The sequence below is a fragment of the Pontibacter harenae genome, assembly GCF_020907245.1.
GTDB lineage: Bacteria > Bacteroidota > Bacteroidia > Cytophagales > Hymenobacteraceae > Pontibacter > Pontibacter harenae.
Map to the genome: position 1 here is coordinate 1 of NZ_JAJJWH010000021.1, position 57,671 is coordinate 57,671.

At 43.2% G+C, this 57,671-nt stretch carries 51 protein-coding genes (1 of these 51 running past the window's edge); 20 read left to right on the top strand and 31 right to left on the bottom strand.

Annotated features, from left to right (window positions below; translation table 11 throughout):
• Window positions 1-204 precede the first annotated feature (204 nt).
• The gene (locus tag LN893_RS12045) at window positions 205-666 is read right to left on the bottom strand and encodes a transposase (protein ID WP_229970365.1); all 462 of its coding nucleotides are present in this window, start codon (window positions 664-666) and stop codon (window positions 205-207) included.
• Between the two features lie 1,094 nt (window positions 667-1,760).
• Between LN893_RS12045 and LN893_RS12050 the strand changes: the two genes are divergently transcribed.
• Together LN893_RS12050 and LN893_RS12055 are read left to right on the top strand one after the other, a co-directional pair.
• Window positions 1,761-4,037: an alpha-amylase family protein gene (locus LN893_RS12050; protein ID WP_229970367.1), complete on the top strand. Its 2,277-nt coding sequence runs from the start codon at window positions 1,761-1,763 to the stop codon at window positions 4,035-4,037.
• A 182-nt stretch (window positions 4,038-4,219) separates the two neighbouring features.
• A complete protein-coding gene (locus LN893_RS12055; RefSeq protein WP_229970369.1) occupies window positions 4,220-6,370 on the top strand; it encodes a hypothetical protein in 2,151 nt (716 codons plus the stop codon).
• 245 nt (window positions 6,371-6,615) lie between these two features.
• On the opposite strand, the gene LN893_RS12060 is transcribed toward LN893_RS12055, so the two are convergent.
• Window positions 6,616-7,200, bottom strand: a complete 585-nt coding sequence (locus LN893_RS12060; RefSeq protein ID WP_229970371.1) for an RNA polymerase sigma-70 factor — start codon at window positions 7,198-7,200, stop codon at window positions 6,616-6,618.
• 875 nt (window positions 7,201-8,075) lie between these two features.
• Here LN893_RS12060 and LN893_RS12065 point away from each other — a divergent pair.
• The 5 genes from LN893_RS12065 to LN893_RS12085 all read left to right on the top strand — a co-directional run bounded on the left by LN893_RS12065 (window position 8,076) and on the right by LN893_RS12085 (window position 17,383).
• A complete protein-coding gene (locus LN893_RS12065) occupies window positions 8,076-9,113 on the top strand; it encodes a FecR family protein (RefSeq protein ID WP_229970373.1) in 1,038 nt (345 codons plus the stop codon).
• Between the two features lie 169 nt (window positions 9,114-9,282).
• Window positions 9,283-12,732 (top strand): SusC/RagA family TonB-linked outer membrane protein, encoded by a 3,450-nt coding sequence (locus tag LN893_RS12070; protein ID WP_229970375.1) that lies wholly within the window; start codon window positions 9,283-9,285, stop codon window positions 12,730-12,732.
• 28 nt (window positions 12,733-12,760) lie between these two features.
• Window positions 12,761-14,197, top strand: coding sequence for a RagB/SusD family nutrient uptake outer membrane protein (locus LN893_RS12075; RefSeq protein WP_229970377.1), 1,437 nt, complete (start codon window positions 12,761-12,763; stop codon window positions 14,195-14,197).
• A 278-nt stretch (window positions 14,198-14,475) separates the two neighbouring features.
• The gene (locus LN893_RS12080; RefSeq protein ID WP_229970379.1) at window positions 14,476-16,650 is read left to right on the top strand and encodes a glycoside hydrolase family 20 zincin-like fold domain-containing protein; all 2,175 of its coding nucleotides are present in this window, start codon (window positions 14,476-14,478) and stop codon (window positions 16,648-16,650) included.
• Between the two features lie 553 nt (window positions 16,651-17,203).
• Window positions 17,204-17,383 carry a hypothetical protein gene (locus LN893_RS12085; RefSeq protein WP_229970381.1) on the top strand — a complete coding sequence of 60 codons (180 nt, stop codon included), beginning with the start codon at window positions 17,204-17,206 and terminating at the stop codon, window positions 17,381-17,383.
• Window positions 17,384-18,017: 634 nt separating this feature from the next.
• On the opposite strand, the gene LN893_RS12090 is transcribed toward LN893_RS12085, so the two are convergent.
• From LN893_RS12090 to LN893_RS12170, 17 genes are all read right to left on the bottom strand, one after another.
• The gene (locus tag LN893_RS12090; protein WP_229970382.1) at window positions 18,018-19,037 is read right to left on the bottom strand and encodes a class I SAM-dependent DNA methyltransferase; all 1,020 of its coding nucleotides are present in this window, start codon (window positions 19,035-19,037) and stop codon (window positions 18,018-18,020) included.
• Between the two features lie 160 nt (window positions 19,038-19,197).
• The gene (locus LN893_RS12095; RefSeq protein ID WP_229970384.1) at window positions 19,198-20,049 is read right to left on the bottom strand and encodes a DUF6371 domain-containing protein; all 852 of its coding nucleotides are present in this window, start codon (window positions 20,047-20,049) and stop codon (window positions 19,198-19,200) included.
• Between the two features lie 125 nt (window positions 20,050-20,174).
• On the bottom strand, window positions 20,175-21,743 hold the full coding sequence (locus tag LN893_RS12100) for a hypothetical protein (protein WP_229970386.1): 1,569 nt from the start codon (window positions 21,741-21,743) through the stop codon (window positions 20,175-20,177).
• Window positions 21,744-21,746: 3 nt separating this feature from the next.
• Window positions 21,747-21,911 (bottom strand): hypothetical protein, encoded by a 165-nt coding sequence (locus LN893_RS12105; protein WP_229970388.1) that lies wholly within the window; start codon window positions 21,909-21,911, stop codon window positions 21,747-21,749.
• A gap of 5 nt (window positions 21,912-21,916) precedes the next feature.
• The gene (locus LN893_RS12110; RefSeq protein ID WP_229970390.1) at window positions 21,917-22,261 is read right to left on the bottom strand and encodes a helix-turn-helix domain-containing protein; all 345 of its coding nucleotides are present in this window, start codon (window positions 22,259-22,261) and stop codon (window positions 21,917-21,919) included.
• A gap of 91 nt (window positions 22,262-22,352) precedes the next feature.
• On the bottom strand, window positions 22,353-23,204 hold the full coding sequence (locus LN893_RS12115) for a hypothetical protein (protein WP_229970392.1): 852 nt from the start codon (window positions 23,202-23,204) through the stop codon (window positions 22,353-22,355).
• A 9-nt stretch (window positions 23,205-23,213) separates the two neighbouring features.
• Window positions 23,214-24,335 carry a site-specific integrase gene (locus LN893_RS12120; protein WP_229970394.1) on the bottom strand — a complete coding sequence of 374 codons (1,122 nt, stop codon included), beginning with the start codon at window positions 24,333-24,335 and terminating at the stop codon, window positions 23,214-23,216.
• Window positions 24,322-24,909: a helix-turn-helix domain-containing protein gene (locus tag LN893_RS12125; RefSeq protein ID WP_229970396.1), complete on the bottom strand. Its 588-nt coding sequence runs from the start codon at window positions 24,907-24,909 to the stop codon at window positions 24,322-24,324. Before LN893_RS12125 ends, LN893_RS12120 begins: the two co-directional genes overlap by 14 nt.
• A 231-nt stretch (window positions 24,910-25,140) precedes the next feature.
• A complete protein-coding gene (gene mnmE / locus LN893_RS12130; RefSeq protein ID WP_229970398.1) occupies window positions 25,141-26,520 on the bottom strand; it encodes a tRNA uridine-5-carboxymethylaminomethyl(34) synthesis GTPase MnmE in 1,380 nt (459 codons plus the stop codon).
• Window positions 26,521-26,837: 317 nt separating this feature from the next.
• Window positions 26,838-27,401, bottom strand: a complete 564-nt coding sequence (locus LN893_RS12135) for a thioredoxin family protein (protein ID WP_229970400.1) — start codon at window positions 27,399-27,401, stop codon at window positions 26,838-26,840.
• A 278-nt stretch (window positions 27,402-27,679) separates the two neighbouring features.
• The gene (locus LN893_RS12140; RefSeq protein ID WP_229970402.1) at window positions 27,680-28,558 is read right to left on the bottom strand and encodes a metal ABC transporter permease; all 879 of its coding nucleotides are present in this window, start codon (window positions 28,556-28,558) and stop codon (window positions 27,680-27,682) included.
• Between the two features lie 47 nt (window positions 28,559-28,605).
• A complete protein-coding gene (locus tag LN893_RS12145; RefSeq protein WP_229970404.1) occupies window positions 28,606-29,889 on the bottom strand; it encodes a metal ABC transporter permease in 1,284 nt (427 codons plus the stop codon).
• Between the two features lie 140 nt (window positions 29,890-30,029).
• Window positions 30,030-30,821 (bottom strand): metal ABC transporter ATP-binding protein, encoded by a 792-nt coding sequence (locus LN893_RS12150; RefSeq protein ID WP_229970406.1) that lies wholly within the window; start codon window positions 30,819-30,821, stop codon window positions 30,030-30,032.
• 11 nt (window positions 30,822-30,832) lie between these two features.
• Window positions 30,833-31,777, bottom strand: coding sequence for a metal ABC transporter solute-binding protein, Zn/Mn family (locus LN893_RS12155; protein WP_229970408.1), 945 nt, complete (start codon window positions 31,775-31,777; stop codon window positions 30,833-30,835).
• Window positions 31,778-31,780: 3 nt separating this feature from the next.
• Window positions 31,781-32,437, bottom strand: coding sequence for a metal-dependent transcriptional regulator (locus LN893_RS12160; RefSeq protein WP_229970410.1), 657 nt, complete (start codon window positions 32,435-32,437; stop codon window positions 31,781-31,783).
• Window positions 32,438-32,557: 120 nt separating this feature from the next.
• Window positions 32,558-33,556: a 3-oxoacyl-ACP synthase III family protein gene (locus LN893_RS12165; RefSeq protein ID WP_229970412.1), complete on the bottom strand. Its 999-nt coding sequence runs from the start codon at window positions 33,554-33,556 to the stop codon at window positions 32,558-32,560.
• A gap of 78 nt (window positions 33,557-33,634) precedes the next feature.
• Window positions 33,635-34,759: a glycosyltransferase gene (locus LN893_RS12170; RefSeq protein WP_229970414.1), complete on the bottom strand. Its 1,125-nt coding sequence runs from the start codon at window positions 34,757-34,759 to the stop codon at window positions 33,635-33,637.
• A gap of 49 nt (window positions 34,760-34,808) precedes the next feature.
• Here LN893_RS12170 and LN893_RS12175 point away from each other — a divergent pair, with 49 nt between their 5' ends.
• Window positions 34,809-35,621 (top strand): 2,3,4,5-tetrahydropyridine-2,6-dicarboxylate N-succinyltransferase, encoded by an 813-nt coding sequence (locus LN893_RS12175; RefSeq protein ID WP_229970416.1) that lies wholly within the window; start codon window positions 34,809-34,811, stop codon window positions 35,619-35,621.
• A gap of 141 nt (window positions 35,622-35,762) precedes the next feature.
• On the opposite strand, the gene LN893_RS12180 is transcribed toward LN893_RS12175, so the two are convergent.
• Entirely contained in the window at window positions 35,763-36,653 is an 891-nt protein-coding gene (locus LN893_RS12180) for a 3-hydroxybutyryl-CoA dehydrogenase (RefSeq protein WP_229970417.1), read from the bottom strand.
• A 448-nt stretch (window positions 36,654-37,101) separates the two neighbouring features.
• On the opposite strand from LN893_RS12180, the gene LN893_RS12185 reads away from it, so the two are divergent.
• Window positions 37,102-37,251: a lmo0937 family membrane protein gene (locus LN893_RS12185; RefSeq protein ID WP_229970419.1), complete on the top strand. Its 150-nt coding sequence runs from the start codon at window positions 37,102-37,104 to the stop codon at window positions 37,249-37,251.
• A 73-nt stretch (window positions 37,252-37,324) separates the two neighbouring features.
• On the top strand, window positions 37,325-37,474 hold the full coding sequence (locus tag LN893_RS12190) for a lmo0937 family membrane protein (protein ID WP_007660460.1): 150 nt from the start codon (window positions 37,325-37,327) through the stop codon (window positions 37,472-37,474).
• Between the two features lie 74 nt (window positions 37,475-37,548).
• Here the strand turns inward: LN893_RS12190 and LN893_RS12195 are convergent, their stop codons facing one another.
• Both LN893_RS12195 and LN893_RS12200 read right to left on the bottom strand, forming a co-directional pair.
• On the bottom strand, window positions 37,549-38,232 hold the full coding sequence (locus tag LN893_RS12195) for a porin family protein (RefSeq protein ID WP_229970420.1): 684 nt from the start codon (window positions 38,230-38,232) through the stop codon (window positions 37,549-37,551).
• Between the two features lie 35 nt (window positions 38,233-38,267).
• Window positions 38,268-39,893: an ABC-F family ATP-binding cassette domain-containing protein gene (locus LN893_RS12200; protein ID WP_229970421.1), complete on the bottom strand. Its 1,626-nt coding sequence runs from the start codon at window positions 39,891-39,893 to the stop codon at window positions 38,268-38,270.
• Window positions 39,894-40,236: 343 nt separating this feature from the next.
• On the opposite strand from LN893_RS12200, the gene LN893_RS12205 reads away from it, so the two are divergent.
• Together LN893_RS12205 and LN893_RS12210 are read left to right on the top strand one after the other, a co-directional pair.
• Window positions 40,237-40,707 (top strand): DUF4199 domain-containing protein, encoded by a 471-nt coding sequence (locus LN893_RS12205; RefSeq protein ID WP_229970423.1) that lies wholly within the window; start codon window positions 40,237-40,239, stop codon window positions 40,705-40,707.
• A 30-nt stretch (window positions 40,708-40,737) separates the two neighbouring features.
• Window positions 40,738-41,193 (top strand): DUF4199 domain-containing protein, encoded by a 456-nt coding sequence (locus tag LN893_RS12210; RefSeq protein WP_229970425.1) that lies wholly within the window; start codon window positions 40,738-40,740, stop codon window positions 41,191-41,193.
• An 88-nt stretch (window positions 41,194-41,281) separates the two neighbouring features.
• Here the strand turns inward: LN893_RS12210 and LN893_RS12215 are convergent, their stop codons facing one another.
• Window positions 41,282-41,512: a hypothetical protein gene (locus tag LN893_RS12215; protein ID WP_229970427.1), complete on the bottom strand. Its 231-nt coding sequence runs from the start codon at window positions 41,510-41,512 to the stop codon at window positions 41,282-41,284.
• A gap of 338 nt (window positions 41,513-41,850) precedes the next feature.
• On the opposite strand from LN893_RS12215, the gene LN893_RS12220 reads away from it, so the two are divergent.
• The gene (locus LN893_RS12220) at window positions 41,851-42,246 is read left to right on the top strand and encodes a hypothetical protein (protein WP_229970429.1); all 396 of its coding nucleotides are present in this window, start codon (window positions 41,851-41,853) and stop codon (window positions 42,244-42,246) included.
• Between the two features lie 30 nt (window positions 42,247-42,276).
• Here LN893_RS12220 and LN893_RS12225 read toward each other — a convergent pair whose 3' ends face one another.
• The gene (locus LN893_RS12225; RefSeq protein WP_229970431.1) at window positions 42,277-42,675 is read right to left on the bottom strand and encodes a hypothetical protein; all 399 of its coding nucleotides are present in this window, start codon (window positions 42,673-42,675) and stop codon (window positions 42,277-42,279) included.
• Between the two features lie 257 nt (window positions 42,676-42,932).
• Here LN893_RS12225 and LN893_RS12230 point away from each other — a divergent pair, with 257 nt between their 5' ends.
• Window positions 42,933-43,754 carry a murein L,D-transpeptidase catalytic domain family protein gene (locus tag LN893_RS12230; RefSeq protein WP_229970433.1) on the top strand — a complete coding sequence of 274 codons (822 nt, stop codon included), beginning with the start codon at window positions 42,933-42,935 and terminating at the stop codon, window positions 43,752-43,754.
• A gap of 103 nt (window positions 43,755-43,857) precedes the next feature.
• Here LN893_RS12230 and LN893_RS12235 read toward each other — a convergent pair whose 3' ends face one another.
• A complete protein-coding gene (locus tag LN893_RS12235) occupies window positions 43,858-44,049 on the bottom strand; it encodes a hypothetical protein (protein ID WP_229970435.1) in 192 nt (63 codons plus the stop codon).
• Between the two features lie 411 nt (window positions 44,050-44,460).
• Between LN893_RS12235 and LN893_RS12240 the strand changes: the two genes are divergently transcribed.
• Complete coding sequence (locus tag LN893_RS12240) at window positions 44,461-45,270, top strand: M48 family metalloprotease (protein WP_229970437.1); 810 nt, start codon at window positions 44,461-44,463, stop codon at window positions 45,268-45,270.
• A gap of 163 nt (window positions 45,271-45,433) precedes the next feature.
• Window positions 45,434-46,342: a diacylglycerol/lipid kinase family protein gene (locus LN893_RS12245; RefSeq protein ID WP_229970439.1), complete on the top strand. Its 909-nt coding sequence runs from the start codon at window positions 45,434-45,436 to the stop codon at window positions 46,340-46,342.
• Between the two features lie 35 nt (window positions 46,343-46,377).
• Here LN893_RS12245 and LN893_RS12250 read toward each other — a convergent pair whose 3' ends face one another.
• Entirely contained in the window at window positions 46,378-47,589 is a 1,212-nt protein-coding gene (locus tag LN893_RS12250; protein ID WP_229970440.1) for a metallophosphoesterase family protein, read from the bottom strand.
• 63 nt (window positions 47,590-47,652) lie between these two features.
• Window positions 47,653-48,288, bottom strand: coding sequence for an LON peptidase substrate-binding domain-containing protein (locus LN893_RS12255; RefSeq protein WP_229970442.1), 636 nt, complete (start codon window positions 48,286-48,288; stop codon window positions 47,653-47,655).
• 164 nt (window positions 48,289-48,452) lie between these two features.
• On the opposite strand from LN893_RS12255, the gene mtgA reads away from it, so the two are divergent.
• A complete protein-coding gene (gene mtgA, locus LN893_RS12260) occupies window positions 48,453-49,190 on the top strand; it encodes a monofunctional biosynthetic peptidoglycan transglycosylase (RefSeq protein ID WP_229970444.1) in 738 nt (245 codons plus the stop codon).
• Window positions 49,174-49,653 (top strand): YybH family protein, encoded by a 480-nt coding sequence (locus LN893_RS12265; protein WP_229970446.1) that lies wholly within the window; start codon window positions 49,174-49,176, stop codon window positions 49,651-49,653. Before mtgA ends, LN893_RS12265 begins: the two co-directional genes overlap by 17 nt.
• A gap of 86 nt (window positions 49,654-49,739) precedes the next feature.
• On the opposite strand, the gene LN893_RS12270 is transcribed toward LN893_RS12265, so the two are convergent.
• From LN893_RS12270 to LN893_RS12285, 4 genes are all read right to left on the bottom strand, one after another.
• Window positions 49,740-50,879 carry an App1 family protein phosphatidate phosphatase gene (locus LN893_RS12270; protein WP_229970448.1) on the bottom strand — a complete coding sequence of 380 codons (1,140 nt, stop codon included), beginning with the start codon at window positions 50,877-50,879 and terminating at the stop codon, window positions 49,740-49,742.
• A gap of 38 nt (window positions 50,880-50,917) precedes the next feature.
• Window positions 50,918-51,760: a M48 family metalloprotease gene (locus LN893_RS12275; RefSeq protein ID WP_229970449.1), complete on the bottom strand. Its 843-nt coding sequence runs from the start codon at window positions 51,758-51,760 to the stop codon at window positions 50,918-50,920.
• Between the two features lie 196 nt (window positions 51,761-51,956).
• On the bottom strand, window positions 51,957-54,806 hold the full coding sequence (locus LN893_RS12280; protein WP_229970451.1) for a M16 family metallopeptidase: 2,850 nt from the start codon (window positions 54,804-54,806) through the stop codon (window positions 51,957-51,959).
• An 83-nt stretch (window positions 54,807-54,889) separates the two neighbouring features.
• Window positions 54,890-55,300 carry a hypothetical protein gene (locus tag LN893_RS12285; RefSeq protein WP_229970453.1) on the bottom strand — a complete coding sequence of 137 codons (411 nt, stop codon included), beginning with the start codon at window positions 55,298-55,300 and terminating at the stop codon, window positions 54,890-54,892.
• A 287-nt stretch (window positions 55,301-55,587) separates the two neighbouring features.
• On the opposite strand from LN893_RS12285, the gene LN893_RS12290 reads away from it, so the two are divergent.
• Together LN893_RS12290 and LN893_RS12295 are read left to right on the top strand one after the other, a co-directional pair.
• Window positions 55,588-57,066, top strand: coding sequence for a peptide MFS transporter (locus tag LN893_RS12290; RefSeq protein WP_229970455.1), 1,479 nt, complete (start codon window positions 55,588-55,590; stop codon window positions 57,064-57,066).
• A gap of 92 nt (window positions 57,067-57,158) precedes the next feature.
• A protein-coding gene (locus tag LN893_RS12295) for a DNA topoisomerase IB (protein WP_229970457.1) crosses the window boundary here: on the top strand, window positions 57,159-57,671 show its start. The gene runs 579 nt beyond the window's last position; the window shows 513 of its 1,092 coding nt (coding positions 1-513); it begins with the start codon at window positions 57,159-57,161; its stop codon lies beyond the right edge, outside the window.

Consider the following 57,671-nt stretch of genomic DNA (forward strand, 5'->3'; position numbering starts at 1 on the left):
AATATAAAATTTAGAGTAATGTAATTCTGTCCCTGTACTTATATAGTTTTGTGAAAATGTTTTCTGTGCCTATTGCAGGGGGAATAGTTATGAAGCGTATGGAGGCTTTTGCGATATAGGTAGGCTGTTGAAGAGAGAGGGCTATAGTTTTATAGATCAGCCTTTGAAGGGACAGGTCGCGACCTGTCCGTATGAGGGGGCTTGCTAACGGAGGGGGCTATAGAAAAAGGTGTCGGATTGCCAGCGGGCGGGGTTATCTTGGATGTATTGCAGGATGTTGTGATAAGCTTTTTCGTGGCGGATGATATGATCATGAAAAGAGCGGTGCCAGGCAAAATCTGTTAAGCCTGCCTGCCGTATCTGTTTAGAAGTAGTGGTTTTGTAGGCACTTATCAGCTCTGAAACAGATTTGATTTTAGCGCCTGATGCTTTCCCCTCATAGTCGATCTCCAGAATGCCATGCACATGATTCGGCATTACGACAAAAGCATGTATAGCAAGATAAGGATACTGCCGCTCCAGCCAGCGCCACTGATCTGCAGCAATTTGCCCGTATTGGTTCAACTGCATTTCAGCATCTGTTACCTCTCCAAAAATGCAGGCACAATCCTTTACACAGGAAGTTATAAAATACAGCCCCTCCCTGCTGTAATCATACCCGAGCATCCTGTTCCTCTTCCTCTCAGCCAACATCACAAAAAATTAAAATACACACGTCGTACGGACAGGTCGCGACCTGTCCGTACGACAACCTATCTACTCAGCAGAATTCCTGCTCTCTAAACAGCGGATCTATAAAAATGACTGATCCTGATCCGCTAAGGTCTGATCCAGAAAACGCTAATACCTATCAAAATGAAGGCAATCTACTTCCCAATGCAGAATTTGCTATTAATGCACAAATATTTGATATATAGTTAGTTAAAGATTAAATACCTTATTGAGGTACAAATAAGAAACAAAGGTGGTTGCTATTTTAGTTTTTAGTGCAGGGGGGTGTGTAAGTAGAGAAAAATTGGTATCAAGGTTTTATATTAGTACCCAGAGCCGAACTTGCTGGGTTTATATACGACTGTTTAAGCCTTTAAAAGTGTGTTTATAGTCAAAAAAGGTAGATGTTTATGTAAATAAATAAAAGGAACCATTTTTTAACTGATATTCTGCCACCACCAACTTATGATTATAATATGACTTATCCTAGAATTAAATAATGAATTTACCCTTCTAAGGTAATATTGAAACCTCTATTACACATAACTCATGTTACGGTAAAAGACAACCTGCATATCTGCCTGATGGCTCTTAATAGGCCCTCTCAGGAAAAATACTCAGGTCGGCAACAGAAACTTTTGCAGGATTGAACAAATGGCAGATGCTCTATAGAAGGCATTTAGGACTTTACTGGTACAAGTGCCTTGGAGCTGTTCACCAGCAAGTACGGGTCCAGTATAAGTTGGAGTACCTGGACTTTTTTGTTATGCCCTCTTTTACTGCAGCTGAGGAAAGGGGGGCATACTTCTCCTTCAGCCAGCCAAGGGGCTAACATACTGTTTTCTAAATTCTAAATCGACTGTTAATATTTATAGATGCATTTCACTTTTCATATAGGTTTAGAAGAGGGGCGTGAGCCCATTTTTACTTTTGTCTGCTATATATGTGCATTCAAATCTGCTATAGAAAATAAATTGAAGGAAGAAGTGGTGCATACGTTCGCTTGGTTGTATTAGATAAAAGCCCCGTATCATCTTAGCTTAGAAGTTATGCCCACACTACAGGAGAACAATCAAGCATTTCAGCGAAAGTTTAACCGTCGAAATTTCCTTCAAACCGGTGCCGTTCTTGCTGGAGGCATGACGTTGCTGCCGCTCCTCAGCCATGGGGAAACGATTGGGTTTTCTGGAGCTGAGGATACCAGTTTCTGGTACCAAAAGCCTTTGCTTATTCTCCAAACAGTACTGCGGGAGCCTGACGCGAAGAACTATGACGCGAAGGCCGTGGTCCAGTACATGAAAAAGACTGGATGCAATACGCTTGTTATCAATGCGGGAGGTATCGTAGACTTTTTCCAGAACCCGTTGCCAGCTGCTAATATCAATCCTTACATGGGCAACAGGGATATTTTAAAAGAAATAACTGAAGCCTGTCATACTGAGGGTATCAGGGTTATCGGGCGCATTGATTTCAGAGGGGCGGAAGAGCGCGTGTATAAGCAGTTCCCGGATTGGTTTAGTGTGGATGCGGATCAGAAGCCCATACAACTGGATTACACGCGGCCCCGGCTCTATGCATCCTGCTATACAGGGCAGCACCGGAATGAGTATGCCGAGGAATTTATCCATTACATCATGGGGAACTACGCCCTGGACGGTATCTGGCACAACAGTATTGCTGTAGGTGGTATTTGCCATTGCCAACGGTGCCAAGAGTCTTTCAATGCCGCTTCTGGCAAGGCGATTCCTATAATGGCATCTGCATCTGAATCAGACCTGGAGCAGTATATGGACTGGAAAACGCAGGTAGCAGACCAGTACATGGAGCGCATGAAAAGGGCCGTAAAGTCTTTCGGGGAGGATAAAATTTACAGTGCAGAAGTTTGGGGCATTTTTGATGTTGGCGGGCAGATTCATGCGGGTATTGATCTTTACAATGCACGCGACCACTTTGATTTTCTGGTAAGCGTTGCTTTTCTAACAGAAAATGCAACGCATATTCATTATGAAGACCTCAACTATGCAAACACCAGCATTAAGTTCCTTAAATCGATGGCGCCTGGAAAAGAAGCCGTTATCCTTTATGGTGGTAACGGTACGGCACACAGGCTGGTAATAGACCCATCCATCGACCTGAAGATATGGTTGTGGGAGATTCTTGCGGCCGGTGGCAGATTTTGGAACTGCTATTTTACCGGCCCATACCCGGCTGAAACTTATGACAGGCGAAACGCTTACAACCACCAAGACGCCTATAGCTTTGTGAAAACGCATGAAAAGCTCCTGGAGCAGCATGCACCTGTAGCCAATATCGGTATTTACTACTCGCGCCCCACCCGTTTGTTTTACCGGGAAAAGACGGAGGAGGGAGAATCCTTTGATGCAGCAATCAAAGGGATGGAAACAGTTCTGACGGAAAGCCATATACCCTATGATTTTATACCAGACAACCCTATAATTAGTAAAGAAAGGCTGCAAAAGTACAAGGTGGTAATTCTTCCCAATGTCAGGTGCATGGGCGAGAAAGAGATACAGGTTCTGAAGGAGTACGTAGCGGAAGGAGGAAGTTTGGTGGCTACCTATGCTACCAGCCTCTATAATATCCATGGCGTAGAGCAGCAGGATTACGGTATGGCGGAGCTGTTTGGAGTGCATTACACTGGCAAGAAAGTGAACACGGCCAAAGATAACTATCAGTTTATACTCGACAAAAAGCATCCAGTGGTGGTGGAAGATAGCCCGCACACAGAGCTGTTCCTGAATGCGGGGTACACGTTACTGAACAAGCCTGCAGGAGACGCAAACGTGATCTGTACCCTGGTGCCGACAGTACATAATCAGCCGCCTGAGAAAGCCTGGGTTGAGAAATGGTCTGTAGAGTTTCCTACCGTTGTTCAGAAAAACTATGGCAAGGGCAAGGTTATTTACTTCTCTAATCAGCCAGACGTGATCAGCCATGAGATGGGGCATCCTGATATTCGTAACCTGTTGTCACGCAGTATCAGGCATCTGGCTGGAAACACCCTGGCCATTGAAAGCAATGCTCCCGAGAGTGTGCATATAGGCCTCACAAAGTCTTTGGGAAAGCCAGGACAGTACATCCTGTCATTCGTCAACACAACTTCAGGGCCCACAAGGCCTATTCGCCGCCTCATTCCTGTTCATGACATTCAAGTTAAATTAAGGCTGGATGGTAAGTCAGTTGGCAACTATAAAGTGCTGCGTTCGCAAGGAAACTGCAAAGTGAAAACAAAAGGAAGGGAGCTTGATTTACAGCTGAGTAAGTTAGAAGACTTTTGTGCTGTCCATATTCAGATGAATACCTGATGTGTCTGCAATCTTCAACAACTTGCTCTGCCCTGGAAGCCCTATAATATATAGCCCTTGCATCATACAGATGAAATCATGAGTTGGCTGATATGCTGCTCATGCCCTTTACAAGTCAAACATAATTTTAAGATATGTATCTTCTTTCCTGTGTTCACGTGCGAATAGCGTTGTTGTGTGTTTTGGGTTTTCTGCCTGGAACTGTTCTTGCGCAAGTTTCTGTTGCCTTCGATGCGGCTGAAAAGCCTATAGCGTTCGGAGTGGGTAAAATAGAGGAGGCGCTTCAGAAGTCTGGACAGAAAATTAATAAAAGCAATCTCACGGCTAGCCGCAGCAAGGCTAATATTGTTATAGAAGTAATTCCGGATGGTGCTAAGGTTGCGCTTCAGAAAGAAGGTTTTAGCGTTGCCTATGAAGGCAAAACTTTAGTTGTTACGGCCTTAGACCCGGTTGGGGCGATGTATGGAGCGCTGCATGTGGCAGAGCAGCTGCAAATGGGGAAAACATGGCAAGCGGTATCCAGAGAAAAAGTAAACCCGCACTTAACGGTGCGAGCCCTGAAGTTTAATTTACCCTGGTCTTCCTACCGACAGGGACCAGCCATGGAAGTGCACCAGGAAGTAACCAGAGATCTTGCTTTCTGGCAAACCTTTCTGGACCAAATGGCTGAAAACAGGTTTAACGTGCTCTCGCTATGGAACATTCATCCGTTCTCTTTTATGGTGAAGCCTACGAACTTCCCTGAAGCGAACAACTTTTCTCTCAAGGAGATGGAAGAGTGGAAGCAGTTCTGGACCACCTTGTTCCGCATGGCCAAAGAACGCGGCGTGGAGCCATACATCGTGAATTGGAACATTGCAGTGTCTCCTGAGTTTGCGCAGGCTTATGGCGTGTTGGAACGGAATGACACCTCCGAGATAGTGAAGCGCTATACCCGTGAGGTGGTAACACAGGTTATAAATGAGTATCCAGATCTGGCTGGTATAGGTATCACGCTAGCAGACTGGATGAGCAATTTTAAATCAGAAGGCGCGGCACTGCCTGATATGACGCCGAAAGACCGTGAGGATTGGGTAGAAGAAACAGTAATAGCAGGCATCAAAGCCGCCAGCAGACCTGTTAAGCTGCTGCACCGCTCAGTGCTTTCAGCCGACCCGAAGGAAATGCGGCGTGTCATAAACAATGCCAATTTGCCTGATACAACGCTTGTAGAGATAAAGTTTAACTGGTCTCATGGTCACTCTACCCCGACGCTTGCTTTGACGCATGACTCGCACTCAGGCCAGCGCGACGATGGCTACTGGAATCCCATACCAGACAATTACCGCATTCAGTGGATGGTGCGCAATGAAGACTTTTTTATACTGAGATGGGGCCAGCCGGATTTTATCAGGAAGCACATTGCCCAAAACGTGGCGCCTTATGTAAACGGCTACTTTGTGGGGTCAGAAGGATATATTCCAGCCAAGGATTTCTCGCATGCAGAAAACAAGCACCGTACCTGGGACTACGCTTTTGAAAAGCAGTGGTTGTTTTACCAGCTTTGGGGCCGACTGCTATATGACCCTGCTACACCGGACGCGGTATTTGAGGCTGCTTTCAATAACAGGTATGCCAATGAAGTGGGCCAACCGCTGTTGCAGGCTTATGCTGCTGCCAGCCAGATGCCACTCCGATTAGCTTCTTTCTATAATGCAACCTGGGACTATACGTTGTATTCAGAAGGGTTTCTGGCGCCGTTCCCCGCTAACGGCGGCTATTACGATGATGTTTCTTCTTTTATTTCGATTGAGGAGCTGATAGATCATCCTACCTTAGATCCTGCTTATATTTCCATTGCAGACTATGTACAGGCAACTGTAGCAAAAGAAAGTATACCTTCCAATAGGCTTAGTCCTTTAGCGCTTGCAGACTCGCTCGAGGCTGATAGTAAGAATGTACAACAGCTAGTGCGTCAGCTGCGGTTTAATGCATCGCCCACACTGTCTTGCGAGTTGGATGATCTGGAGACATGGGCTTATTTAAGTAGTTATTTCGCTGATAAGCTCAGGGCAGGAGTGGCGTTGCAGACGTACCAGCTCTCACAGAACAAGGCGCAGCAGGCGAAGGCTGTTAAGTTACTTACGCGCTGCTTAGCACATTGGCGAAAGCTAAGTGCCATCACCGCAAAGCATTATCAGGAGGTGCCTTACATCCATGGGTACATATCAAGAGGTAATGCTTATAAGGATGCCGAGCGGTTTTCATGGGCTAAGTACCTGCCACAGGTGGAGCACGATATCATACTTGCAAAAGAAGCAAAGGCTGCTATGACGGTTGGGGAGGGGAGGTAAACCATGCATTTGCCTGCTTGTCTTGTATCAGTGCAGATACTACATTAAAGTAGCTATAAAAAAATGCAAATAAACAGCTTTGTACTTTTACCTGTCGCTACAGGGCTATGTAATACCTTCTAATATGTCACAATGGCTTTTTTTAGATAAGGGCCATGCCTTTGCAGGTGTAGCTACAGATTAAACCTAAGCCAATGATTGGAAAGCAGGAATAAACAGAAGTAACTCCTTATGGCTGTAAAGTTTCAACATAAAATCAGGATAGGTATTAGAATCAGGTAGATGATTTTGTAGGCTTCAAATTTCTTCCTGATGTCGCGAAGAGCTTTGCTGATGTGGTTTTCGATGTTGCTTGTGCTTGTCTGCATAATCTCGGCAATTTCACCGTTACTTAGCCCCTCAATTCTACTCATTTCAAATACTTGCTTTCTTACAGGAGGTAAAGCAGAACATACATCTTTGAGAAGTCCGTTTAACTCCTGATAGTCTATGTAATGATCCGTTAAGTTTTCTGTCATAGCATTCTTTTCAGCTAGATATTGCGCATAGGCATGTTCATGCACCTGATGCCTTGCTTTATTATATACTATATTTCTTGCTATTCTGAAGATATATCCGTCTAAGTTTTGCTGCGGGTCCAGGCAATGTCTTTTCTCCCAGAGCTTTACAAAAGCCTCCTGCACCACTTCGTCTACATCCTCTTTGTCTTTAACAAGCTTTTTTACAAATGCAGTTAGTTTAGAGTAGAATCTATAGTAGATACTTTCAAAAGCAGCTTTGTTTCCATCTTTGAGGGCTTCAATGGTTGCTATTAAATTTACATGTTCCATATTGATACCTCCTTTAAAGGGTAAGCATTGAATGCTTTGAATACAGTAATTGATATAATGAAATATAATTAAATATTTGAGTACTCACAAACATATTAAATATTTTATTACCTCAATTAAATTAACCCAAGGTGTACTAAAGGAAAAGCTCTATTCTGAAAGAGAAAAAACAGGTAGGAACTTTACTACTGATGCTATAAATGTCTGTGTCCTTTTACTTGTTAGCCTGTAGAAGGATAGCAGATGTAGCAACGCTTTGGTGAATGGTCAAATTATTCGAAAGATATGGCCGTAATGTTTGAAAGTTTTAAAAAACTCTGAGGGCTTTTCTGCTATATGAGTTCAGGATTTGCTTGAATTAGAGCAGAATACTGTTCAAGTTGTGTTATACTTATAGCAAGTACATAGATTCCCTTCAGGCAAGAACTTTACAGAAATACATTGGAGAAAACTAATATAAACTAATTTGGCGTTAGTACTTTTTAAACCAACTTGAGATATAATGTACTTCGCTGCTGAAAGTAAAAGGAAATTTGTTTCTAAAAGCATTTGTGAGTAATTACTTATAATGTAGTTGCTTGAAAAGGCTCCTACATCTTTCTTTTGTTGATGCTTCCTGTGTTTTACTTACTTAAAGTACTGGCTGTAAGAAGTTGAGTAGATGCAGAAATTACTGTTTCCTTTATTATTCTTTAAAGAAGCGAATAGTCTTCGCTTCAGAGACAGAGCAGGCTTATTAGCAAATTATAGAGAGGAACTCGTTCCAGGTTTTGTTTGAGTAATAACATCAGCGTATGAAAGATAAAAATAATATAATTAAGAGTGGTGCGCCGCTTAAGTTAAGTGTAATGATATAAAAGAACCTTTAAAAGGTTATGGATAGCAAGCTGATAAAAAAATATTACGCTGGAGAATGCTCACTAGAGGAGGTACAGGAGGTGCTCGATTGGTTTAAGAGCAAGGAACTGGAACCTGAGCAGGAACAGGACCTGTACTGGTTTTGGCAGGAGGCAGACCAAGAGAAGGAAGATAGAGCCTTATCAAAGGATGCACCCTTTCTATTTGCTAGCATCATGCGGACTATAGAAAATCAGGAGAGAGATCTTGATGAGGAAGAGAAGGAGGGCGGAAAAGTAAAGATGCTAAACCATTGTAACTGGATGCTAAAGGCCGCTGCTGCCTTAGTTTTGCCAGCAATTTTCGTGTGGCTGCTCACCAGCCACTTCGTTAATAAAGAGAGTGTTGCTCCTGAACTTGTTACCGTAGAGGCCGAGCCGGGAACACACAAAAAGATACTTCTGGAAGACGGGTCAACAATATTTCTACATGCAGGAAGCTCAGTTTCTTACTTGCAGCATTTTCCCAACCATAAAAGAGAAATTGTACTTCAAGGTGAAGCTTTCTTCGAAGTAGCAAAAGACAGCTTACGGCCTTTTATCGTGAAGTCGGGTGTGCTGTTAACGCAGGCTCTGGGCACCTCCTTTAACATAAGGTACAGGCAAGAGGATAAAAATATCTCTGTTGCATTAGCAACAGGAGTTGTTAAGGTGGAGAAGCAGGAGGGGCAAAATACCGCGCAGCTTGTAAAGCTGCTGCCTGGCCAACAATTAGGGTATAATATAGCAAATAAGAATTTTACTGTATGTGCTTATGAACCGCAGGAAGTACTGAGCTGGCGTAAAGGTATTTTATACTTTAAAAAAGCCAATATAGAACAGATAATATACAAATTGGAGAACTGGTATGGTGTTGATATAGAGGTGACGGGAAAAGTGCCGACGGACGAAGACGAATGGTTTTATACAGGTGCCTACGATAATCAGAATCTGGAAAGTGTATTGGATGGAATTGGCTTTGTGAAGTACTTCTCCTATAAGAAAGAAGGTGATAAAGTGTACATAATGTTTAATTAAAAATAAAGTTACTGTATGAAATAAAAGTACCCTTTACTTAATAAGCAGTTAAGCTTCGGGAGGGAAGCCTAACTGCACCTGTCACATCAACGACCAATGTTGGCGCATGCTGCCGTTGATGAGGCTTTGTTGTCAAATTTTGTCTCAAAATTTAAAAACCCCCAAATTTATGGAAATTAATTTAAAATACCTATTCTCATGGGTAGCCAGGAGAGCTTTGTTCGGCCTTCTGCTTCAACTATCCATACTTTCCGTAGCTTTAGCTGCAGATGACGGGAGTAGTGGTCAAAGTGTTAAAGATACGAAAATCACGCTCAATCTTACAAATGCCTCTCTTGGGGAATTCATAAAACGGGTAGAAGCCACAACCCCTTTCAAGTTCACTTTTGACGAGCAGGAAGTGCTCCAGCAAAAAGTTCTCATTACCATAAAAGCGGAGAACGAGGCAATAGAAAAGGTGCTCGTGCGGATTGCAGCTAACACACTCCTCGAATTTAAACAAACGAACAAAAATATACATGTCAGGGTTAGGAAAATTTCCAGCCCAGGGGCAGGCATTGTGCCCGCTGCAAAACCACAGGTTGCCGTAGCGGTTTCAGGCAGAGTGGTTGATGAAAAAGGAGAGGGACTGCCTGGAGTAACTGTAGTGGAAAAAGGAACAACAAACGGCACAACAGCAGATTATGAAGGCAATTTTACATTGAACGTATCTGATGGTAACGGTATATTGGTTATTTCTTACATTGGTTATCAGCCGCAGGAGGTGCCCATCAATAATCGCGCTTTCATCAATGCAACACTTACAACTGATGCAAAGGCGCTGAAAGAGGTAGTCGTTATTGGTTATGGCGCTGTGAATAGAGAAGACTTAACAGGTTCTATTTCATCTGTTGGCAGCGAAGAAATACAGGAAATGGCGGTAGCCCGCGTCGATCAGGCGCTTATTGGAAAGGCTGCTGGCGTGCAAGTTTCACCTGTGTCAGGAGCACCTGGCGCTTCTCCTCAGATCAGGATCAGGGGTATTGGGAGTATTTCAGCAGGATCAGGCCCTCTGTACATCGTGGATGGCTTTCCTACAGACAATATAGAAACCCTGAGTCCAAATGACATTGAGAGCCTCGACATACTTAAAGACGCCTCTGCTACCGCTATTTATGGTTCTCGTGGGGCTAACGGGGTTATCATTATCAAAACAAAAAGAGGAAGTGAGGGTAAAACTAACATTACCTTCGATACCTATACTGGTTGGCAGCAGGTGTCGAAGGTGCCTGAAATGATGAATTCTAGGCAGATGGCGCAGTACTTTTACGATGGGGTTCGCAACAAGATGATGGACCAGGGAAGAGATGTGTCTGGAGATCCGAGAACATGGTACCAGCCAGTGCCCGATATTGTGTTGGATGTTCTGGAAGGGCGCAACACGTACGATGTAGATGCGCTTGATGAGGTGCTGCGCGTAGCACCTCAACAGCAGTATCAAGTATCAGCCACTGGGGGTACTGAGAATATGAAATACGCCTTGAGTGGGGAATACTTTAATCAGGAAGGTATCGTGATAAACAGCGATTTTGAACGATACTCCTTCAGAGCCAATGTCGACGCGAAACTTTCAAAGAAATTGAATGTTAGAGTAAGTCTTAACCCATCTTTCACAGACCGAAACATGGTGAGCGCAAGTGGCCATGCCTCTGACCCTACAGACGAAAGTATTATCGGTACAGCGCTGACTGCGCCGAACTACTTCCCGCTGTTAAATGAAAACGGAGAGTACTTTGTTTTTAACGGCTATGCTGCGGTAGCAAACATCCAGAACCCTCTTGCAATTGCACGCGAAATAACCTCAAATGAGAAGAGAACCAGGTTCCTAGGAAACATAAACACAGAGTACGAGATACTGCCAGCGTTAAAGCTTAATATTTTACTCGGGGCGAGTATTATGAACACCAAGTCAATGCGGTTCAAGCCGCAGCTCCCTGTCTTTTTCAACGGGCTTGCTTCGGGGCGCGATGAAGCTTCTTTGAATACTAACTGGCTTGCAGAATATACATTAAATTATAATAAAAGCTTTGGCAACCACAACTTATCTGGAGTGGCTGGGTTTACTTCTCAAAGAGACCTGTACGAGTCTAACTTTTTGTTCAGCAACAGGTATCCTAACAACCTGGTGCCTACTTTAAGCGCCGCTAGCGGTCTTATTACCGACGGCTCTTCCGTAAGAGAAGAATGGTCGTTGCTTTCGTACTTAGGGCGGGTAAACTATAACTACAAAAGCAAATATTATGTAACAGCTGCAATTCGTACCGATGGCTCATCCCGTTTCGGTTCGGAGAATAAATGGGGTTTGTTTCCTTCTATGGCATTGGCTTGGCGCGTGTCTGATGAGGAATTCCTGAAAGATGTTGGCTTCCTGAGTGAACTGAAACTCAGAACGAGCTATGGCGAGACAGGTAACAACAACATCGGCAACTATGAACACTTTGCCACTATAAATTATATAAAGTATCCGCTTGGAGGAGTGGCGGTAGGTGGGTTTGGGCAGCAAAGGCTCGCTAACCCTGGATTGACATGGGAAAAGCAAAAACAGCTGAACGCTGGTGTTGACCTTTCATTCTTTAACAGTAGGCTTAGCTTAATAGTGGACCATTTCCAATCTAGGAATACTGACCTGTTATTAAATGTTAATGTTCCGAGCATTACAGGTTACAGTAATTCGCTACAAAACATCGGCGAAGTTAAAAATACAGGATGGGAATTTGTATTGAACACAGTAAATATCGACAAAGGTTTTGGGTGGACAACGGATTTCAACCTTTCTACTTACCGAAATGAAGTAGTGAAATTAGGACCTGAAGGCGATCCTATATATGCTGGACAGGGAGGTGGCGGAAGCCATATTACCATGATCGGCCAGCCCATTGGGATGTTTTATGGATGGCTGACAGATGGCGTTTTCCTCAATCAAGCTGATGTGGATAGAGGTCCAGTTTATAATCCAAATGGCTCCGACCGCTCCCGTCCAGGAGATATCAAATTTGTAGATATAAGTGGTCCTGATGGTGTGCCTGATGGAATCATCGACAGTTTTGATAAAACTATCATGGGGTCTCCTTATCCTGATTTTTACTACGGCATGACCAATCGCTTTACCTACAAAAACATCAGCCTGAGCATTGGCCTTCAGGGCACGCAAGGCAATGAAGTACTTAGTCTGTCAAGAAGAACTATCGCAAACGGAAGAGGTCGCTTCAGGCAGTTAGCTGACATGTTTGACTACTGGAAATCTGAAGAAGAACCTGGTGATGGTAAAACGCCAAGACCAAACGATGCCGCTACTGGAAATAACCGCGGCCAATGGAGCCAACACTTCCTTACGCCTGGTTCATACCTTCGCATCAACAACATCTCTTTAGGTTACTTGTTCCCTGAGCAGATTTCTCAAAAACTCATGCTGAGCAACCTTCGGGTGTACGTAAATGCCACTAATCCATTCCTATTCACAAAAAACACAGGCTTCAATCCAGATGTCAGCAACAGCTCTAGCTCTTTAACGCCAGGAGTTGATCTTAATGATTATCCTTTACCTAAGAGCCTGATTATAGGCCTTAATGTTTCTTTCTAAAGTATAGGGCGTTAATTAAAACAACAGCATGAAAAAGATACAAATAACTATAGCATTAGCATCTCTTTTAATGGTATCGTGCGAAAAGGAATTTATAGAAAAGAATCCTGTGTCTACAGTGAGTGTGGATGTTCTGTATAAGACTGACAAGGACTTTAATGATGCCACTATTGGCGTTTACAACTCTCTTCAGGCGCAGTACCAGAACTTCTGGCATTTCGGTGATTTGCGGGGTGATGACTCGTGGCAGGAAGTAGCACAGCAGCAGACGCAGGTGAGGGTAGACAACTTTACCTTAGATAACAACGAGGGGGTGCTGGTAAGCGCCTGGAGCAATTACTACCAAGCTATTAACCGTGCAAATTCTATTTTAGTACAGATAAATGAAGCAGATCCTGATGTTGTCGTAAACAAAGATTTATACACAGGAGAGGCAAAGTTTCTTAGGGCACTTGCTTATTTTGACTTGGTAAGAATATTTGGGGATGTTCCAATTGTTACAAGGCCTCTCTCAATTTCAGAAGCATATAAATTTGGAAGGGAAAGCGTTGATAAAGTATATGAAGAGGTTATCATACAAGATTTGATGGAGGCAGAAGCTAATTTGCCTAATAACTATGCAGGCACAAATTTGGGCAGGGCAACAAAAGGAGCTGCAAAGGCGCTTTTAGGTAAAGTATACCTAACACGAGGGGACTTTCCGAACGCTGAGGCTAAGCTACAGGAGGTTACTACCATGGGGTATTCCCTTCTGGAAAATTACAACGACCTGTTTGACTATACTAAAGATGAGCACCACAGCGAGTATATATTCGATATCGAATATGAAGAAGGATTAGGCGGAGAAGGAAGTGTGTTTACTAACCGTTTTTCTCCTCTTATTCCAGAAGTCACCAGATTTTATGGCATCACTGGCACTGTCAACGATATGAATTTTCCTACAGAAGAGCTCTTTTCTGTATTTGAGCCAGGAGACTTGCGGCAGGATGTAACGGCAGCAAGAGGCGTAACGGACCAGAATGGAAACTTTATACCCTTGCACAGCGGTAGATCTTCATTCACAAGAAAATACATGACATCAGTAAGTACTGGTGAAGACAGCCGTGCAAACTGGAAAGTAATCCGTTATGCTGATGTTCTGCTAATGTATGCTGAGGCTTTAAATGAAAATGGCAAAACCCAGGAGGCCCTAGAGTATTTAAATCGGGTGCGTGAAAGAGCTGGATTGGCAGGGTATGAGAGTTTATCACAGTCAGAGGCAAGGGACATGATATACCTAGAGCGAAGACTAGAGCTGTCTTTTGAGGGGCACAGGTGGTTTGACCTAGTGAGAACAGGCCAGGCTTATGACGTAATGGCTCAGTATGGTATGCAGCCTTACATGACACTTTTCCCAATTCCGCAAAGCCAAGTAAATTTAATTAATGACCGTTCTATTTTTCCACAAAACCCAGGATACGATTGATCTAACATCCTGTGTCCATGCTGCTGGCAATAAATTTATTGCCAGCAGCATGGACACAGGATTCATAAAGTTGGCTAAAGCAACCCGCAGCTTTCATGATAGAACACGTCATCCGTACAACCAGCCAGCGTATTTAATCCTTTCCTTCCTCTACTACATTTAAGTATAGGGAAAAACTTGTTTTCTTCTGAATATACTAAATAGCTTCAAAGTAGCTGTACAATAAGCAATTTTGGAAGTAACAGCTGCTGGTTAATAACTTCTCAAATCATATTCTTATGAAAAAAAAAATTTATTGCCTTGTCGTATTATTTGTTGGTTTGGGCCAGCTATGTCACTCCCAGAGTGTGGGTATACAGTACGATCGAAGTTTGCCTCAGGCAAAATATGCAGCTCAACAAATAGAAGAGTCTCTTTTAGAAAAAGGATATACCTTAAAGGAAGATAAGGCAGAATACAAGCTAAAGCTTGTCGTAGACTCCTTAAAATTTGCGAGTGAGGCTTATAATATCGCTCCAGTAGGCAAAAGCATAACGATTACAGGGGGGGATGAAACAGGTTTAATCTATGGAAGCCTCTCGCTTGTGGAGGAGGTGCGAAACGGTGTTCCTCTGGCCAAAATTAAGGCAAGCAACGAAATCCCTAATTACCCTTTTCGTGCCATAAAGTTCGACTTACCTTGGGATACCTACCGCCATAGCTATTCGCTTGATCAGCATATAGAAACTTGCCGCGACATTAACTATTGGAGAGAGTTCCTAGACATGATGGTAGCCAACCGCTTTAATGCACTTACGCTTTGGAACCTGCACCCCTACACGTATATGATTAAAGCGAAAAACTATCCAGAGGCAACACCCTTCAATGATGACGAGCTGAAAGAGTGGCAGGACCTGCACCATGCTATATTCAAAATGGCAAAGGAGCGCGGCATCGATACGTACCTAATTCCTTTCAACATCTTTGTTAGTCCTGAATTTGCGAAAGCACACAATGTGGCAATGGATAATCTTGAACATCATTTTTTTGTAGAAGGTGATACCTCTGAGATTATAAAGCAGTACACGCGTGAGAGTGTAATGCAGGTGCTGCAGGAGTATCCTGACCTAACAGGCTTTGGCCTTACCTTAGGTGAGGGAATGGGAGGCATGACTCCGCAGCAACGGGAAGAATGGATGAAAGAAACCATTATTGAAGGAATGCGCATGGCTAACCGCAAGTCTAAGCTTGTGCATAGGATCCCTTTTTCGAGCACAACAGGATCCTTGGGTATCACCAGTGTTGAAACCGAGCAACTTACACGCAAATCAATAGAGGAAGAAGGTAAACTCGATTTCCTAGAGGGACCCGTGTGGGCAGATCTGAAGTATAACTGGTCGCATGCTCACTCTACTCCAAAGCTGGTAAAGGTGCATGGTGGAAAACTCTATGACACCTATTTTAAACCTGAACCTCAAACTTATAAAGTTACCTGGACAGCACGCAACGAGGATTTCTTTTGCTTGCGCTGGGGAGTGCCTGATTTTGTAAGGGCGCATATTGCCACAAACAACCAATCATATGTGGGTGGGTATTTTATAGGGTCCGAAACTTATATACCTGCCAAAGATTACTTCACCAAAATAGACGGACCCGTAGATTGGAAGTATGCTTTTGAGCGACAGTGGTTATTCTATAAGCTATGGGGCAGATTGCTGTACAACCCTGAAACACCAGATGCCTTTTTTAGGCAAGAGTTTGTGAGGAGGTATGGTAAAAAAGCCAGCCCTTTATTAGAGGCCTATGCGCTGGCAAGTACCACTCCTTTGCGTTTAGCCTCTTCTTATGACTTTACCTGGGATTTTACGCTCTACAGCGAAGGGTTTATGGCTCTTGACAACAAAATCAAAAGAGTAGAGTATATTTCGGTAGACAGGCAAATTAACCAACCACCCACAGACCCCAATTATATGTCTGTACTGGATTATGTAACTACACAAATAGCAGGAGGCACTTTTGAAGCAGGCAAGGTTACACCTCCTGTGCTGGCGGGTATGTTGGAGCAGGACTGTAAAAAAGCTTTGAAGTTAGTAAAAGGTATAAAAGTAGCTGATGATAACTCCTTGATGTATGAAGTAGCAGATGTGAAGGCTTGGGCCAACCTGGGAATGTATTTTTCAGAAAAGCTGAAAGGGGCGGTGGCGCTTCAGATTTATCGTATGAGAGGCGGAGAGGAAAACAAGCAGAATGCGGTGAAACATCTTGAAAACTCACTGAAGTATTGGGACGAAGTAATTGCCATTACAGAACCTATCTATAACGAAATGCCGCTAGTGCATTACAGTGAGCAGAGAGGTAACACAAAGGAGGAGATAGATCAGTTGCGTTTTCACTGGGTAAATCTGAGGCCAGAAGTGGCTAAAGATATCGAGATAGCAAAATCCGCAACAGTAATTTCTATGAAATCACATTGACAGCTTTTGCACCAAATTAAGAGAAGGATACTGAGCGGGAATTATGTGTGAAGATCGGTAGATTATCGTCGTGAGCCTTGTCTTGATGTAGGATTAACAATTTAAATTGTCAACTTTTTACAGGATGAGTCACCATAACCAGCACCCGCTCCCGCAGCTTTCCGATCTTTCCTATCAGTTTCCCTTTTTAGAATTGCTCTGCAGTAAAGAGAATTGTGTTTTCCAATCAACTAAAATTAGTTACTGCTACAATTACTATGGATACTAATAGTGGTTAACTCGGTAGAGCTATCCTCTGTTAACACCTCACCTTTAGCCTGCGGGGCGTCCTGAATTGGGCTAAGCCCCCGCAGGCTATTAGGAGGCCTGAAGAAGTTATAGTCCTCCATCCCTTTATCTATAATTTTTCTTACATCATCGATCTAATTGAAGAGAGAAACAATAGCAAACTACTCCTGTAGATACTATAGTTAAACTAATAATAAAATCTACCTCTGTTTTCTAATCTAATTCCGTAAAACGGCCGTTTTAACGCTACAGAACTTGTTGCTCGATGTTGCCTTTGCCTGCTAACTGGCGTTGCTCTAAGCTGGAGGCAAACCAAATCGAAATCAACCCATTCCAAACCAAGAGCAACCAGTTTGAGCAACCTTTTCCAAACCCTTTGCAACCGAAACCAAACATTTCCAACCAAGATCAACTGGTTTTTGGCGGTCTGGAATACCTCCATTAAATGGGACAGAATCCGTAGCTGTTGGCAATTCCCTAAAGTGCCCGATACGTTGAGTTTCTGACTTCAGCATATTCCCGTTTTGCCATCTCTAAAATCAAAAGAAAACTATCATATCCGAGAGGAGTAAATGATACGGGATGAAGATAGGCTGTGCAAAGGCAGTAAGTGCACAAATGGTTTGCTAGGGTTTTAAAATGATGTTTGAAACGGTTTGCTATAGGTCTGGTTTGCTACATGCTTGAATCTAAAAGCCGTTGCGGTAAAGCTATGTTTTAAGAAGAGAAGTCCTTGGATATGTGTATTTATGGCAGTTATGCGAAGAAGCAAACAGCTTAATACATCCGTACCACTGTTTACAACCCGTAATAAACAATTTCAAACAGGTATCCCTCTAAAATCAAACCTTTTCAAACACGTATCCGCTTGTTTCAGCGCACCTGGACCAGGTGTGGAACTAAAGATACACTGGATACCGGAACACTATAAAGCATATGTGCATATTAAATAAGGGCAAGCCATATTGGTCAGGCTTGCCCTTATTGACAAATTCAAATTAATGTCTTTATCTCAAAGCTTATCAAGCTTAAGAGTTGGTATATTTATTAAGCACCTACGCTTTTTTTCCAGTTTTTGGCTAAAACAGGTTTCTTGAAGCTGGTTTCACCGTTCGAAGTTTCACCTGAGTAGTGGCAGAATTTCTCGGCAAAGTTCTCATTCTTATACTTGCTCCAGGTTTGATAATGTTGAATGGCGGGTTCATGAGTGCGTAGTCGGCCTTCAGGTCGGGGAAGCGGTCTTGCAGCAGCGAGTCGCCCAGCTTCACGTCGGAGGAGAGGTTGCGCAGCAGCAGGTTCATTTTACAGAGGCGCAGCGTGCCTTCGTAGCGCTCCTGCCCGTAAATGGAAATATCGTTTTTGTCGCCGCCGTGCGCCTGCAGAAACTTGAGGCTCTGCACAAACATACCACCCGAACCGCAGGCCAGGTCCATGATGCGGCCCTTGAGCGGCTCCAGCATCTCCACGAGCAAACGCACCACTGAGCCTGGCGTGAAGAATTGCCCCGCACCGGAGCCTTCGGCCATGGCAAACTTGCCGATGTAGTACTCATACACGCGGCCGTAGATGTCAGATTCCGGATTGTTTATCTCGGAGAACTTCTCTTTTGAGAACAGGTTGATGAGCCCTGCTACCTGCGTAGGGGAGAGCGGGCTCTTCACGAAGATTGGCTCCAGCACGCCTTTGTAGTCGGGGTTGCGCTTGCTCAGGATCTCGTCTATCAGCACAAAAGCCTGATCCACCTTCACCTTGATGTCATCCTGCTCAGCGTTCTCGCGCAGGTATTCCCAGGTGGCTTCTTTGGGTAGTCGGTACACGTTCTTTACCTGGTACTCCAGCTCGTCTTCTAAGACCTCCGTTTGCTGGTGCTGTTCTATGTTATAGTAGTCGCTTTTAGGGTCTGCAAAAGACTGTTCTATCTCTTGCTTTCGTATCTCGTAGCGCTCGGATAGATGCTTTAGGAACAGTAGCGAAAGCACGTAGTCTTTGTACTGGTTCTCGGCTACAGCGCCGCGCAATTCGTTGGCGGCGTTCCAGAGTTCGTTTTCAAAATCAATGTCCGCCTTTGCTTTGGCAGAGAGGGTAGTGTTCTTCGGCATGTAAACTGTTTGGTGTTTAAACGTAGGGGTAAGGTAACAAAATTACAGCTAAAAGTAGAGGAGGTGATATAGAAATATTCGAATGTCCTATAAAACAGGAAGCCTTGCAGATTTATAATTCTGCAAGGCTTTCATAGCATTAATATTTTCTGGATAAAGGCTACAGATAGTCTGCAATGTCTTCGCCTGTTTCTATGGTCGGGTCTATATCATAAATTGTAGCTTTACAGCTAACATCAGTCAATACTTGCTTTGTTTTTAGTGCACCCGCTCTTCCTTGTTGGTGCATGTCTGGAATAATATAAACCAGTTTATGCTTTAGCACTTTTGCTTGTTCTCTGGTAAGCTTATTTGCTCCGCCAGTGGCTAACCAAACATATTGCGGAAACATAGTATAGCAAATAACAGCTGTCTTCTCACTTTCAACTAAGAATACAGGAGCGTCCTTTTGATAAAGAGATAATTGAAATTCTCCAAATAGACAGTATAAGTACCCTTCCGCATTCTTATAGTGCAGGGGAGAGCAGAGGCCTTTGTACTTGTCTTCTTCCAACTTTACACGATGGCCATCTGGTTTATAGAACATCCTTTTAAGTTTTCTGTAATTGTCGGATGCATCTTTATACCAAAACAGAGTACTACCTTGCCGACAGGTTCCAATGGAGAAGTAGTTTAAAAGCTTATTTACCTGCTCTGGGAACTTTGATTTCAACCATAAGGCGAAGTTGTTTTGATTATATCCTTTCAGCGTACCTGCTACTTCTGTGGGATCAATAAATTTTAGCTCTGGCTGAGGCTTAATGTGGATTTTAGACCAATCTGCTTCACAAAAGTCACTAGTGATTTTGTCTGGGTGAAAGGTATTGCCACAGCTAAAGCAATGGCCTTTTTTGTCTTGAACTTGCCCATTGATCAGAAACGGAGCGAATTTGCCGTCGTGATTGCCACGACCGCACGGGCATAGTGGTGCCACCCTGTAGCGTTGTACAGGTTTAACAAACTCTAATGTCATGAATGTGTTTAAGTGTAGGGGAGACTTAAATTTCATTTTTTCCGTCACTTCGTCACTACTTATAAGTGTAGAGGGGCCGGTCCAGTGACCAAGTGACAAGAAAGTATCAATAAAATTGAGGGGTGTTAAAACAGCATTTTAATGTATGAGAATCCATTACGTAACTCAAAAGGAGCGTTTTTATCACCAGTGCTTTTTCCTGGAGCAGTAGCATCTCCTTGGCACAGGATCTTTTTGTGCTTAACATAAGCTCTTATCCACCCTTGGAATATTCTATTGTTAAAGTTTTGGTCTTTATAGAAGTCAGGATTCTGGGATAAGAACCTTTCTTTCAAAGCGCTTATTTCATACTCCACGTTGTATTCAAGTGTCTCCATAAACGCTACAAATTCCTCGGAGGTACTTTGTAATAAGGCCCTCTCTTCATAATTCACACGAATTTCCTGTAGACCTTTTTGTAGATAGAATTGAAGGCAGCCTAACATGAAGTTGTCAAAGCGGTTCCACTCCTCTTCATCCCACTCAAATAACGGCTTGCCAAACTCTTCTTTGGGCTTGGGGTTGTTGAGGTAATAGTCAGAGAATTCAACAATGTGTCTTCTGCGGTCATAGCTGTTACCATAGCCACCTATCACATAGTTTGTTGTAATTAACCATTTTGGAGAGTCTTCAAAAGGAATGGTAAACGCTGCTTGTCCTTTGCCTTCCACCGTTAAAGAGTTTGTTATGTTGGTAAAAATGTGTTCTAAACTGAAGTTTTCCTGCACATCATCCAGTAGGCATATCTGCGTGTCTAAATTTATACCCTGGTAAGCAAAGGACTTATCAATTTTGTAGCCCTTGCCTCTATACCAACTGTGCTTCATTTTTTCGATGCCTTTCGCCACCAAGCTTTTACAGGTGCCTCCATTCGCTTCGTCTTTCTGAGAAATCTGCTCATCCACGAAGATGATAGCTTTTGTCAAAGCTTGATCCTTGTAGGAGTGGAGCAAGTAGCCTATGGCACTGCGCAAGCTTTCAAAACGCTTTTGGTCTTTGTTAGAGATGTTGAAGGCTAACTGGCCAAAGTCTCCAGTAGAGTTTGCCTCATTAAAAACAAAGTTTCTCGCCTTTTGCTGATTCTCCCAAATGTGCCCTTGAAGGTTACTATAATCAGCACAGGTAACTGCATCTTTAGTAACTTTAACAAAGCAGTTTTGATAAAAGATAAAGCCTTCATCCTTGGTGTCTCGCAGGTATTTCGGCTTAAGTTCTTTTATGAAAGACAAGTTAGCCTCACTTAAATAAGTTGACGCAGCTTTATATACCTTCTCCAGTAAATCATAGCGTGTTACCCCGTTCTCTTCATCCAGATACATTGGCAGGCTTTCAATAAACTTTCGCACAAAGTCCTTAATATGATCTATGGTGACAGCTTTAATAATATTATTTTCTACCCTGACAAACAGCTTTAGCTTATCCTGGTAGAGCTTATGAAAACCATTCATCTCCAAAAAATTGATGAACAAGGCCTGCTTTAACTTGATATGTGGAGCTTTAGAGGTTATCTCCCAAAAGATTACATCTTTAGGTTCTTCCTGTAGGGGTTGCTGTTTTACTGTCTCTTCTAGTTTTTTGCTGATGAACAACTTATTTGATCGAGGCTCTTTGGATAACCCGTATGTATGGATTGGCTGTGCTTGTGTTGGTTCCATGTTCTAGCAGCATATCAGGTGAAACTTGAACATGATTACCCAACTTGGCCATTGTGTTGCATGTTGGTAGATAACAGATAGGATTACCCAGGTGTCTTCTGTTACGTGTGCGTAGGCGAACTGTGCGATTTTATCCAGCACAAGAAGTTCAGTTAGTAACTTTTTCATAAAACTTACTTCTTATATCTGCGGAAAGTACTTGCTTTAACATCAAGTTCTTGAGTGGTCAGTTTTCGGCCACCTTTAACCCATTCAGTCAATTCTGTTTTTGAGAAGTAAAGCCTGTTACCCTGCTTGTTTACAGGTATTTCTCTGCGTCGGACTTTGCCGTATAGGGTTTCCTTTTTTAAACCGAGAAAAGCAGCGGCTTCGTCAACGTTTAATAGTTGATCGGTTTCAGATTGTATATAGGGTACGTAGTTACTGCCAAAGTAGGCACTAAGTTCTTCTCTGAAAATGTTCCTAATGTCAGGAACAGTTAGAAGGGTTAAAGCAATGTTTGATAAGTTGTGTTGCATTTTTCTTTTTTAGTTATTGGATGATGCAAAACTGTATCAAAAATCAGCGAAAACTCCATGAACTCTGACTAGTCTATAGTTGTCAGAGTTGTCAGCGTAAATTTGTTTTCATTTCCAAAACCATTCCTCTCAGCTCCATTCTGTATTGATTCGCACGACCACTTATAGAATAAAGTGTGCTTCTCGCAATATTAAGTCCAGGGAATTTTTTATTTAAAAATTGCGCAAGAAGATACGCATTGTGTATTGGTTTAATAATTTTAGCTTTTTCAAGTTCCTCTTGCCATACAGAAATAACACCTTTTAATTTGCCGATATAGAAGTTGTTTTCATCTACAGCCGCGGGCTCTATTTTCCGTAAGATGTTTAAACTTGCTTCAATGTATCTGCTGTCATAAAATAAATCTTCAAACTTTGTAAAGATATTAGGACCTTTAAGTGCTTCATTTTCTGAGTTACTTTGCTGGTCAAGTGCGATAAAATCAGGAAGGAAGAAGTCAGGATTTTGAACAACTATACACCAGGCTTTGTACAATTTACCAACTTGTTTGCCATAGTGATACATATATTCTGATAGGTAAGCCTGTTCTTCCTCTTTATCATCCGATTTAACGTTAGGAAATAAGTATATTTCTTGTGTAACCTCATTTATGATAAGCTCTTTTCTGTTATCAGGTGTGTCTATAAAGGGTATGAAATCATGTCTCATACCTTCCAAGACACCTTCCGAATATTTAGTAAAGAAAGGTATTATATGACTACCAGTTCTGTTCCTATGCTCATCATAAGCCTCATTTAATATTCGTATTAGCTTACCATCTTCAATACGCTTACCATGAAATATTAATTCTCCATAGGCACGTGTCACCCTTTTATGAATTGCTGCTGGTAGTGGTTTTGCCCTTGGAAGTAGAGTTTCGAACGGGTTTGATGTTATGGACATATAAAAAGTTTATAGTTCAAGCTTTATTCTGTCAGCTGCCTCTCTTTTAGCCTTATCTACTACTTTGGCATATATTTGTGTAGTTTTTAGTTCTCGATGGCCTAAAAGCTTCGAAACAATGTAAATGTCAGTACCTAATGATAATTGTAAGGTTGCATAAGTGTGCCTAAAGCAATGGAATGTGATGTTCTTGTTTATTGAAGCCTTCTTTATCCAGTCCTTCAGAATCTTATTGTTAGATGCAGAATACTCTAAACCTTTGAACACAAGATCTGTTGGTTCGCCTCGCTCACCTGTTAATTTCATAGCATTTTCAGGAATGGGTAACACCTCTACTCCCTTTGTCTTTTGCTGCCTAAACTGGATATAATATCCCTCCGCATTACTTTGCTGTAGTTCAGACCATAATAGCTTTTGAATATCAGAGAATCTTAAGCCAGTTAAAGCTGAAAATATTGCAGCTCGTTTCATGATTGGCAATTCACACTCTGTGTTATAAAGCTTTTGCAACTCTTCTAAAGTAAGATACTCTCGGTGAGTATCTTCTGGTTTAATACTTTGTACATTTACATTTAAGTCAGATTGCAAATATCCATCCTTATAAGCTTGCTTTAGGGTTGCTTTGAACTTGTTGAAGTAAGAAACAGCAGAGTTTCTTGATAAAGGTTTCTTTTCTTTGCTACGCTGACTTGGAGCAGTCAACAGAAAGTTCCGATACTCATTACAGAGGTTACTATTAAGTTCTGATATTTTTAACCCTTCGTTAAAGAACTCCTCGATATAGTAGATTGAGCTACTCCAATTGTCGCTGTTTGATCCTGTTCGCTTTTTTGCCTCCCCTTTATAATAATCTATAAATTGTGTGCTTAGTTTCTTTTTATGGAGAAAACCATACTGGCCATTCTGCACTTCAAGTTGGCGTTTTGCTCTTATGTTTTCTGCAAGTGCTTTTGTCTCCTTATTATGCTCTTTATCAAGCGAAGCCTTTGGTTTATCTAAAATATAGAGTCCTAGAAACTCACGGCGTGTAAGTTTTCCTGTTTCTGGATGCGGTATAGGAGGGTAATAATCTAAGTACAGCGTTTGACGGCCTTGCGATATTGGCTTACCTCTTAACTTAACCTTTGTCATTTGATAGTGCTGCTGTTGGTTTTAGAATGCTGTCAATCTTAGATTTTTGTACATAAGCGTAAATCCCTTTCTTCTGCTTAGGAACTTGATTTCGTATAATCAGCTCATGAAGCGCTTTAGCTGAAATATTGTAAATGCTTTGTACCTCTGAAAGGGTATAGCAATCATCTATTGAGATTTGTTCATTGTCTGACTTAATTTTATTTGTTACCAGAGGCTGGCTTTGCTCGAAAAGCTTATCAAGATTAGCTCGCTTTAAAATAGTCCGTTTGCCAACTTTTACAGCGACCAGCTCATTTGCCCTTATAGCTCTCCAAATAGTCCACCGGCTAAGGCCTAATAGTTGACAAGCCTCTGATATACTCAAAAACTCTTTTGCCCCCAGTTCTACAAGAGGCTTCAGTTTAACAGCTTTAGTTTGTTCGTTACTTGCTTCAATCTTTGTTTTTTTCTGCCTCGCTTTATAGGCTCGCTTTGCACAGTTGTCGCTGCAGTATTGTGTTACTGTTGTTTTAGCAATAAAGTCGCTACCGCAGTGTTGGCAGACTCTTTCTATTCTTATGTTAGAACTCATGTTGCTGATTGTTGCTTTATGTTGCTAAATGTAGCTACATGTTGCTATATGTTGCAAAGTTTCACCAAAAAAAATAATTGAGGTACAAATAAATGGAGTGAGGTACAAATACAGTTATAATGAATGCCTAATTTAGGATTACCAAATATGCACTTTAAGCACTAAAAAAGCCCCTATAATTGATTTATAGGGGCTTTTAGTATATATTTAATATGTATTAGTTGTGACCGTCTATTTTCCGATGCAGAATTTAGTAAAAATATTATCCAGCAGATCATCTGTAGTAATCTCTCCAGTTATCTCACCTAAACTATAAAGCGCTCTGCGGATATCGGCGGCTACGAGATCGTTGCTGATGCCGAGGTCTAGTCCGTTCAACACATCATCCAAAGCTGCGTAGGTTTTGTTCAGGCTGTCGACGTGGCGGAGGTTCGTGACGATGGTTTGGTTTTGGGTGTTGAGTTTGCCCAAGTTTACTTTCTCTACCAATGCTTGCTTTAACTCGTCCAGGTTGGCTCCTTCGGCAGCGGAAATAGGCACTAAGCCTTCTATACTTTCGAATCGCTGTAGTTTCTCGGGAGATGCCTGGTCTATTTTGTTGGCTACGGCAATTAGGGGCAGTTTCTTCGGGTTCAGCCTATCCAGTTCAGCTTGTACCTGCACAGCAGTTACTTCTGTGATGTCGAATAGGTAAATGATCAGCGAGGACTGGCTGAGCTTCTGCATGGTACGTTCTACACCGATGGCCTCTACTTTGTCTGTTGTTTCGCGTAGTCCGGCAGTGTCAATAAAGCGGAAGGTGATGCCTTCGATGTTGATTTCGTCTTCGATAAAGTCGCGGGTGGTGCCAGGCACATCCGATACAATGGCTTTCTCCTCGTTCAGTAGCTTGTTCAGCAACGTAGACTTACCTGCATTCGGGTTGCCCACGATGACTGTCGGTATACCATTTTTGATGACATTACCCAGCTCGAAAGACTTGAGCAGGTCGCGGATGATGCGCTGAATGTTGGAGATGAGCTGGCGAAGCTGGTCACGGTCTGCAAACTCTATGTCTTCCTCGCCGAAGTCCAGTTCCAATTCTATCATGGAGGCAAAATGCACCAGTTCGGCCCGCAGGCGCTTAATCTCCTGCGAAAAGCCGCCACGCATCTGCTTCATAGCCACCTCATGCGAGAGGGCAGAGTCGGAGGAGATAAGATCGGCCACGGCTTCAGCTTGGGCTAGGTCGAACTGTCCGTTCAGGAAAGCACGCTTCGTAAATTCTCCTGCGTTGGCCAGGCGTGCTCCTTTTTTCAGCAAGAGCTGCATGATCTGCTGCACAATGAAGTCGGAGCCGTGGCAGGAAATTTCTACCACATTTTCTTTCGTGTAAGAATGCGGCGCTACAAACAACGACACCAGCACCTCGTCCAACACCTTTTCGTTATCGCGGATGGTGCCGAAATGCAGGGTATGGCTGGCTTGTTGTGTAAGGTCTTTGCCTTTGAAAACACTGTTGGTAATAGTGATAGCCTCTGGACCTGAAAGCCTGATAACGGCTATGGCACCCACGCCAGGCGCTGTGGCTACGGCTACAATGGTATCGGTATTGAAATAAGTATTTTGCAAGGTAGTGAAGTCTTGTTTTGGTACTGCAAAGGTAGTGGTTTTAAGCGAGGAGTGGTAGGGGCGGAGTGGAGGTTGTGCAAACTGCAGTTTTTAACAGCTACCTTCGTTTAGGCAAATTTAACGATAGAGCTGCAGACTACGCTAGCTCTAAACTTCTACATAAAAATAAGTCTTCATTTCTGCTTTCATGGCCTGTAATGAAGTACAGTAGACCTACGCAAGTTGAAAACTTGCTTCATTTCCACCACAAGTTTAAAACTTGCGGGAGTAAGTAAAGTACAGGTAGTTTAGTTCCCACTCATGTTCTTAGGAGAGGCCTATTTCCGTTTCTCAAACTCCTGCCACGTCATATTCTTGTGGTGGTTTTCGCCGAAATAGGAGAGGATTTTTGAAAACATTTTTGCATCGAGATAGCCTGGTACGGGTGTTAGCATTTTCATCTCCTCGTCTAAATACACAGTTGTCGGGAAGCTCATTTGGCCGTTGAGCAGAGCTACTGCCAACTCGTGGGCTTTGTACTCAGGGTTATACTTGTAGGTATGGCCGTTTAGCGTAATCGGTTTCTGACCTTCGGCATCAAGTTTAACAGCATAGTAATTCATATTCACATAGGCAGCCACAGCGGGATCAGAGAAAGTAGATTTATCCATCTTCTTACACCAACCACACCAGTCTGTATAAACATCAATAATCATTTTGCGTGGAGACTGCTTTTGCTTGGCGGCAGCTTCTTCTATGGTCAGCCATTTTATGCTTTCAGCAGGTTTTGCAGTTGGTCTTACAGCTTTATTGTTGCTCGGTTCAGGAGTGATGTGCAATAGTGTAAAGCTACTGATGCCGAAGAAAATTGCTAAAAAGGGTAGAAGAAATCTGTTTTTCATGAATAAGAAAGCTTAAACTCTAAACGAATTGAGTGCAGATGTATGTATAGTTTTTTGATAATTGTACTGCATGTGTACCAGAACATGTAGCAACAAGTATAGATTCCTATAGTTTGAGGGTTGTTTCCTTGATACAAAATAATTACTCGCGTAATTGTCTCTCATAAATTTCTGCATCTACAAAAGGCCTCTGTAGTGTTTTAAATCTTTAAGCATATACCAAATACAAAACTTTTGCTAGCGTTCAAGTTTGAATTACCACAAGAACTTTAAAACTGCTAAAGCTGCACGGGCTGTACCTGTTTTCTTCTTAATAGCAGCCCACGGGAAGGAGAGAAGAAAAGAGCTAGCATAAACTCTAAGCCAGTTACAGTAGCGATGGCACCTGCAATAGAACCGTCTAGCCAAACGGCAAGGTAATATCCTGCCACAGAAGCTAGTATGCCCAATCCTACTGATAGCAAAAGCATCTGCCTGAAATCATCAGTAAGGAGGTAGGCGGTAGCAGGCGGAGCCACCAAAAATGCTACCACCAGAATGGCGCCCACTGACTCAAAAGAGGCGACCGTCGTCAGCGATACCGCACCCATTAGGGCATAGTACCAGGCAGTGGTGGAAAGCCCTATTGCGGCTGCATAACCTGGGTCAAAGGCGGTCAGGAAAAGCTCTTTATAGCCTACGAAGATGAAGGCAGTAATCAGAAGCGCCACTACACTCAGGGTCCAAATGGTACGTGGGCCGAAGTTATAGCCACTATCAGTCAGCCAGATATCCAACGGTACATAGGCTATTTCGCCATACAGCACGCAATCCTGGTCGAGGTCTACCTGCCCTGCAAAAACAGACAGTAAGATAATTCCGATGGCAAAAAGCCAGGTAAAGGTAACCCCGATGGCCGCATCGGATTGAACGCGGGCGTAGCGGTGGAAAAATTCGATCAGGAATGTTGTGAGTAGCCCAAGCGTACCCGCACCAATCAGCATTGGCACCGACTCACGCGATCCTGTTACAAGAAAGGCGATGACAATCCCAGGCAAGACTGCATGTGAAATAGCATCGCCTACCATGGCCATTTTCCGAAGTATTAAATAACAGCCCAATAAGCTACAGCAAGTAGCTACTAGTGAACCTGTGAGTATGATCCAGAATGCATTCATGTTTGTTTTAGCCGTTAAGTTTAAGACGCTAGCCTTGTCATGGCTCCTTATGGAATTTTTGCGCTGTGCGGGTCCAGTTGCGGGTAGTTCAGTTCTTCCATCAGCTTCTGTTCCAGGTCTGGTGTTATAATATGTTCGATGGTTTCTGCATCTTCGTGAACGTGGTCGGAGGCAAGGTTCAGGTATTGTGTGAGGTACAGCTCCCAGAGCCTGTGTAGCCGTACCACACGCCGCCCCCGCTTTTGGCCTTGGGTTGTCAGTCGCCAACCTTCTTTCGATTTTTCTACATAGCCCTGTCGCCTTAGTTTGTCCAGCCCCGTACGGGCCTGATCTTTCGGAATATTGCGGCGCTCTAACAGGTTTGGCAAACTTCGTGGTGAAAAGAAATCCTGCTTTTGCTCTCCTAAATGGTACAGCAGTTTTAGCAGGTTCTCTTCCAGAATGAGCCTTCTGTTACGCCGTTGCCGGGCAATGCGCGAAAACCAACCTTTCTTGGGTGCAAAAGAAAAAGAGGCTATCGCAATCATAGAAACGATCAGCACTATCCAGGGGCCTGTGGGCATGGCTGGAGCGGTATAAGAAACAAATGCACCTGCTACCCCTGAAAAAGCACCTATTAAGGCTGCAATTACGAGCATGAGCTTAAGCTTATCGGTCCAAAAGCGGGCAGCGGCGGCAGGCGTTATAAGCATGGCAGCCATTAACACAACACCAACAGCCTGTATACCTACCACTACAGCTAAAACCGTGAGTGTAGTTAAAAGCAGCTCCAGGGTTCTTACCGGAAAGCCTATTGTTTTGGCATAGGCCTGGTCGAAGCACAGTAGCATGAGCTCTTTGTAAAAAACAAGGGTGGTCACAAGCAGCAACACGGCCACTATGCTAAACGTAATGAGGTCTTCGCCGACCAGCGAGGCAGCCTTGCCAAAAAGAAACTTGTCTAAGCCGCTTTGCGATGCGTTGCCCGAATGCTGAATGGAGGTAAGCAGAAGTATACCGATGCCGAAAAATACAGATAGTACCAGGCCAATGGCAGTATCTTCTTTTATGCGGGAGCGCGAGGTTATAAAATCAATTACAATAAGCGAAAACCAGCCTGTGACAAAGGCTCCAAGTAAAAGTATAAGTGGGTTTTTTGTTCCTGAAAGTATAAATGCAAGGCACACACCAGGCAAGACAGCATGCGCCACGGCATCGCCTACCAGGGCTCTTTTACGTAGCAGCGTAAAGCAACCCACTACAGCCGAACTGCTGGCAAGCAATACCGAGCCAAGCGTTACGTAACGCACATTGGCATCTGCAAACGAGAAGAATTCCAAAAATTGGTTCATACTTTTATAAAGTTCAGCGGTAAATACATCAGGTTTTTACCTTTACTTATGCTTTCTTTTGGTATGACAACTGTATGCCTGCATAGTAACTATAAAAAGCTTTTCAGTATGTAAGAGTGCTGTATCTGTTTTTTACAAGCCTACTTTTTTTCCCTGGCAGGAAACTGCTGTTTCCGCAGCAGATCTCCTACTTTTGTTAGTACGGTAAGGCGGCCACCATACGTATGCTCCAGCAACTCCTGTGTCAGCACCTTTTCTGTGGGGCCAGAAGCTACCAGCCGCATATTTAGGAGCACTACCCAATCGAAATATTCCGCTGCAGATTGCAGGTCGTGGTGCACCACCACGACAGTTTTGCCTTGTTCGCGCATGGTGCGTAGCAGTTCTATAATGGCTGTCTCGGTGGCAATGTCTACTCCTGCAAAAGGCTCATCCATAAAATAGATGTCGGCGTTTTGGGCTAGTGCTCTCGCTAAAAATACCCTTTGCTGCTGCCCTCCCGAAAGCTGGGAAATCTGGCGCTTGGCAAAAGCCTGCATGTTTACCTTTTCCAGTGCTTCCATGGCGGCATCTTTATCTGCTTTGCGGGGTCTGCTGAAAAGCCCCAGTTTGCCGTAGCGCCCCATCAGAACCACGTCAAAAACGGAAGCGGGGAAATCCCAGTCTACGGACTCGCGCTGCGGTACGTAACTGATACGGTTACGCACCTCCTCAATTGGCTTGCCGAAAATACGTACGTAGCCGCTGCCCGCAGACAGCAGGTCCATCACTGCTTTGATTAAGGTGGATTTTCCTGCACCGTTAGGACCTATAACACCTACTAGCGACCCTGCAGGCAAGGTTAGGTCTACGCCCCAAAGCACTGGCTTTCGGTCGTAACTCACAGTGAGGTCGTGTACTTCTACTACTGGGTTTTCTACGTGGAGTATCATGTTGTACTGTGTTAATTCAAAGCCGATACAATGTTGCTTACATTATGCCTCACCATACCGGTGTAGGTGCCTTCAGGAGTACCATCCTCGCCTAAGGCATCGGAGAATAATGTGCCGCCGATCTTTACTTGGTGCCCTCTTTGTTGGCTTCCAATCACCACGGCTTCTATTGCCCTGGGAGATACAGATGACTCTACAAAAACAGCTCTTATCTTATGCTTCACTATAAAGCTCACCAGCTCCGAGACATCCTGAAGACCAAACTCAGAAACTGTGGAAATACCCTGCAGCCCCACTACCTGTATGTTATAGGCATCTCCGAAGTAGCCAAATGCATCATGCGCTGTAATCAGGATGCGCTGCTGCGCTGGAATTGTTTGGATGCGCTGCTTTACTTCGGTGTCAAGGGCTCGTAATGTTTCTAAATACTTTTGGGTGTTTTGCCTGTAAGACTCCTGGTGCTGCGGGTCTTTCTGTTGCACCGTCTGGCTCACGTGCTGTACCACCAGTTGCCAAAGCGCCACATCGAACCATACGTGCGGGTCGAAGCTGTTCTGAAACTGGGGCGACTTACGCAGCCTGTCTTGCGGTATGCCTTCTGCGGCGGCCACAACGGTTTTAAACCGCCCGAGCTTGGCCATTACTTCGCCCATTTTACCCTCCAGATGCAGTCCGTTGTAAATGATCAGGTCTGCGTCTGTAAGCTTTTGCAGATCGCCCTGAGTGGCCTTGTACAGGTGTGGGTCTACACCGCTACCCATTATCGCTTCTACATCTGCTGCATCACCTACAATGTTTTGCACGGCATCTTTCAAAATGCCTGTGGTTGTTACAATCTGCAAACGCTCTCCTGGCTGTATGGGGCCTTTGCTTATAGTTTGCTTGCAGGAGCTAGTAAACAAGAGCAGGGGCAGAGCCAACAGCAGGAACAAGGCTTTTTGTAGCGGAGACATCATACCTTAAGCTGATAAGAATATGTTCTTAGAAACCTCGCTCGAAATCAACACCACCTTATCGTCTTCCAGGTTTATTTCCAATGATTTATCATAAGGTATCTTGTCGAGCACTTTAATTCTGGAGCCAAGCGCTATGCCCATTTTGTCAAGATACTGCAGAAAGAGGGGCTGGGAATCGTTTACACCAACTACCACACCAGCATCGTTGATTTCCATTTCGGCCAGTAACTTTTGCTTTTTTAGCTTTATTTCACCTGTGCTGGAGGGTATAGGGTCGCCGTGCGGATCGAACTTAGGGAAACCTAAGAACTCATCCAATCGGTTTGTCAGCAGCTCAGAATTAACGTGCTCTAATTCTTCTGCCACCTCATGCACTTCATCCCAGTTAAACTGTAGCTTCTGTACCAGAAATACCTCCCATAAACGGTGCTTGCGGATAATCTGTAGGGCTACGTGCGTACCCTGCTCCGTTAGCGAAACTCCTTTGTACTTAACATAATTTACCAACTGCTTATTGCTAAGCTTTCGGAGCATGTCTGTTACCGAGGCAGCCTTGGTTTCTAAAATATCCGCAATGGCATTGGTATTTACCTCCTGTGTGCCATTGGCCGACAGTTTGTAAATTGCTTTGATGTAATTCTCTTCTGTAAAGCTGTGCACAAATTTTACTTTTGAATGATTGACTAATAGAATGGCTGAATAATGAAACTTGAATAGGAGGTATAGAGGTAAGTTCGTCTATCATTCATCTATTCAATATTCAGCCATTCAATACTTGTCTTACCACCTGATGAGGGCAGAGGCCCAGGTAAAGCCACTACCAAAGGCTGCCAGACAAACTAGGTCCCCGTCCTTTATGCGTCCTTCTTCCACGGCTTCAGAAAGGGCAATTGGCACAGAGGCAGCCGTTGTGTTGCCATACTTATGGATGTTGCTCATCACCTTGTCGGCAGGCAAACCCATCTTCTGCTGGATATAGGACGTAATGCGTAGGTTTGCCTGGTGCGGTACCAGCATATCTATGTCTGATGCTTGGTAGCCGTTTTTTTGCAGCGCTTCTTGTATTACCTCTGGGAAACGACTAACGGCATGTTTGAAAACCAAATTACCGTTCATTTGTGGGTAGATAGATTCACTATCAAGCATTTCGTGCGTAAGACGGGCATTTTTATTACTGCCGGGGTCTAGCACGGCCAGTTCCTCTGCAAACTCTCCGTCGGCATGTAAGTGTGTAGAAAGTATGCCTTTATCATTGCTTTCGGAAGGGGAGAGGACCACTGCGCCAGCACCATCACCAAAAATAACAGAAACACCTCGACCGCGTGTCGAGAAGTCGAGTCCGCTTGAGTGAATTTCGGAGCCTACGACCAAAACATGGTTGTACATGCCTGTCTTTATAAATTGGTCGGCTATAGACAGGGCATAGACAAAGCCAGAGCACTGGTTTCTTATATCAAGTGCAGGAATTTCTTTTATGCCTAACTCGCGCTGTAATAGCACACCAGAGCCTGGGAAAAAATAATCGGGACTCAGGGTAGCAAAAACAATCATATCCAGGTCACTGGCTTCTATCCCAGCTGCTTTTATAGCTTTTCTGGCGGCCTGTGCTCCCATGTTAGAGGTAGTATCTATACCTTCCTGAAAGTACCGTCTTTCTACTATACCTGTTCGCTCACGAATCCATTCATCCGATGTGTCCATTAGCTTTTCCAAGTCTTTGTTACTTACTACTCTCTCAGGCACATAGTGGCCTACACCAGCAATTCTTGAGTTCCGCATTTTAGTTTGTCTTAATCAGTTGCTAATATACTAGTATTTTATTTTTAGGTTTATCTAAAAATAGATTTTTATTTGTATTTAAAGTAGTGATGCTACAATAGGCAAAAGTTTGTCTTCTTCAGATTGCCAGTATAAATCGTTCGATATGCCAGCTTTATAAAAGACTTGTTGCTCCAGTTGATTTAGCATTTCTTTTGCATCTGCTTGTCTAAAATTAATAGATACACCTGCTTGGTATCTTTTTACCATGTTATGCCACAGTGGGTTTTGCTGCACTACCAGCGGAAGGGCATGGGCCATGTACTCATAAAGTTTTGTAGGAATGCAGCGAAATGTGCTGGGGTTAGGCTGGTAAGGCAACAAACCAACATCACTATGCTGAATCTGCTCCAGTATCTGTTGGTGAGGCACAAGCTTATCACCTCCTATAAGGGTTATATAATTTTTGTCTTGTATAAGCTGCTTGAGGTGTTGGAGTGTGCTGCTGCGTGCGCAATAGCCGATAATAGTAAGCGTAATACCTGCGTGAACTTTGTGTAAGGCCGAGGCAAACTCCACTGCTTCGAATATTCCGTAAATTTCGGCAATGGTACCTGAGTATAGCAGTTTGATAGCGGCTGGATTAACGGCAACTGGTGTAGAAGGCGGAGTATAGTTTGTAGCAGCTTTATACTTGTTCTCTAACAATGTATACTTGTTGCCAAGGAAAGTAAGTTCCTGCAAATAACTTTTCTCCGCTACCAGAAAATGATCGACAGACGGAACTACAAACTTTTCTATGCTTCCCACGCCCCTAGCTAAAACCCGTTTTGCCAGTGGTTTGTAGTTGTTCTGTTCTTTCAGGTTTAAGGTATAGTTCTCCTGTATGTCGTAAACCAGTTTGCACTTTGAAGAGCGTGCGTAAAGGTAAGAGGTTAGCAACAGTTCGTGCGTGCCCACGATTATCAGATGAGGCTTTAGCTGTTTTAAGAGACGGTAAAACGTAACCTGTGCCTGTGCTCGTCCGAAACCCAGGCGCTTAAAATTGAAGACGGGGTGAAAAAAAATATTGGCAGGGGCAGAAGTGGGAGCAGGGGCATCAAAACCAGCAACATGTATGTGCGTGTGCGGAAGTTTGCTCAACGACAATCCCATTTTTTCATACATGCGGGTGTCGTTTATAGGCTTTAGTAGCGAGGCAATTAGGATTCTCTTTTCAGACATCGTCTAAATTTAATACTTTTGCACATATTCCTAATCAATACAAGTTAAAATGGAGCTAAGACAAATAATAGAGCAGGCTTGGGATAACCGTGAGCTGTTGCAAGAAAGTGATACTGTAGAAGCTATTCGTGCCGTAATCGAAGACCTGGATAAAGGTAATATTCGTGTGGCTGAGCCAAATGGCGATGAGTGGCAGGTAAATGAGTGGGTGAAGAAAGCCGTGCTAATGTACTTCCCTATTCAGGCGATGAAAACGATTGAGGTAGGACCTTTTGAGTTTCACGACAAGATTGCTTTGAAGCGTAACTACGCACAGCTGGGTGTGCGTGTAGTTCCTCATGCGGTGGCACGTTATGGCGCGTTTCTGGCCAAAGGTGTTATCATGATGCCGTCTTATGTAAACATCGGTGCTTATGTAGATTCTGGCACGATGGTAGATACTTGGGCAACCGTAGGAAGCTGTGCACAAGTAGGTAAAAATGTGCACCTGAGTGGTGGTGTTGGCCTTGGTGGTGTGCTGGAGCCAGTACAGGCTGCTCCTGTTATTATAGAAGATGGTGCCTTTATAGGTTCCAGAAGTATATTGGTTGAAGGTTGCCGCATTGGAAAAGAAGCAGTAATTGGCGCTGGTGTTACTATTACAGGTAGCTCTAAGATTATTGATGTAACTGGCAGCGAGCCGAAAGAATATAAAGGCTATGTGCCGCCTCGTGCAGTGGTTATACCTGGTTCTTATACCAAGAAATTCCCTGCAGGTGATTTCCAGGTGCCTTGTGCCCTCATCATCGGACAGCGTAAGGAAAGCACGGACTTGAAAACATCTTTAAATGATGCTTTAAGAGATAACGCTGTAGCGGTATAGTTTTCGTTCTTCGTTAATCATTTTTCGCAAAGAGGCCCTGCTGAATTACCAGCAGGGCCTCTTTTGTTAGCTTCAACTCTTTAAAGTAGATGTTGTGCTGTTGTGCCAAATAACGGACAACGATTAACTAGTAACGAGAAATCACTTTCTAAACCGTTCTGCCACAACTAGCTCTTTAGTGCCGTGGGACCAGGAATAGAAACCTTGACCAGATTTAACGCCTTTGTGTCCTGCCTGCACCATGTTTACCAGCAGCGGGCATGGTGCATATTTCGGATTGCCAAACCCTTCATAAAGCACATTAAGGATAGAGAGGCAAACGTCCAGCCCAATAAAGTCGGCAAGCTGGAGCGGACCCATCGGGTGTGCCATTCCTAATTTCATGATAGTGTCTATCTCTTCTACGCCAGCCACATCTTCGTATAAACTATAAATTGCCTCGTTTATCATCGGCATCAGAATACGGTTGGCTACAAAGCCAGGATAGTCGTTGCACTCGGTAGGTACTTTGCCTAATCGCTTCGATACCTCCATTATGCTGTTTGTTACCTCGTTTGAGGTAGAGTAGCCTCGAATAATTTCAACCAGTTTCATCACAGGCACAGGGTTCATAAAGTGCATACCAATTACTTTGTCTGGCCTGTTTGTTACCGAGGCAATTTTTGTGATGGAGATGGAGGAGGTGTTGGAGGCAAGTATAGCTTCAGGTTTGGTAAAGCTGTCCAGGTCTTTAAATATTTTCAGCTTCAGATCTACATTTTCGGTGGCGGCCTCAACTACCAAATCAGCGTCTTTTACGCCCTCTTGTGTACTGGTAAAGGTTGTGATGTTGCCCAATGTCTCTGCTTTCTGCTCTTCGGATAGATTGCCTTTGGCTATAATACGGTCAAGGTTTTTAGAGATAGTTCCGAGGGCTTTCTGAAGTGCTTCTTCCGAAATATCAATCAAGGAAACTGTAAAGCCATTTTGCGCAAAAACGTGGGCTATACCGTTGCCCATCGTGCCAGAGCCAATAACTGCAATGTTTTTCATAGGAGGTTTGATTAGCTTGTTTAATAGTTAGTCTTTGTTTGTATACAAAACTAACCAAAACTACGTGGTTCTACCGAGGAATGCATGGCTTCTTTAAAAGCTTCAATTTTAATCTAGATTAGACTTGCATTAATCTTTGTCTGTAGAATTGCTTTTTCAAAGAGCTGAAGTTGCCTCGTTTTGGGCAGTCAAATCTGATCATACCTATAATATTGAGCTTCAATAATATAATTAATTCTTTTTTTGATTTGATGAAAATTATAATTACGGCTTTATAAGCCTCAAAACGTAAAAAAGTATGTTAATATAAATCTTTTGAAGTATATGCCCGTAAAAGTCTAACAAAATAATACAAACGCAATTAGCTATAACAGATAAAATGAAAGATTGTTTTAATGTTAGATTTTAGCTGTTTGTAAATTAACTTAAATATAAACAAACAAATATCATGGGAAACTTACTTTATATTATAGCAGTAGTTTTAGTCATTTTCTGGCTAATAGGATTTCTAGGATTTCCTGACGCTGTAGGCGGAATTATTCACGTTTTGTTAGTGATAGCTGTAATAGCTGTATTGCTGCGCCTGATTAGGGGCTGATACAACTAGAGAAGTATAAAACTGTACTTTTCTAGTGACTTGACTTAACTTTCTAAACCTTAACAATAAAACTATGGGAAACTTACTATATATAATCGCGGTAGTACTTGTTATATTTTGGCTGATCGGATTCCTTGGATTTCCTGATGCCGTTGGTGGCTTAATTCACATCTTACTTGTGATTGCCGTTATTGTGGTATTACTTCGCCTGATACGGGGCTGATACTAATAATTATATAAGTAAAAAGGGCTGCTATACATGTATAGCAGCCCTTTTTTTATGCTCTGGCTAAAGAATTATCTTCTGAAAGGAATATTAACTCCTCCTCTGATTACAGGGTTATTATATGGGTTTGCAATGTCGCTGCTGCCATTGTACAGCAAGAGCAGATCAAATGAAGCCTTTTCACTGATGCGCTGTCGGTAACCCACACCTATCAAAGGCAAGCTAAGCATTTTACGCTGCTTGTCGTAGAAACGGGTTGTTGGGTTGTAAACCAAGTACTGAGCACTTAAGGCTTCTATTTCGCCATGTGCCAAGATGGCGCCACCACCAATTTCTATTAGCTCAACCTGCGTAAAGGCCCTGCCCCCATAATTCTGGAGACTAACACCGCCGCCACTTCTATAGTTATACACTACGCCACCGCCAAACGAAAATCTGTCGGTAACTCTGTAGCCTATAATAGGAAGTAGCGAAACATTGGTAAAGGTGCCAAACTGTAAACCTAAACTACCACCCCAATACAAGCGGTCCATCAGAGTTAACTTTTCCCTGTCAGCTGGCTCTTGCTTTACCACAACGGGCTGCGGCTGCTGCACGCGTGGCTGCCGTTGCGCAGGAGGAGCAGTGGCTGGAGGCCCTGTAGGTAAAGATTCTTTCCGCCTGACGGTGTCGGGCTCTACCTGGGCAAAAGCACTATGCCCGATAAACACAAACAGCACCAAAAACAGAAGCGTACTGCAGGAACGTTGTAGCATATAGATAGCTTATATGTGGTTAGGTTAAGTATCGCTTACACTAACGCTGTATTATACATCTTCTTGCGCAGTTCTTTGATATAATCATCAGAAAGATACTCTTCGTAGCCAAGACGACGATCGATGATTCCATTAGGGGTAAGCTCGATAATACGGTTGGCAATGGTATCCACAAACTGTAAGTCGTGAGATGAGAAGAGCAAAGAACCTTCGAACTCCTGCAGGGAGTTGTTCAATGCAGTAATAGATTCCAGGTCAAGGTGGTTTGTAGGCTCATCGAGAACCAACACGTTACCAGACTGCAGCATCATTCGAGAGAACATACAACGCACCTTTTCGCCACCCGATAGCACATTTGCCTTCTTAAGCGACTCTTCACCAGAGAACAACATTCTGCCCAAGAAACCACGCACAAAGCTTTCATCTTTCTCCACAGAATACTGGCGCAACCAGTCAACAAGGTTCAGGTCTGTGTTGAAGAACTCTTCATTGTCTTTAGGGAAGAAAGCAGGAGTGATTGTGGTTCCCCAGGTATATTCACCTTTGTCTTGCTGCATCTCACCCATAATTATCTTAAAGAAAGACGAGGCTGCCAAGTCGTTTCTTCCGAGTACAGCAATCTTATCTCCTTTATCAACCATAAAAGTGATGTCGCTGAACAGGGTAGTGCCGTCGATAGTTTTGCTCAGGCCCTCTACATTTAATAGTTGGTTTCCTGGTTCACGTTCTGGTTTGAACGCAATGTACGGGTACTTGCGTGAGGATGGCTTAATGTCATCCACAGTCAGTTTCTCCAAGAGTTTGGCACGCGAAGTAGCCTGCTTCGATTTAGAGGCATTGGCGCTAAAGCGGCGAATAAACTCTTCAAGTTCTTTACGCTTGTCCTCTGTCTTTTTATTTGCATCTGTACGCTGCTTAAGCGCTAACTGGCTTGATTGGTACCAGAAGCCGTAGTTACCAGCATACATCTGCATCTTACCAAAGTCGATGTCGGCGATATGCGTACAAACAGCGTCCAGGAAGTGGCGGTCGTGGGATACAACAATTACCGTATTCTGGAAGTTGTCCAAGAAGTTTTCTAACCACATGATAGATTCAGCATCTAAGTGGTTGGTAGGTTCGTCAAGCAGTAGGATGTCAGGGTTACCAAACAGTGCCTGTGCCAGCAGTACGCGTACCTTTTCGCTACCACTCAAGTCTTTCATGAGTGAGTAGTGCAGGTTCTCAGTAATACCAAGTCCGCTTAAAAGTTCTGCCGCCTCATATTCTGCGTTCCAGCCTTCCATATCTGCAAACTCACCTTCCAACTCGGCTGCACGTAATCCGTCTGCTTCATTAAAATCTGGTTTGGCGTAGATGGCATCTTTTTCCTGCATAATCTCCCACAGGCGCTTATGCCCCATAATAACAGTTTGCAGAGCAGGATGCTCATCATAAGCAAAGTGGTTCTGCCTAAGCACTGCAAGGCGTGCATTGGCAGGAATATCTACTGTACCCGTGTTCGGGTCTATTTCTCCAGATAATATTTTAAGAAAAGTTGACTTTCCTGCACCGTTGGCTCCAATTAGGCCGTAACAGTTACCTGGAGTAAACTTTATAGATACATCTTCGAACAAAGTGCGCTTGCCGTAAGCAAGGCTTACATTGCTAGTACTAATCATATGGACCTCTTGGGAATATAAATTGAATTATGATACAAAAGTATAAAATAAAAGTATGGATACGAGGCTTGTGCCAAAATTCTAACGCATTGGCTTCTTTACCGAAACCCGTAACATCCTTTTAGCGAGCAGCTTTAGACATAGTATTTAAAATTTTATGCACAAAAGCACAACGCCACTACTCTATATTAAGTATATTGATTTAGTTATATACTGCTAACCAAGCTGGTATGTATCTGGTTAAACAGTATTGGCTGTAAATGAATAACAAATAATTAACCATAATTATAGCTAATCTGTTCATTCTTAATTTAATAATTGAATATTTAAAACAGACAATAATATGGCATCTTCCAATATTTCTTACCAGAAGGTCTCTATAAAATATGGTGTTCTTGTAGGTATAGCACACGTCCTTTTCTTTTTGATAATGTCGTTGCTAGATCTTCTGCACATTGTAGAACTCTCATTTTTGAGCGGGATATTTTTGGTTATAGGTATCTGTGTAGCTATATCACGCTATAAGACAGCCAAAAACGGGGAAATTAATTATTTCCAGGGTTTGGCAATCGGTGCTACTACAGGAGTAGTCTCATCAACAGTTCTGGCGCTCTTCCTGGTAATTTATATTAGCGCAGTTGATTCCAGTTACTTGGCTAGCCTGCAGGCAAGTGCCTTATTCCCGCAAAGTCTTTCACTGCTATCTTTATTTGTGCTGGCTATTGTGTATGGCTCATGGCCAGGTTTCTGGTTAGCATTTATAGCCATGCAGTGGTTCAAGCGCAGAGATCCTATGTCTGAACATCTTCGCTAATACTTTATTTAAACAAAAGCACCCTAAACTATGGAAAAAATTGCCCTGAAGTATGGACTAATGACCGCAGCAGCGCTTATTCTATACTTTCTATTAATGAGATTGTTAAGCCTAGCACATGTAGTGGAACTACGTTACCTAAATGCCGTGATACTGGCAATTGGTGTAGTAATGGCTTTGAAAGGATATAGAAATCGATTAGAAGGAGGTATACCCTATTTTAAAGGAATTGGATCAGGTGTACTAACAGCAATTACTGCAACATTACTTTTTGCCGTTTTTATGCTTTTATACGTAAAAGCACTTGACGATTCATTTGTAGATGTACTGTCGGCAGAGGAGTTATTTGGAGGTAGAGTGGAAGGCACACCTGGTATAGTGGTGTTTTCTGTGCTGATGTTGGAGGGAGTAGTGTCTGGCTTTTTCATCTCTTTTATTGCCATGCAATGGTTTAAGCGCAGAAATCATAAACTGCCAAACCAATAATTTTAATAAGCCATTTTAACCCTTGCACAAAGAAGCCCGCTGTTAAAACTTAACAGCGGGCTTCTTTGTGCAAGGTGCTAATTAACGCTTAGTTGACAATAGCGTCAGGGCGTTGTATAATTTGCACCACTACTTCATGCAGATCGCCCTCCTGGTCTTCTAGTTTGAAGATAACCATCGGGTTATCCGCGTCGTGTATCGATTCTATATTAACTACTTTGCCGCCTTCTATACGACTTTCTAGTTGTGGTGTAAGATCTTTAAATGCTTTTGCAAAATTTACTTCTAATGGACTTGGATTGTAGTTAGTTGTTCTCATTATTCTAAGGTAAGTGGCAAAACCACAGCATAAGGGAGTCTTGCAGTTTTACTTGTAAAATACTATTCGTATGCTGCTATTTAGTTATACCTCTGGAACAAGCTATTGTTGCGATAGCAGTTCTATTTAAATATATTACATCTAATATTTTCAAACAATATTAGAAGGATACCATTAGGTGTAACTATATAGTTTTCAGGGCATATTTATAAAGTATAAAAAAATATGTACTGCAAAAGCTAACTAACTAACGGTAAATCCGTTTGAATGGTAACACAGGCCGAAGCTTATTACAAAGCTAGAAGAGAGGCTTATTAAAAATCTTATTTATTTTTCAGATGAAACCACTATTACTGTTATGCACTGTCTTTTTTGTGGCATTTGAATGCCAGGCGCAAATACAATCTGTTACAGATGATAATTTAGATAAAAAAGTTTTAGCTGTTAATCTTTCTGGTTCTGATATGCTTACAGTTGAAATGAGGCAGGAACTTTTGCTTAATGCAGAGCAGTATGCCCAGGTGGAGCAACTGAACAAAGATAGGTTTAAGCTTTTGCAGGATGCAGAAAGCAAATATGCTCATAATCCAGAGATGCTTTCCCTCGCGAAGCAAGCAGTTACTACTAAGTGCGATAAAGCCTTAGAAAGTGTGTTGTCGGAGCCTCAATTAAGATCTTTTCTAGAGCTTACTGGTAGGCAAGATTTGCTTTTGATGAGCGAAATCGGCAAATAAATTTCACTCTCTTAAAAGCGTCTCAATTTCTTATCTATTTTCTCTTCTTAAAGGCTGTGCATAAGTTACCTCGTTTACCTTGTAAGTGGCATTAAGGCGTACCTGTAGGCGATTAGCCTCAGAGAGCTGGTCTTTTTGATTGCAATGGCTACCTGGCTCCAGGTAGTAAATAAATACTCGCTGCCCTCTCGACATAAGCTCTTCGCTATCGGGTTTACCAAGTATATCTTTTATATCCTGCTCTTTTTTGCCGTACAGTTGCTTTCTAATGCTATCTATTTGGCTAATCATTTCTTTCCTGATTCCGTTGCAGGCATATCTGTCATTCTTCCATTGCTGGCTGTCGAAGCCTTCAATTTGAGCAGGCTCAGAACAGGAGGTTATCAGCGCGAAAGCAGACAATAAGTATAGCGAAGTCTTTTTAAGCATATTTCTAAATGAAACAACTAAGGTAGTATGTATCTCTAGAAATTTCTAATTACGAAATTAATTTTAAAACTTGTCATAGGCCGTAAATAGCATAATTGTACTTTAATGTAGCGGATGTTTGTTCAATGCTTGTATTATTAGAAGTATAGAGGTATTTTCGTTTTAGTGATAGCATATAAACTTAAGCTGCGTAGGAACGATTTGTGCTAATATGCCTGTTGTTTCTGTAGACAGCGAAGACAGAAGCTTAGAGACTTATGCAGAAACTAATATTAACCGCCTTCATGTTTGGCCTTCTTTCTTTTACAGGCCCAGGCACCGATAATAACTTACCCTCTCCTTTACCCGAGGTAGAGATTGTAAGCGCAAGCACCCTTAACAATAATACCTCGTTAACTTTCGAGGAAAAACAGTTAGCCTTTGAAGCACATATCCAGGGCATTTACGAACAAGCTGGCTTAAGCAAGAAGGGCCTGTCGTACGATGTGTTCAGTAAAGCAATGGCTGGTTTTCAGAATATGAAGAAGAAGGGGCTTGTATCCTCTTCTAAATCTGTCATTAGTGTGATAGATTTCTCAAAATCAAGCAGAGTAAAAAGGCTTTGGATTGTTGATGTAAAAGCAAAGAAGCTGCTGTTCAACTCTTTGGTAGCGCACGGAAAAAATACAGGACAGGATAAAGCTGTAAATTTTTCTAATGTACCGAACTCCAACATGAGCAGCATGGGCTTTTACATCACCGATAGAACCTATTATGGAAAACACGGCCTCTCGTTAAAACTTTCTGGAGTAGACGGCAATTATAATTCCAATGCTATGAGCCGTGCTATTGTAGTGCATGGAGCTGATTATGTGAGCGAGGCTTTTGTAAAGCAGTATGGCCGCTTGGGCAGAAGCCTTGGTTGCCCAGCTATACCACAGGACGTATCTAAAGCGATAATCGAAAATATAAAAGATAAATCATTGCTGTACATTCATACAGCTGATAAGACTTATAAATCTTCATTTCTAGATGAAGTTAGTGCTGTAGAAAGCTTTGCATTGGAGATGCCAAAAAATGTTAATCAGATGAATATCTGAAGACGTTGCTGATACATTTTTAAGAGTATCAACAGAAAAGCAAAAAGGCCTGCTGCGTTATTTACGCAGCAGGCCTTTTTGCTTTTCTGTACTTATAATTTATTTAAACATGATCTCTTGTGGATTTCACCAGGCTTATACCCGAGAAAAAGAAGATAAGCCCGATCACGAAGGGTACCACTGAGGTATATTTCCCTACCACGCCACCGTCGCCGCCCATCATAAAAGCGTAAGCAGCCCAGATAAGACCTATGATACCCAGTGTGGTAAGTATAGCTCCGAACGTTTTTTTCATATTCATCAGAATTGTTTTATGTCATAATTCAAACTGCTATAAAAGCTAATGATATTACGAAAATCCAATAGAATGGTCTTGTTTTGTAGAGGTAAATTAAATAAGTTATAGTTGGTGTTGCTAAAGAACTGTGCAATTCTGTTATCAGGAGTAGGGGCAGTTTCTGAATGCTTTATATTATGTTAGTTAAGAGTAACCACAGCTATTGCTGCAGCGTTTGCGAGTATGACTGACTTTAAACTTGTTGCTGAGGTAATTAAATTACATCTTAATCATCTTTGAGTTTGAACGCTTAGCTGAAGCGCAAAATGGTTGTTGTTAACGCTAATGAACAGCTCTAGAAGTCAGCAGATAGGTATATGCTGTAACTGCCTTTAACATTTCTAATTTAACGAAGCTTTTTCTGGTAAAATGGGAGCTATAATAAGATTTATTGTGGGGCTACTGATAGCTGCAGTCTCACTGCTAACTTACTGGTGTAGTACAGAAGAGAATGAATTTACAGGCGAAAAGCAGCATGTAGATATAACGGTAGAGCAGGAAATTGCTCTTGGCCTACAAGCTGCGCCAGAAATGGCTGCCCAGTATGGAGGCATTACTTCTGACAGAGAAACAGCAAACATGGTGAAAGAGGTGGGGCAACGCCTGGTAAACAGAACAAATGTAGATGATTCACCTTATGAGTTTAATTTCCATCTGCTGGCCGATGAACAGACGGTAAATGCGTTTGCTTTGCCTGGAGGACAAATTTTCATAACCTTAGGTTTGCTCAGGCGGCTTGAAACAGAAGCGCAGCTAGCGGGGGTGTTAGGCCACGAGATTGGGCACGTGGTGGCAAGGCACTCTGCAGAGCAGTTAGCAAAAGCCAAGCTTACACAAGGGCTTTCTGGTGCAGCAGCCATTGCTACTTACGACCCTGATAACCCAGCGAGCCAGTCTGGTGCAGTTGTGGCTGCTATGGTCGGGAAGTTACTGAACATGCGCTATGGGCGGCAGGATGAGCTGGAGTCTGATAGGCTGGCTGTGCGGCTAACTGGTGAATCAGGCTATGATCCTCGGGCCATGATAGAGGTGATGCGAATTTTGGAAGAGGCTGGTGGAGGAGCAAGAGGGCCAGAGTTTACACAAACACATCCCAATCCTGGCAACAGAATAGCCGAAATTCAGGCTGCCATAGAAAGTGAATACCCGCAAGGCCTGCCTACAGACCTAACGCAGTAATTAAATTTGATATCTTTTTCATTTAAAGGAGCAGCGAAAATTGGCTGTGTCATAACTGCGCCTTACAAAATTTGCTTTGCATTTCTATATAAGTCTTTCATACACTTTTATTTATTTTGCTCGTAACAAAACTTCGAACGCATAGCAGCAACAGCACCCAAATATGAACGATGAGCCAAGCATCCGACATCTCCTTTTCGTCATCAATCCTATAGCTGGAGACATAGACAAAGAAGAGCTTGAAGATAGTATAGCTGAAGTGTGTAGTAGCTGTGGCATCTCTTATGAGGTGTATAAAACCACAGGGAAAAACGATAAAGAGGTACTTCAGGCAAAGCTCAAGCAAACCAGGTTTGATGGTGTATTTGCGGTGGGTGGTGACGGTACTGTAAACCTAGTTGCCTCGTTGCTGCTGAAAACAGATATACCCATGGGCATAATTCCATTGGGTTCAGGAAACGGGCTTTCAAAGGATTTAGGTATTCCACAGGATGTTGAGGAAGCGCTTGATTTAATGTTTCGCCATGAAGTGCAACGCATAGATACATTGGAGCTAAACGGTGTTCCGTCGATACACTTAAGTGACATAGGGTTTAATGCTCTGGTGGTAAAGCGTTTTTGTGAAGGCGAAAGACGCGGCCCTGGTGCCTATGCCTGGATTGCATTGCAGGAATATCTTAATTATGTGCCCAAGCGCTACCGTATAGAAACGGATGTAGAGACCTATGAAGGTGAAGCCTTTATGGTGACCATTGCTAATGCGAACGCCTTTGGTAGTAACGCGGCTATAAATCCTAAGGGAATAGTGAACGACGGTAAGTTTGAAATTTGTCTGATTGAGCCATTTCCGAAGGCGGCTGCAATTGGTATCATGATCAAGCTGTATACCGACAGCATAGATGAATCTGTTTATACCCGCAGATTAATCTGTAAGCAGGCAACTATTTACAACCTGGACAACGAAGTAGTGCACGTGGATGGTGAACCTATAGACACAGCACAAGAAATAAAAGTGGTGATGCACACCCAAAGCCTCAAAGTTTTCTTACCTGTTCCAGATGAGGAGGAGTAATCATAGTTCTGAGTTAACTGTTTGAGAAGACTCCATCAGCTTTTAATCAACTCGCTCTTCAACTCTTTTCTGAACGCTACTGTTTCTACGGTGCTACTGTCATCAGCGTCTGCTACTCTTACCTCCAGCCACAACTGCCCATTATCATAATAGTCGATTACTACAAAGCCAAGCTGTTCGAGTGTAAAAGTAGCTCTGCCACCTTTTTTTACAAATGCAGTTTTACTTCCTGAGCCACTGACTACATAGTGGTTGCCTCTTACCTCAAAATGCTGCAGGTTATGATCGTGGCCTGCAACATAAATAATATTATTGTAACGATGAAAGATGGTTAACAGCCGTTTTCGCATGCGCTTATACTTCTTGTGCGACATATCTTCATAAGCTCCGAAAAACTTGCGGTAAAACGGGTACAACGATCCAAATATAGGAAGCGGAACATAAAAGCGTTTGTGGGCTGCTGTTAACGGAAATATGTGCTGCTTTATCGTGAATTTTCCTCCGTGCAGGGCATTGCTGTATAAGGGATGATGCGCTGCTACCAAAATGCGCTGATGCTTATTTCTACGCAAAATTTTATTCAGCTCCAGAAAGAACTGCTCAATGTCTTCATAGCCACAGCCACTGCCAGTGCCCAAAGGCTTATCGCTGCGGTGCACCCACCATTGCGTGTTAATAATCAGCAGGAGCAAGCCATCTGCCAGTTGTATAGTTGTAGGGCCAGGACATCCGTTAGGCGGCAAGTAAGCTTCTCTGTTCTTCAATGTGTCCAGCACATAATTTTCCTGCCGTAGCATTTGCTCGTAGCCACCTACTCGGCCTTTGTTCCAGTCGTGGTTGCCGCTCAAAAAAATGCTTTTGCCATTATAGTCCTGGCACTTCTGCAACAGTAGGTTCAGTCGTTCCACAGCAGTGGCATAGTGCGTGTGGCCTTCTTCTGGCAAACCAACAGGGTAAAGGTTGTCGCCCAAAAACACTATGGTACCTGCTTCAGGATTCTCGCTTTTCCAGCTCTCCAGCATGTGTAAAACAGGGTCTGTACCGTCGGTTGCTATATAACCTATATCTCCCAACAGTGCCACAGAATAAACTTTGCCTGCATCGGCTGGTGGTTTATAGTTGCGCCAGCCAACGTCGGAAAGCTTGTAGAAAGGCTTTCGTCTGTATTTCCGTTCTTCCCAATAGCTGAAAACTATAAAGGTAAGCAACAGCACAGGCACAATAATCAGAAAGTAAGGTAAAAGCATGCAGTTAAAATATGGGGTTTGTGCTGATTAAACTTCGAAAGCTTTTGAGAACTAAGAATGGCCTTAAAAATTGGGTGGTGTCAGGTTTTTGAAGTGGCCGTTTTGTTTTACCCGCACCTTTAGGCGTTCTGCTTCTTCTACAATGGGGATTATAGTTATAAGGTGCTGTAGCAGCAGTTCCTGCCGATCGCTTTCGTTTGGGAGTTGTAGCAAAAGGTATTCCTGCTCTACCGATAATCCTAAATGATGGGCTATATCATACGATTTGAAATCTTCGGGTAAGTCAAGAAACAGCGTGCGCAGACCCAGTACTTCGTGTAGCTTTTGCATGCACTCCTTTATTTTCAGCTTGGTAACTATATCTTCGGTACCCTCATCAGTTATCTTTTTTACCTCTCCACCAGCGTATAACCTGCCAGGTGCTTGTTTATCGAACTGTTTAACCTTGAAAATCGATACACCTTTTGTGCGGATATCCATTTCGCCATTATCGTATTTCTTTTCGATTTGCAGAATCTTAACCTCTGTTCCGTATTCACCTACTTTGTTATCTATAAAAGTAGGAATGCCAAAGCTTGTGTTGTTCGTGATGCAATCTAACACCAGTTGTTTGTACCTTGGCTCAAAGATGTGCAGGTTCAGCTTTTCACCTGGGAAGACGACAATTTCAAGAGGAAATAATGGAAGATACTTTGCCATAAGTAGGCTATATGGTTCTGCTTTAGGTTTATAGTTGGTTGAATGATAACAACCTTAGAGAAGTACGGTTTAAACTTGCCCCTTGTTAAGCTTAAGTTTTTTATAGTGTTTAAATATAAGCCGCAAATACTTTACATTTGCGGCCTTTAGCGTTACACTTCAACATGAAAAAGAGGCAACTAGGGCTGGGGCAAACAAAGCTGCTGTTCGTTAAACTTCTTCTTACTTTATTTCTTCTGAGCGTTGCCTGGGTGCTGCTGTATCGTTGGGTTGCGCCTCCTGTTACTTTACACATGATGCAGCGCAGGGCAGAGGCAGGAGCAGCTTCCAAGGAAGATCCAGCAATCGACTACCGCTTTGTTACCTTAGAGGAAATGTCGCAGCAGTTGCCCTTGGCTGTGGTTGCTTCCGAAGATCAGCTTTTTCCGCAGCACTATGGTTTTGACTTTGATGCCATCTATGGGGCTTTTAAGAGTAACACCAAGGGCAAGAAAATCAGAGGGGGCAGTACGATCAGTCAGCAGGTGGCTAAAAATGTTTTTCTGTGGCACGGGCGTAGTTATTTCAGAAAAGCATTAGAGGCTTATTTCACAGTTTTGATTGAGGTTTTGTGGGGGAAAGAGCGTATCATGGAAGTATACCTGAACATTGCAGAAATGGGAGACGGTATATTTGGTGTGGAAGCCGCTTCTCAGAACTATTTCAATACAGCTGCTAAGAATGTGGGGCGACAACAGGCTGCTCTTTTGGCCGCTGTTTTGCCCAACCCAATCAGATATTCTGCCAAAAGACCTTCTGGTTACGTGCTGAAACGCCGCTCCCGTATTACCAGAGCTATGCGGCAGTTAGGCGGAACCGCCTATATAAAATCTATACTGCCTGCCGATGAAGAACAGAAATAAACTGCCACTGGCTTTATTCTTTAGCTTAAGCCTATTTTCCTGCCAACAGAGCGAGAAGCAGCAAGTTGCTTCTTCTACTTCTATAGATACTGCCAACACAGAGGAGCAGGTTCGGCAAGTCCTAAACGAGCAGGCGTCCTGCTGGAGCAAAGGCGATTTGGAGTGCTACATGGATGGTTACTGGAAGTCAGATTCCTTGCTGTTTATCGGGAAAAGCGGCCTGACTTACGGATGGCAACAAACTCTGGACAACTACAAGCGCAGCTACCCCAACACAGACGCCATGGGTAAACTAACATTCGACCTGAAGGAGGTAAAGCCCTTGTCAGGTGAGACGATGCTGGTGGTAGGGAAATGGCACCTAGCCCGTAATATTGCAGAGGGTGACCTGCAAGGGCATTTCTCTGTCATCTTCAGGAAATTCACCAACGGCTGGAAAATCATCGCCGACCATTCAAGTTAAGCCATACTGATTGCTAAAAGCTTCATATGTAGAAGATGTATAGCTCAAACACTCACTAATTCCCAAACCCTCTAACTTTTTAACTGCTAAGCGTCACCCTCTTCGTCTTGTTCCGTTGTTGTTTTTATAACAGGCAGTTCTTCTGTAAAGATAAAACCATTATCAGCGGCATGTTTGGCGGCTTCTAAAGTTTGTTTTACCAGCACCATTTCTACTTCTCCGCCAACCTTTAATTCGTCCGAAATCTGCACAACCTTTCGGGAGTGTTTCTCAATGTTTACATCCCGAATGTAAACTGCCATAATGCGGCCTGGGTAATTCTTCACCACTTCACTGTAAATGGCGGCATCTTGTTGCCCGCTATCTCCAATCAAAATAAAGTTGAGCTTTGGATAAGTAATAAGCAGGTTTTCGATTTCCTTATACTTATGGCCCATGTGGTCAGAGGCCAGGAACTTCTTATCATCTATTCCAAAATCGCGGAGCAGGAGAGGGCCTTGCGGAATTTCATTCAGCTCGAGGAAGTGGTATAGCAGGTCGTAGGTGTTCCAGGGGCTGCTGGAAACATAAAAGAACGGATTGTTGTGTTTGCCGTTGCGACCCAATTGCAACGAACGGTAGAACGACGACACACCATGAAAGGGAATGCGGCTGTGAGCATTGTTCAGCAACACGTTCCTTCCTGTCTGTAGCAAGCTTGTAGCACCTGTACGAACTATCGTATCATCTATATCGGAGATAATGCCATACTCTGCATCAGGGGGTGGCACTAGTACATAAGCAGGCTCAACAATGTCTTCATCAAACTTAACGGGTGCGTCTATTAGTTTTATGTCTATAGAATGCCAGATATCATCTAGTACAAGTGGCTTTTTAGGTTCAATGTTCAGCACAAAGTAACCTTCTACATCTGTTGTCACTTCATAAGTTTCGCCCTGGAATTGAAGCTGCACTCTGGCATTTGGAATCTCGTCACTCTCGAAGCGACGGTACATATTCAGGAGGTTTTCCCAAAGCGTGTCTTGTTCTTCAGAAACAGTGATTCCTTTATCAACCAGCACACGTCCTTTTACATACAACCTGTTTGGGGTGCCGTAGCTGCGATAGGTAACAATCTGCAATGGTTTTAGCAGGTTTAGTCTACGCTTTAGTTTAAAAGTGAGTGTGTCGAATTTCTCCTCTGCCTTTAGTACAGTTTTAACTGCTGCTTTTTTGATGTCTTTCATAATAAAAATATTGCCTGCACATTAGTGCAGGCAAAGATTTAGAGTTGGTTCAAAGCATTTTTCAATGCATTAAAATCGGTGTCGGCGGCTGAGGTAGTCTTACAACCCAAATCCTGTGCCTGCTGCTGTATGTTCTGTATTCGGTTTTCAGGGTTTGGGTGGGTGCTCAGGAATTCTGGTGTTCTTCCGCCCTGTTCTTCCTGGTTAAGTTTCACAAAGAAGCCAGCCGCACCATCGCAGGCGTAATGCTCTGTGCCACCGAGGTACTGCACAGACATGTTGTCGGCTTCTGTTTCAGCTTCGCGGCTAAATCTTAAACCTGCAAACTGTCCTGCCAACTGACCAGCAATCTGCTGTAACGTGCCCGAGTCGTTGCCTAATGCCACCGACAGCAATAGTGCAATACCGTAATCTCTTTGAAGCTGTCGTACACTGTGGCGTCTGTCGGCATGTGCTATTTCGTGTGCTAGTACACCTGCTAAGTGGTCCTCATCCTCTAAAAACTTTACAAGCCCAGAATAGACGTAGATATAACCTCCAGGTGTGGCAAAAGCGTTCAGCATCTCATCGTCGTTGATGATTTTCACATTCCACTCAAATTCATTTCTGTAGCGCACCTCACCAGAGTCAAGCACTCTGTTTACTATTCTGTCAAGGCTAGTGTAGGCGGTTCTCACATTTGCGTTAGAACTGTTTCGCTCCAACAGCTGGCCGTTAGCACGATACGTAGAGTCAACTTCAGCTGAAACCTGCTGGCCAAGCCGTACATCATCCTCAATAGAGAAGATCAGTATTCCATCACCGTCTCCGCAACTGCTGAGGAGCGTGGTGCAAATAAGTACCCATAGCCACACCAGCGGCATATTTTTTAATCTGTTCATTTTATTTCATCTTTAAGATAAATGCTCCCATAGCTGTCTGCTAACAACCCATCAGCGCCAGTGCATTTGTGTGGCTTTACGTTAGTAGAACTCTCTTTTGTTGCGCTTCGCTTACGCCAGCGCATTTGCACACAGCGGTTAAAACAAAAAAGCCCTTGAAGTGCTTCAAGGGCTTTTAAAAGTGTAGTATGATTACTTATTTAACGGATGATGTGCCTATTGGGTTACCATCTGTGTCAAGTTCAATGATTTCGTAATTAAGCTGTTGCAGTTTTGGTAACACGGTTTTCTTATCGCCTACCACAATTATGTGCATGTTGTCTACTGGCAGGTTTTTAGCAGCCAGTGCATCAATCTCCTGCTTCGTTATGTTCTGCAGAATGTTAGTTTGCTTTTTAACGAAGTCTTTGTTCAGGTTATACTCGATGATCTGACCAAGGAAACCTGCTTTCTGACGTGGCGTTTCATACTTGCGGGCATCAGCCTGGCCAATAGAGTTCTTCATGAACTGAAGTTCTTCTTCAGTGACACCGTTGTTCTTAAAGTTCGTCATTTCTTTCATGAACTCTGTTACAGACTCAGCAGTGGCATCGGCACGAACACCAGCAGAAGCCGTGAACACACCACCGTACTTATTACCACCAAAGCCAGAACGGGCACCGTATGTATAGCCTTTGTCTTCACGCAGGTTAAGGTTAATGCGGCTGTTAAAAGCACCACCTAACGCGTAATTCATTAAGCCAGCTTTATAATATTCGCCTGTGGCATCGTAAGGCATAGCTAAGTAACCGATACGGATCTCAGACTGTGCAGCATCTGTTTTGTCTACCAAATAGATGCGTGTTTTATCGATGCTAGGGGCTTTTGGCGTTGTTGGAACCTTCACGTTCTTCTTCTCCCACTTATTCAGGAAAGAAAGTTTGTTCATGATTTCCTTTTCGCTGATATCGCCTACTACTACCAGATTTGCTACAGAAGGAGAGACGCTGGTTTTGTAGAATTGCTTCACATCATCCAAAGTGATAGTAGAAACGGTTTCCTCTGTGCCTGAAGTTGGCACAGCTTGGAAGTTTCCTTCGCCATAAAGCACCTTGTTGTATACTTTGCTGGCGATAGCCGTTGGCTGCGTTGCCTGGTTGGCAATGCCCTCCAATTGCTGCTTCTTCAAACGATCGAAATCATCTTGTGCAAACTTAGGTCGGAACATACGTTCTTCCAGTAACTTCAGCGTCTTGTCCAGGTTCTTCGTCAGGGAATTAACGTAAACAACTATTTCATTGGAACCACCACCAATAGAGATGCTGCTACCGAGTTTGTTCAGTTCATTAGAGAATTCTTCGGCTGTGTAGTTCTCGGTGTCTTCGTTCATCAACGAGGTCATCAGCGAAGCAACACCTGCTTTGCCAGGGTTAGTGGCAGAAAGTCTGTGGCCGCCCTCGATAGAAAGCTGAAGCGTAACAGTTGGGATTTCGTCCGTTTGTGTACCTATTACTTTCAAGCCGTTTTTAAACTTGCTAGTATAGTAGTTTGGCACGGCAACAACCGGGTTTGCACCTGCTGCTGGTCTTTTGCTACGATCGAAGGTATCAACGGCTTTTGTGTACTGTAAGCCAGTGTATTCGTCTGGGCCTGCCACATAACCGTCTTTTGTTGGTGTAAAGTTATCAGCTTTAGCAATTAACTCTGATTGGCCTTTTGGCACTACACTCAGCACCACGCTGTTCTTGCCTTTGATGTACTGATTGTATACACGCATCACGTCTTCTTTGGTAACAGACTGAATACGCTTTAGCTCATCCTGAATATAATTAGGGTTGCCACGGAAGGTTTCGTAATAAGCCAGCTGCGATACTTTACCGCTCACGCTAGACATTCTGTTAATCAGACCAGATTCGGCAGATGCCTTGTAACGTACTAGGTCCTCGTCTGTGATGCCGCGTTTTTCAAAATCCTGGAAAGATTTTGCTACTAACTCTTCGGCATCCGATAATTTCATGTTCGGATAAGTCATGATAGAAACTGCAAACTGACCAGCCAATTCAGACGAAGAATTGTAGGCACTGGCGTTTACCGCTTTCTGCTCTTTCACGAAGTTCTTGTAAAGCACAGAGTTCTTGCCCTGACCAAATACTTCAGCCAATACATCCAACGCAGGCTCATCTTTGTGGCCCGACTGAGGAACGGGGTATGTAATGCGCAGCATCGGGAAACGTACGTTGTCTTCGTAAGAAACGTAGCGTGTTTTGTCAAGTGTCGGTACCATTGGCTTCATATTCTCTACCGCTGGTCCGGCAGGTATGGAGCCAAAATATTTTTCAGCTAACTTCACTACCTCGGCAGGCTTCACATCGCCACCAACGGTAAGAACTGCATTGTTGGGTCCGTACCAACGCAGGAAGAAGTTCTTAAGGTCATTTAGCTGCACCCGGTTCAAGTCTTCAAGAGAACCGATAACTGGCCAGGAATATGGGTGTCCGTAAGGATAAAAAGCTTGCGCTAAGATTTCTGAAGAGCGGCCATAAGGCTGGTTGTCTACACGCTGCCCGCGCTCGTTCTTCACTGTTTCGCGCTGTACTTCAAATTTTGGTTGCGTAACGGCATCAAGCAAAAAGCCCATGCGGTCAGCCTCTAACCACAAAGCAGTCTCAAGTTGGTTGCTCGGAATGGTTTCGTAGTAGTTGGTGCGGTCGCTGTTAGTAGAGCCGTTCAGAGTACCACCTGCATCAGATACAATCTTGAAGTGCTCTTCGTCTGCTACGTTATCAGAACCCTGAAACATCATGTGCTCGAAAAAGTGAGCAAAGCCAGATTTGCCGATATCTTCACGGGCAGAACCTACATGGTAGGTTACATCCACGTGTACCACAGGGTCAGAATGGTCTTCGTGCACGATGAGAGTAAGTCCATTTGCCAGTTTATACTTTTCGTAAGGTATAACTAGCTCGCTACCTTTTTTGGTAACTTTCTCGATTTGCTTAGTCTGCGCTTCTGCCAAAGAAACAACACTGGCAGTGAGCACAATACTTAGGCCTACTTTTCGAAGCATAATTAAGTTGATTAGGTTAGTTTGGTGTTTAGACTAATATTAATCTAAATGGTTTAAAAGTTATATTAGTTCTAGACGAACGCCTATTTTGTCTCTACTAATACCTGTTTGCCGAACATGGCAGATACAGCCAATGTTAGAAGTGCAACTACAAGCATACCTGTTGTTAGTAAAAAAGCCATGCCAGCTGTTTGCGTTGCTTCTGCCTCTTGAGTCGCCTGCACCACTTGAAGTAAGCGTATAAAATAGGTGCCTGCACGCCAGCCAAGCAATACTGTAAGTAAGCCTGCTTCGGCTGTACCCAACAAAAAAGCCCAGCGTTTTCTGCGGTTTAGAAAATGGCCTGCCGTTAGTGCGACTACGCCTCCCAGTGCACCTGTAATTAAGGCAGTTTGTGCTTGTTCGCCTGCCACATCAACAGCTACGGCTCCGCAAGCCAGCAAAAAGAAACCGAAAAAGGCGTAGAGGTAGGAGATTTGTTTGTGTATCGTCATGTTCTATTTTGTTATGAAGTGGCTAAGATACACAACAGACGCAAGTACTGAGATTGTAAATGATTTTTATTGGTGGAGTTAAGCTTGTAAAGAACTGTATCAATATGAACATATTTGTTTAAAAGACAGCATAACTATGAGCTACTGCTTCGCCAAAATTATATCGTTGCTAAAAATCATCTTAAAAGGAAAATTGAACAAATTTGCTTATAATTTCGATGATTTATAGTTAAGTTGGTGCTGCGTTGCAATATGTTTGTCATGTTGCAAATGCTTAAAAAGAACAAATGAACGTTTCATTAGCCTCTTCAAAAAGTAGCATAAAGCAGCCGAGAGAACTCTATAACATTTGCGTTGCATCGCTGTGGAGCTTTCTCTCTTTTTATGGTATGCGGGCCATGCTGATTACGTACCTCGTAACGCAGTTGCTCTTTAAGGAAACGTACAGTTATAGTATACTTGGTGTATACTTTGCGATGATTTTTATACTGCCTTTCTTCGGTGGTATGCTGGCTGATAAGGTATTAGGCTTACGGAAAGCTATTGTGTGGGGCAGTTTTTTGCAGGTTTTAGGCCATGCTTGTCTGCTCCTGACCTACCAGCATTCGCTGTTTGCAGGTTTGGCATTTAATGCCTGCGGAAGCGGCTTTTTTATTGCAGCAGACTCTGCTTTAATAGGCACTTTGTATACCGATACGGAAGCTGAGAGTCGAGATGCTGGATACTCGATCTTCTATGTTTTCTCGAGTATGGGTGCTGCTTTAGGAGGCTTGATTTGTGGTTATGTAGGGCAGAGCATTAACTGGAAGTATGGGTTTGCCTTAGCGGGTACGTTTTCGCTTATGGCCTGCCTGCACTTTGCTTTTGGTGTGAGTAAAAAGGTTGGCGCTGTTCCTTCGCCAGAAAAGCTAAAGAGAAAGGTGTTTTTAGGTTTAAACCTGGAGGTGCTTATTTACCTGACCAGCTTTTTAGTAGTGGCGGTCATTGTCGTTCCATTTTACTTTCCTACTATAATGGATGCCATTATGCCATCAATGGTTGTGTTAGCTTTATACTATGTGGTTGTAAGTTCGCTGCAATTGCCAAAGCAGCAGCGGTGGAAGATTGCTGCAGCCTTAGTGACTTTTCTGGTGTGGGCTTTTTTTCTGGCCATGTATGAGCAAAGTGGCGGAGCCTTAAACCTCTTCGTAATCCGCAATGTAAATATGCAGTGGGGAGACTTAAAATTTTCAGGCCTAGCTCTAAACAACTTTTTACCTGGCTTTTTCCTGCTTTTTTTTACTCCATTGGCTTTTCTTGTGTGGAAGCGTTTGCATCTTTTAAAACTAGAACCTAGCACCGTAGTTAAGTTTGAGATAGGCTTTTTATTTATTGCAGCTTTTTTTGGTTTACTGTGGTTGGGGTGTCACCGCTACAGGAGCAGTGGAATATTGCCCGTCGCTTTTCTGATAGGAGGGTATTTGCTCATGGTTTGTGGTGAGGTTTGTATTGGTCCTGTAGTTTACGCAGCAACCTCAAAGCTCTCTCCAGCCAATATGACCAGTACAATGATGGGAATGTTAAGTATAACCGCCTCATTGGGCGTTTTTATGGCAGCCAAAATCGGTAAACTTACTTCTATACCAAAAGAAATCTCAGACCCTGTACAAAGCATGCCTTACTACAGTCATACCTTTGGCATGCTGGCTGTTCTCTGTGTAGTTGCCTCAGTTGTGCTTCTGGTGCTTTATCCGCTGCTGAAGAAGTGGATGCAAGATGTGCGTTGATACTGTTATTTATAACTGCTAAGGGCAAAACTTTTTATACCGTCAGCCTGTAAATTGTCTGGAGTTGCGCTGTAAGCGGCGCAGAAGCGGAAATGGCAAATAAGAAAGAAACAGACAATGTGCAGGCTTTACATGCCGATCCGAGTTTATCGGCGGCTTGGGCAGGATTAAGATATACATCAGATGCAAGCGCAGGTATCACTCGGAAAAAAGCAGGTAAAGGCTTCTACTATGTAAATGCAAAAGGGGAGAAGGTAGAGGACGAGAAAACGCTGGAGCGAATAAACAAGTTGGTTATACCACCCGCCTGGACTGATGTTTGGATTTCCCCTCACCCGAAAGGGCATTTACAGGCTACTGGTAGAGATGCCAAGGGACGCAAACAATACCTGTACCATGAAGGCTGGAAAAAGGTGAGAAACCTGACTAAATTCAGCCGTATGGTTGCTTTTGGGAAGCAGCTCCCGCATATACGGGAGCAAATAGAGAAAGACATGCGTTCGCCTAAGCTGAACAGGCAGAAGGTAACTGCGCTTGTGCTAACCATCATGGATAACGCGCTTATTCGGATAGGAAATCGTGCTTATGCCAAAGAAAACAAGTCT

Bases quoted from the DNA above. Each gene is read 5' to 3' on its own strand.
- LN893_RS12145 (WP_229970404.1), bottom strand. From the start codon at position 29,889: ATGAACCAATTTTTGGAATTCTTCTCGTTTGCAGATGCCAATGTGCGT.
- LN893_RS12085 (WP_229970381.1), top strand. From the start codon at position 17,204: ATGTTGCCTTTGCCTGCTAACTGGCGTTGCTCTAAGCTGGAGGCAAAC.
- LN893_RS12235 (WP_229970435.1), bottom strand. From the start codon at position 44,049: ATGAAAAAAACGTTCGGAGCTATACTTACCACACTGGGTATCATAGGT.
- LN893_RS12285 (WP_229970453.1), bottom strand. From the start codon at position 55,300: ATGACGATACACAAACAAATCTCCTACCTCTACGCCTTTTTCGGTTTC.
- LN893_RS12120 (WP_229970394.1), bottom strand. From the start codon at position 24,335: ATGACAAAGGTTAAGTTAAGAGGTAAGCCAATATCGCAAGGCCGTCAA.
- LN893_RS12205 (WP_229970423.1), top strand. From the start codon at position 40,237: ATGGCATCTTCCAATATTTCTTACCAGAAGGTCTCTATAAAATATGGT.
- LN893_RS12230 (WP_229970433.1), top strand. From the start codon at position 42,933: ATGCAGAAACTAATATTAACCGCCTTCATGTTTGGCCTTCTTTCTTTT.
- LN893_RS12125 (WP_229970396.1), bottom strand. From the start codon at position 24,909: ATGAGTTCTAACATAAGAATAGAAAGAGTCTGCCAACACTGCGGTAGC.
- LN893_RS12090 (WP_229970382.1), bottom strand. From the start codon at position 19,037: ATGCCGAAGAACACTACCCTCTCTGCCAAAGCAAAGGCGGACATTGAT.
- LN893_RS12245 (WP_229970439.1), top strand. From the start codon at position 45,434: ATGAACGATGAGCCAAGCATCCGACATCTCCTTTTCGTCATCAATCCT.
- LN893_RS12060 (WP_229970371.1), bottom strand. From the start codon at position 7,200: ATGGAACATGTAAATTTAATAGCAACCATTGAAGCCCTCAAAGATGGA.
- mtgA (WP_229970444.1), top strand. From the start codon at position 48,453: ATGAAAAAGAGGCAACTAGGGCTGGGGCAAACAAAGCTGCTGTTCGTT.
- LN893_RS12100 (WP_229970386.1), bottom strand. From the start codon at position 21,743: ATGGAACCAACACAAGCACAGCCAATCCATACATACGGGTTATCCAAA.
- LN893_RS12115 (WP_229970392.1), bottom strand. From the start codon at position 23,204: ATGTCCATAACATCAAACCCGTTCGAAACTCTACTTCCAAGGGCAAAA.
- LN893_RS12105 (WP_229970388.1), bottom strand. From the start codon at position 21,911: ATGAAAAAGTTACTAACTGAACTTCTTGTGCTGGATAAAATCGCACAG.
- LN893_RS12095 (WP_229970384.1), bottom strand. From the start codon at position 20,049: ATGACATTAGAGTTTGTTAAACCTGTACAACGCTACAGGGTGGCACCA.
- LN893_RS12195 (WP_229970420.1), bottom strand. From the start codon at position 38,232: ATGCTACAACGTTCCTGCAGTACGCTTCTGTTTTTGGTGCTGTTTGTG.
- LN893_RS12165 (WP_229970412.1), bottom strand. From the start codon at position 33,556: ATGCGGAACTCAAGAATTGCTGGTGTAGGCCACTATGTGCCTGAGAGA.
- LN893_RS12200 (WP_229970421.1), bottom strand. From the start codon at position 39,893: ATGATTAGTACTAGCAATGTAAGCCTTGCTTACGGCAAGCGCACTTTG.
- LN893_RS12265 (WP_229970446.1), top strand. From the start codon at position 49,174: ATGAAGAACAGAAATAAACTGCCACTGGCTTTATTCTTTAGCTTAAGC.
- LN893_RS12240 (WP_229970437.1), top strand. From the start codon at position 44,461: ATGGGAGCTATAATAAGATTTATTGTGGGGCTACTGATAGCTGCAGTC.
- LN893_RS12250 (WP_229970440.1), bottom strand. From the start codon at position 47,589: ATGCTTTTACCTTACTTTCTGATTATTGTGCCTGTGCTGTTGCTTACC.
- LN893_RS12110 (WP_229970390.1), bottom strand. From the start codon at position 22,261: ATGCAACACAACTTATCAAACATTGCTTTAACCCTTCTAACTGTTCCT.
- LN893_RS12210 (WP_229970425.1), top strand. From the start codon at position 40,738: ATGGAAAAAATTGCCCTGAAGTATGGACTAATGACCGCAGCAGCGCTT.
- LN893_RS12280 (WP_229970451.1), bottom strand. From the start codon at position 54,806: ATGCTTCGAAAAGTAGGCCTAAGTATTGTGCTCACTGCCAGTGTTGTT.
- LN893_RS12045 (WP_229970365.1), bottom strand. From the start codon at position 666: ATGCTCGGGTATGATTACAGCAGGGAGGGGCTGTATTTTATAACTTCC.
- LN893_RS12155 (WP_229970408.1), bottom strand. From the start codon at position 31,777: ATGATGTCTCCGCTACAAAAAGCCTTGTTCCTGCTGTTGGCTCTGCCC.
- LN893_RS12150 (WP_229970406.1), bottom strand. From the start codon at position 30,821: ATGATACTCCACGTAGAAAACCCAGTAGTAGAAGTACACGACCTCACT.
- LN893_RS12275 (WP_229970449.1), bottom strand. From the start codon at position 51,760: ATGAACAGATTAAAAAATATGCCGCTGGTGTGGCTATGGGTACTTATT.
- LN893_RS12215 (WP_229970427.1), bottom strand. From the start codon at position 41,512: ATGAGAACAACTAACTACAATCCAAGTCCATTAGAAGTAAATTTTGCA.
- LN893_RS12135 (WP_229970400.1), bottom strand. From the start codon at position 27,401: ATGAAAAACAGATTTCTTCTACCCTTTTTAGCAATTTTCTTCGGCATC.
- LN893_RS12140 (WP_229970402.1), bottom strand. From the start codon at position 28,558: ATGAATGCATTCTGGATCATACTCACAGGTTCACTAGTAGCTACTTGC.
- LN893_RS12175 (WP_229970416.1), top strand. From the start codon at position 34,809: ATGGAGCTAAGACAAATAATAGAGCAGGCTTGGGATAACCGTGAGCTG.
- LN893_RS12065 (WP_229970373.1), top strand. From the start codon at position 8,076: ATGGATAGCAAGCTGATAAAAAAATATTACGCTGGAGAATGCTCACTA.
- LN893_RS12070 (WP_229970375.1), top strand. From the start codon at position 9,283: ATGGAAATTAATTTAAAATACCTATTCTCATGGGTAGCCAGGAGAGCT.
- LN893_RS12170 (WP_229970414.1), bottom strand. From the start codon at position 34,759: ATGTCTGAAAAGAGAATCCTAATTGCCTCGCTACTAAAGCCTATAAAC.
- LN893_RS12075 (WP_229970377.1), top strand. From the start codon at position 12,761: ATGAAAAAGATACAAATAACTATAGCATTAGCATCTCTTTTAATGGTA.
- LN893_RS12255 (WP_229970442.1), bottom strand. From the start codon at position 48,288: ATGGCAAAGTATCTTCCATTATTTCCTCTTGAAATTGTCGTCTTCCCA.
- LN893_RS12225 (WP_229970431.1), bottom strand. From the start codon at position 42,675: ATGCTTAAAAAGACTTCGCTATACTTATTGTCTGCTTTCGCGCTGATA.
- LN893_RS12220 (WP_229970429.1), top strand. From the start codon at position 41,851: ATGAAACCACTATTACTGTTATGCACTGTCTTTTTTGTGGCATTTGAA.
- LN893_RS12270 (WP_229970448.1), bottom strand. From the start codon at position 50,879: ATGAAAGACATCAAAAAAGCAGCAGTTAAAACTGTACTAAAGGCAGAG.
- LN893_RS12080 (WP_229970379.1), top strand. From the start codon at position 14,476: ATGAAAAAAAAAATTTATTGCCTTGTCGTATTATTTGTTGGTTTGGGC.
- LN893_RS12050 (WP_229970367.1), top strand. From the start codon at position 1,761: ATGCCCACACTACAGGAGAACAATCAAGCATTTCAGCGAAAGTTTAAC.
- LN893_RS12180 (WP_229970417.1), bottom strand. From the start codon at position 36,653: ATGAAAAACATTGCAGTTATTGGCTCTGGCACGATGGGCAACGGTATA.
- LN893_RS12190 (WP_007660460.1), top strand. From the start codon at position 37,325: ATGGGAAACTTACTATATATAATCGCGGTAGTACTTGTTATATTTTGG.
- LN893_RS12290 (WP_229970455.1), top strand. From the start codon at position 55,588: ATGAACGTTTCATTAGCCTCTTCAAAAAGTAGCATAAAGCAGCCGAGA.
- LN893_RS12185 (WP_229970419.1), top strand. From the start codon at position 37,102: ATGGGAAACTTACTTTATATTATAGCAGTAGTTTTAGTCATTTTCTGG.